55 protein-coding genes, 1 tRNA gene, 1 other RNA gene and 2 pseudogenes (2 of these 59 cut by a window edge) are annotated in these 57671 nt (G+C 28.3%); 25 read left to right on the top strand and 34 right to left on the bottom strand.

Annotation, left to right across the window (positions count from 1 at the left end; genetic code table 11):
• Nucleotides 1-50: a transfer-messenger RNA gene (gene ssrA, locus L8X38_RS02970) on the top strand; it begins 309 nt to the left of the window's first position.
• 718 nt (nucleotides 51-768) lie between these two features.
• On the opposite strand, the gene L8X38_RS02965 is transcribed toward ssrA, so the two are convergent.
• The 5 genes and pseudogenes from L8X38_RS02965 to L8X38_RS02945 form a co-directional block, all read right to left on the bottom strand.
• A complete protein-coding gene (locus L8X38_RS02965) occupies nucleotides 769-1686 on the bottom strand; it encodes an HNH endonuclease signature motif containing protein (protein WP_263661256.1) in 918 nt (305 codons plus the stop codon).
• Complete coding sequence (locus tag L8X38_RS02960; protein ID WP_263661255.1) at nucleotides 1683-2690, bottom strand: DNA adenine methylase; 1008 nt, start codon at nucleotides 2688-2690, stop codon at nucleotides 1683-1685. The genes L8X38_RS02965 and L8X38_RS02960 overlap by 4 nt, the downstream gene beginning before the upstream one ends.
• Nucleotides 2683-3718, bottom strand: a pseudogene (locus L8X38_RS02955) (DNA cytosine methyltransferase). The gene L8X38_RS02960 and the pseudogene L8X38_RS02955 overlap by 8 nt, the downstream one beginning before the upstream one ends.
• Before the next feature lie 180 nt (nucleotides 3719-3898).
• Nucleotides 3899-4828, bottom strand: a complete 930-nt coding sequence (locus L8X38_RS02950; RefSeq protein ID WP_039619082.1) for a ribose-phosphate pyrophosphokinase — start codon at nucleotides 4826-4828, stop codon at nucleotides 3899-3901.
• Between the two features lie 64 nt (nucleotides 4829-4892).
• Nucleotides 4893-5297, bottom strand: coding sequence for an acyl-CoA thioesterase (locus L8X38_RS02945; RefSeq protein WP_133319755.1), 405 nt, complete (start codon nucleotides 5295-5297; stop codon nucleotides 4893-4895).
• A gap of 64 nt (nucleotides 5298-5361) precedes the next feature.
• Between L8X38_RS02945 and ciaB the strand changes: the two genes are divergently transcribed.
• A complete protein-coding gene (gene ciaB / locus L8X38_RS02940; RefSeq protein ID WP_263661254.1) occupies nucleotides 5362-7197 on the top strand; it encodes an invasion protein CiaB in 1836 nt (611 codons plus the stop codon).
• 18 nt (nucleotides 7198-7215) lie between these two features.
• Here ciaB and L8X38_RS02935 read toward each other — a convergent pair whose 3' ends face one another.
• From L8X38_RS02935 to L8X38_RS02840, 20 genes are all read right to left on the bottom strand, one after another.
• Complete coding sequence (locus L8X38_RS02935; RefSeq protein ID WP_039668753.1) at nucleotides 7216-7410, bottom strand: hypothetical protein; 195 nt, start codon at nucleotides 7408-7410, stop codon at nucleotides 7216-7218.
• On the bottom strand, nucleotides 7403-8872 hold the full coding sequence (locus L8X38_RS02930; protein ID WP_263661253.1) for a DNA methylase: 1470 nt from the start codon (nucleotides 8870-8872) through the stop codon (nucleotides 7403-7405). Before L8X38_RS02930 ends, L8X38_RS02935 begins: the two co-directional genes overlap by 8 nt.
• A gap of 99 nt (nucleotides 8873-8971) precedes the next feature.
• Nucleotides 8972-9061: transfer RNA gene (locus L8X38_RS02925), tRNA-Ser, on the bottom strand.
• A gap of 49 nt (nucleotides 9062-9110) precedes the next feature.
• Complete coding sequence (locus L8X38_RS02920) at nucleotides 9111-9665, bottom strand: hypothetical protein (RefSeq protein WP_133319744.1); 555 nt, start codon at nucleotides 9663-9665, stop codon at nucleotides 9111-9113.
• A gap of 61 nt (nucleotides 9666-9726) precedes the next feature.
• Entirely contained in the window at nucleotides 9727-10437 is a 711-nt protein-coding gene (gene pssA, locus L8X38_RS02915) for a CDP-diacylglycerol--serine O-phosphatidyltransferase (RefSeq protein ID WP_133319743.1), read from the bottom strand.
• Nucleotides 10434-11051 (bottom strand): phosphatidylserine decarboxylase, encoded by a 618-nt coding sequence (locus L8X38_RS02910; protein ID WP_220567229.1) that lies wholly within the window; start codon nucleotides 11049-11051, stop codon nucleotides 10434-10436. Before L8X38_RS02910 ends, pssA begins: the two co-directional genes overlap by 4 nt.
• Nucleotides 11051-12973: an ATP-dependent zinc metalloprotease FtsH gene (gene ftsH / locus L8X38_RS02905; protein WP_133319741.1), complete on the bottom strand. Its 1923-nt coding sequence runs from the start codon at nucleotides 12971-12973 to the stop codon at nucleotides 11051-11053. The genes L8X38_RS02910 and ftsH overlap by 1 nt, the downstream gene beginning before the upstream one ends.
• Nucleotides 12973-13809 (bottom strand): 50S ribosomal protein L11 methyltransferase, encoded by an 837-nt coding sequence (locus tag L8X38_RS02900; protein WP_133319740.1) that lies wholly within the window; start codon nucleotides 13807-13809, stop codon nucleotides 12973-12975. Before L8X38_RS02900 ends, ftsH begins: the two co-directional genes overlap by 1 nt.
• Nucleotides 13810-13821: 12 nt before the next feature.
• On the bottom strand, nucleotides 13822-14199 hold the full coding sequence (locus L8X38_RS02895) for a chemotaxis response regulator CheY (RefSeq protein WP_039619063.1): 378 nt from the start codon (nucleotides 14197-14199) through the stop codon (nucleotides 13822-13824).
• Between the two features lie 113 nt (nucleotides 14200-14312).
• Entirely contained in the window at nucleotides 14313-16076 is a 1764-nt protein-coding gene (gene pglF, locus L8X38_RS02890) for a UDP-N-acetylglucosamine 4,6-dehydratase (configuration-retaining) (RefSeq protein WP_220567226.1), read from the bottom strand.
• A 1-nt stretch (nucleotide 16077) separates the two neighbouring features.
• Entirely contained in the window at nucleotides 16078-17238 is a 1161-nt protein-coding gene (pglE, locus tag L8X38_RS02885; protein WP_133319738.1) for a UDP-N-acetylbacillosamine transaminase, read from the bottom strand.
• On the bottom strand, nucleotides 17235-17831 hold the full coding sequence (gene pglD / locus L8X38_RS02880; RefSeq protein ID WP_133319737.1) for a UDP-N-acetylbacillosamine N-acetyltransferase: 597 nt from the start codon (nucleotides 17829-17831) through the stop codon (nucleotides 17235-17237). The genes pglE and pglD overlap by 4 nt, the downstream gene beginning before the upstream one ends.
• Nucleotides 17818-18420 carry an undecaprenyl phosphate N,N'-diacetylbacillosamine 1-phosphate transferase gene (gene pglC / locus L8X38_RS02875; protein WP_047208557.1) on the bottom strand — a complete coding sequence of 201 codons (603 nt, stop codon included), beginning with the start codon at nucleotides 18418-18420 and terminating at the stop codon, nucleotides 17818-17820. Before pglC ends, pglD begins: the two co-directional genes overlap by 14 nt.
• The gene (pglA, locus tag L8X38_RS02870) at nucleotides 18413-19540 is read right to left on the bottom strand and encodes a N,N'-diacetylbacillosaminyl-diphospho-undecaprenol alpha-1,3-N-acetylgalactosaminyltransferase (protein WP_263661252.1); all 1128 of its coding nucleotides are present in this window, start codon (nucleotides 19538-19540) and stop codon (nucleotides 18413-18415) included. Before pglA ends, pglC begins: the two co-directional genes overlap by 8 nt.
• Nucleotides 19537-21675: an STT3 domain-containing protein gene (locus L8X38_RS02865; RefSeq protein ID WP_263661251.1), complete on the bottom strand. Its 2139-nt coding sequence runs from the start codon at nucleotides 21673-21675 to the stop codon at nucleotides 19537-19539. Before L8X38_RS02865 ends, pglA begins: the two co-directional genes overlap by 4 nt.
• Before the next feature lies 1 nt (nucleotide 21676).
• Nucleotides 21677-22777: a glycosyltransferase gene (locus tag L8X38_RS02860; protein WP_263661250.1), complete on the bottom strand. Its 1101-nt coding sequence runs from the start codon at nucleotides 22775-22777 to the stop codon at nucleotides 21677-21679.
• Nucleotide 22778: 1 nt separating this feature from the next.
• The gene (locus L8X38_RS02855) at nucleotides 22779-23843 is read right to left on the bottom strand and encodes a glycosyltransferase (protein ID WP_263661249.1); all 1065 of its coding nucleotides are present in this window, start codon (nucleotides 23841-23843) and stop codon (nucleotides 22779-22781) included.
• Nucleotides 23840-25534: an ABC transporter ATP-binding protein gene (locus tag L8X38_RS02850; RefSeq protein ID WP_263661248.1), complete on the bottom strand. Its 1695-nt coding sequence runs from the start codon at nucleotides 25532-25534 to the stop codon at nucleotides 23840-23842. Before L8X38_RS02850 ends, L8X38_RS02855 begins: the two co-directional genes overlap by 4 nt.
• The gene (galE, locus tag L8X38_RS02845) at nucleotides 25528-26514 is read right to left on the bottom strand and encodes a UDP-glucose 4-epimerase GalE (RefSeq protein ID WP_012661952.1); all 987 of its coding nucleotides are present in this window, start codon (nucleotides 26512-26514) and stop codon (nucleotides 25528-25530) included. Before galE ends, L8X38_RS02850 begins: the two co-directional genes overlap by 7 nt.
• Before the next feature lie 58 nt (nucleotides 26515-26572).
• The gene (locus L8X38_RS02840; protein WP_263661247.1) at nucleotides 26573-27352 is read right to left on the bottom strand and encodes a 3'-5' exonuclease; all 780 of its coding nucleotides are present in this window, start codon (nucleotides 27350-27352) and stop codon (nucleotides 26573-26575) included.
• Nucleotides 27353-27418: 66 nt separating this feature from the next.
• Between L8X38_RS02840 and waaC the strand changes: the two genes are divergently transcribed.
• Genes waaC through L8X38_RS02825 form a run of 3 tightly spaced genes read left to right on the top strand, consistent with a single transcriptional unit; the run spans nucleotide 27419 to nucleotide 30863 of the window.
• Nucleotides 27419-28438: a lipopolysaccharide heptosyltransferase I gene (waaC, locus tag L8X38_RS02835; protein ID WP_263661246.1), complete on the top strand. Its 1020-nt coding sequence runs from the start codon at nucleotides 27419-27421 to the stop codon at nucleotides 28436-28438.
• On the top strand, nucleotides 28435-29307 hold the full coding sequence (locus L8X38_RS02830; RefSeq protein ID WP_263661245.1) for a lipid A biosynthesis lauroyl acyltransferase: 873 nt from the start codon (nucleotides 28435-28437) through the stop codon (nucleotides 29305-29307). Before waaC ends, L8X38_RS02830 begins: the two co-directional genes overlap by 4 nt.
• 8 nt (nucleotides 29308-29315) lie before the next feature.
• Nucleotides 29316-30863 (top strand): glycosyltransferase family 2 protein, encoded by a 1548-nt coding sequence (locus tag L8X38_RS02825; RefSeq protein ID WP_263661244.1) that lies wholly within the window; start codon nucleotides 29316-29318, stop codon nucleotides 30861-30863.
• Here the strand turns inward: L8X38_RS02825 and L8X38_RS02820 are convergent, their stop codons facing one another.
• From L8X38_RS02820 to L8X38_RS02805, 4 genes are read right to left on the bottom strand one after another with little or no spacing between them, the layout of a single operon-like run.
• On the bottom strand, nucleotides 30864-32081 hold the full coding sequence (locus L8X38_RS02820) for a glycosyltransferase family 2 protein (RefSeq protein WP_263661243.1): 1218 nt from the start codon (nucleotides 32079-32081) through the stop codon (nucleotides 30864-30866).
• The gene (locus L8X38_RS02815; protein WP_263661242.1) at nucleotides 32074-33021 is read right to left on the bottom strand and encodes a capsular polysaccharide synthesis protein; all 948 of its coding nucleotides are present in this window, start codon (nucleotides 33019-33021) and stop codon (nucleotides 32074-32076) included. The genes L8X38_RS02820 and L8X38_RS02815 overlap by 8 nt, the downstream gene beginning before the upstream one ends.
• 2 nt (nucleotides 33022-33023) lie before the next feature.
• On the bottom strand, nucleotides 33024-33959 hold the full coding sequence (locus L8X38_RS08450; RefSeq protein WP_318529581.1) for a glycosyltransferase family 2 protein: 936 nt from the start codon (nucleotides 33957-33959) through the stop codon (nucleotides 33024-33026).
• On the bottom strand, nucleotides 33956-35167 hold the full coding sequence (locus L8X38_RS02805) for a glycosyltransferase family 2 protein (RefSeq protein ID WP_263661241.1): 1212 nt from the start codon (nucleotides 35165-35167) through the stop codon (nucleotides 33956-33958). Before L8X38_RS02805 ends, L8X38_RS08450 begins: the two co-directional genes overlap by 4 nt.
• A 57-nt stretch (nucleotides 35168-35224) precedes the next feature.
• On the opposite strand from L8X38_RS02805, the gene L8X38_RS02800 reads away from it, so the two are divergent.
• Nucleotides 35225-36286, top strand: a complete 1062-nt coding sequence (locus L8X38_RS02800; RefSeq protein ID WP_263661239.1) for a beta-1,4-N-acetylgalactosaminyltransferase — start codon at nucleotides 35225-35227, stop codon at nucleotides 36284-36286.
• On the opposite strand, the gene L8X38_RS02795 is transcribed toward L8X38_RS02800, so the two are convergent.
• On the bottom strand, nucleotides 36258-37163 hold the full coding sequence (locus L8X38_RS02795; RefSeq protein WP_263661237.1) for a glycosyltransferase family 2 protein: 906 nt from the start codon (nucleotides 37161-37163) through the stop codon (nucleotides 36258-36260). The genes L8X38_RS02800 and L8X38_RS02795 overlap by 29 nt on opposite strands.
• A gap of 79 nt (nucleotides 37164-37242) precedes the next feature.
• Between L8X38_RS02795 and L8X38_RS02790 the strand changes: the two genes are divergently transcribed.
• From L8X38_RS02790 to L8X38_RS02775, 4 genes are read left to right on the top strand one after another with little or no spacing between them, the layout of a single operon-like run.
• A complete protein-coding gene (locus L8X38_RS02790) occupies nucleotides 37243-38160 on the top strand; it encodes an alpha-2,3-sialyltransferase (RefSeq protein WP_263661236.1) in 918 nt (305 codons plus the stop codon).
• A complete protein-coding gene (neuB1, locus tag L8X38_RS02785) occupies nucleotides 38141-39172 on the top strand; it encodes a sialic acid synthase (RefSeq protein ID WP_263658975.1) in 1032 nt (343 codons plus the stop codon). The genes L8X38_RS02790 and neuB1 overlap by 20 nt, the downstream gene beginning before the upstream one ends.
• Entirely contained in the window at nucleotides 39169-40284 is a 1116-nt protein-coding gene (gene neuC, locus L8X38_RS02780; protein WP_052817904.1) for a UDP-N-acetylglucosamine 2-epimerase, read from the top strand. Before neuB1 ends, neuC (L8X38_RS02780) begins: the two co-directional genes overlap by 4 nt.
• Nucleotides 40281-40952 (top strand): cytidylyltransferase domain-containing protein, encoded by a 672-nt coding sequence (locus L8X38_RS02775; RefSeq protein WP_263661235.1) that lies wholly within the window; start codon nucleotides 40281-40283, stop codon nucleotides 40950-40952. Before neuC (L8X38_RS02780) ends, L8X38_RS02775 begins: the two co-directional genes overlap by 4 nt.
• Here the strand turns inward: L8X38_RS02775 and L8X38_RS02770 are convergent.
• On the bottom strand, nucleotides 40942-41673 hold the full coding sequence (locus tag L8X38_RS02770; protein ID WP_263661278.1) for a glycosyltransferase family 25 protein: 732 nt from the start codon (nucleotides 41671-41673) through the stop codon (nucleotides 40942-40944). The genes L8X38_RS02775 and L8X38_RS02770 overlap by 11 nt on opposite strands.
• A gap of 205 nt (nucleotides 41674-41878) precedes the next feature.
• Here L8X38_RS02770 and L8X38_RS02765 point away from each other — a divergent pair, with 205 nt between their 5' ends.
• The 11 genes and pseudogenes from L8X38_RS02765 (at nucleotide 41879) to L8X38_RS08440 (ending at nucleotide 52052) form a co-directional block, all read left to right on the top strand.
• Nucleotides 41879-42886 carry an NAD-dependent 4,6-dehydratase LegB gene (locus tag L8X38_RS02765; protein WP_263661233.1) on the top strand — a complete coding sequence of 336 codons (1008 nt, stop codon included), beginning with the start codon at nucleotides 41879-41881 and terminating at the stop codon, nucleotides 42884-42886.
• A 7-nt stretch (nucleotides 42887-42893) separates the two neighbouring features.
• Entirely contained in the window at nucleotides 42894-43457 is a 564-nt protein-coding gene (locus tag L8X38_RS02760) for a NeuD/PglB/VioB family sugar acetyltransferase (protein WP_263661232.1), read from the top strand.
• 2 nt (nucleotides 43458-43459) lie between these two features.
• Nucleotides 43460-44582: pseudogene (locus tag L8X38_RS02755) on the top strand (N-acetyl sugar amidotransferase).
• Nucleotides 44569-45579 (top strand): N-acetylneuraminate synthase, encoded by a 1011-nt coding sequence (neuB, locus tag L8X38_RS02750; protein ID WP_263661231.1) that lies wholly within the window; start codon nucleotides 44569-44571, stop codon nucleotides 45577-45579. Before L8X38_RS02755 ends, neuB begins: the two are co-directional and overlap by 14 nt.
• Nucleotides 45569-46729 (top strand): UDP-N-acetylglucosamine 2-epimerase, encoded by a 1161-nt coding sequence (neuC, locus tag L8X38_RS02745; protein ID WP_263661229.1) that lies wholly within the window; start codon nucleotides 45569-45571, stop codon nucleotides 46727-46729. Before neuB ends, neuC (L8X38_RS02745) begins: the two co-directional genes overlap by 11 nt.
• Nucleotides 46726-47754, top strand: a complete 1029-nt coding sequence (locus L8X38_RS02740) for a nucleotidyltransferase family protein (protein WP_263661227.1) — start codon at nucleotides 46726-46728, stop codon at nucleotides 47752-47754. Before neuC (L8X38_RS02745) ends, L8X38_RS02740 begins: the two co-directional genes overlap by 4 nt.
• Entirely contained in the window at nucleotides 47751-48653 is a 903-nt protein-coding gene (locus L8X38_RS02735) for a Gfo/Idh/MocA family protein (protein ID WP_263661226.1), read from the top strand. The genes L8X38_RS02740 and L8X38_RS02735 overlap by 4 nt, the downstream gene beginning before the upstream one ends.
• Nucleotides 48646-49353 carry an acylneuraminate cytidylyltransferase family protein gene (locus L8X38_RS02730; RefSeq protein ID WP_263661225.1) on the top strand — a complete coding sequence of 236 codons (708 nt, stop codon included), beginning with the start codon at nucleotides 48646-48648 and terminating at the stop codon, nucleotides 49351-49353. The genes L8X38_RS02735 and L8X38_RS02730 overlap by 8 nt, the downstream gene beginning before the upstream one ends.
• Nucleotides 49353-50117 carry an oxidoreductase gene (locus L8X38_RS02725; RefSeq protein ID WP_263661224.1) on the top strand — a complete coding sequence of 255 codons (765 nt, stop codon included), beginning with the start codon at nucleotides 49353-49355 and terminating at the stop codon, nucleotides 50115-50117. Before L8X38_RS02730 ends, L8X38_RS02725 begins: the two co-directional genes overlap by 1 nt.
• Entirely contained in the window at nucleotides 50117-51205 is a 1089-nt protein-coding gene (locus L8X38_RS08445; protein ID WP_318529580.1) for a motility associated factor glycosyltransferase family protein, read from the top strand. The genes L8X38_RS02725 and L8X38_RS08445 overlap by 1 nt, the downstream gene beginning before the upstream one ends.
• A complete protein-coding gene (locus L8X38_RS08440; RefSeq protein WP_318529579.1) occupies nucleotides 51156-52052 on the top strand; it encodes a hypothetical protein in 897 nt (298 codons plus the stop codon). The genes L8X38_RS08445 and L8X38_RS08440 overlap by 50 nt, the downstream gene beginning before the upstream one ends.
• Before the next feature lie 4 nt (nucleotides 52053-52056).
• Here L8X38_RS08440 and L8X38_RS02715 read toward each other — a convergent pair whose 3' ends face one another.
• Nucleotides 52057-52857, bottom strand: coding sequence for a glycosyltransferase family 2 protein (locus L8X38_RS02715; RefSeq protein ID WP_263661223.1), 801 nt, complete (start codon nucleotides 52855-52857; stop codon nucleotides 52057-52059).
• Between the two features lie 52 nt (nucleotides 52858-52909).
• On the opposite strand from L8X38_RS02715, the gene waaF reads away from it, so the two are divergent.
• From waaF to L8X38_RS02695, 4 genes are all read left to right on the top strand, one after another.
• Nucleotides 52910-53824 (top strand): lipopolysaccharide heptosyltransferase II, encoded by a 915-nt coding sequence (waaF, locus tag L8X38_RS02710; RefSeq protein WP_263661222.1) that lies wholly within the window; start codon nucleotides 52910-52912, stop codon nucleotides 53822-53824.
• 92 nt (nucleotides 53825-53916) lie between these two features.
• Nucleotides 53917-54219: an HU family DNA-binding protein gene (locus L8X38_RS02705; protein ID WP_039619003.1), complete on the top strand. Its 303-nt coding sequence runs from the start codon at nucleotides 53917-53919 to the stop codon at nucleotides 54217-54219.
• Between the two features lie 96 nt (nucleotides 54220-54315).
• Nucleotides 54316-55218, top strand: coding sequence for a cysteine synthase A (gene cysK / locus L8X38_RS02700; RefSeq protein WP_263661221.1), 903 nt, complete (start codon nucleotides 54316-54318; stop codon nucleotides 55216-55218).
• Nucleotides 55219-55230: 12 nt separating this feature from the next.
• Complete coding sequence (locus tag L8X38_RS02695; protein ID WP_263661220.1) at nucleotides 55231-56616, top strand: replicative DNA helicase; 1386 nt, start codon at nucleotides 55231-55233, stop codon at nucleotides 56614-56616.
• On the opposite strand, the gene tpx is transcribed toward L8X38_RS02695, so the two are convergent.
• Nucleotides 56613-57131, bottom strand: coding sequence for a thiol peroxidase (gene tpx / locus L8X38_RS02690; RefSeq protein ID WP_263661219.1), 519 nt, complete (start codon nucleotides 57129-57131; stop codon nucleotides 56613-56615). The genes L8X38_RS02695 and tpx overlap by 4 nt on opposite strands.
• Before the next feature lie 11 nt (nucleotides 57132-57142).
• Nucleotides 57143-57671: the 3' portion of a magnesium transporter gene (mgtE, locus tag L8X38_RS02685; protein WP_133319709.1), read on the bottom strand. The gene runs 815 nt beyond the window's last position; 529 of the gene's 1344 nt are visible here — the last part of the coding sequence; its start codon lies beyond the right edge, outside the window; it ends in the stop codon at nucleotides 57143-57145.

Genomic DNA, 57671 nt, shown 5'->3' with positions numbered 1-57671 from the left:
CGTGGTTGTTTTATTTTTGGACAGGGGTTCAATTCCCCTCGTCTCCACCAAATTTAATCTTTCATATATCAATTTATTAGAATTTAGTATTTTAATAATTTAATTTCATCAAAGGTTTCTTATTATTGATAGGACTTCAAGGAAGGCTTCTTTTTAGATAGGTAGTGAGGTCTTTTAATAATATTTTGTTATTCTTTCTTTTGTTACAATTTCTTCATCTAAAATATATTGTTTTATTTTTTCATATTTTTCTTTTATGGCTCAATATAAGTATTTACTCCATTTTTATTGTTTTAATTTAAGTTTGTTTAGAGTAGATTGTCTATTATTACTATAGAATCTAAAAATGACTTTTTGTTAATTTTAATATATAATCAATTTGTTGATATTATTGTTAATAAAATATTGATTTGTTAACTAAAATATATTTAAATGCTTGTTAAATATTATAATATAAAGATAACAACCGAACTTAATATTATAAACAAGCTTAACAATAAAAAAGAAGTCTTGAAGAGTAATAAAAATACTGTAAAACATAAAGTTATTAATATTCATAATACTAATTATTATCCTTGCTAAAAGTTTAGTGGTTTAAAATTTATATTGTTTTGAATTATTAAATATATTTTCTCTATGATAAGCCAAATATCTAAGTCTTGCCGGATTTAGTATTTGATGGTTAATTTTTTTTGTAGCCAATATTTTTTTAAGATTTTTATCTAAATTTTCATTTAATATTATACTTCCATCATCTTCAAAAGAAATCTAACCTTGATCAAATAACTGATCTAGTGACTTTGATAACAATAATCCATTATTCTTATCAAACTGTTCACTATCGTTACAATAACGATATGGTTTTATATGTGACGCTATTAAAACAGGATATTTTAACTCTTCTACATAGCAATAAACATCTGAAAAAATTTCTCTACTTTCTTCATAGAGAGAATATTTATATAATGTTTGTTTGTATGTATCTCTACCTATTGCTCTTTCTGTATAATCATATTCAGGCTTATCTAGCGTTAAGCAATTATTTTCATCTACATAAATACCTGTTAATACATTTTTGCAGATATTCCATAAATATGTTACTTGATTATATTTTCTTTCTAGTAATTTTATGCTAATAATATGATCTGTTTGTCTTTGTAATTCATCCGAGTTTAAATAATCTTTACTTGCGGTATCTGTAACACACATTATTGCTAAAAGATTTTCTTTTGATATACTTCCACAATGTTCTATGGTTTTAACTAAAAATTTGAGTTCATTCTTATCACTACTATTTTTATATGATCTTGAAAAACTAGCATTATCGTAAAGAATTTCGGAATATAAAATCTTCTTTTTTGCTTTATTTTGTTCTGCTAAAAACTGTTTTGTTTTTTTATGATAGCCATGAAAATTATTATTTACAAAACCAAGTTTAAAAAATTGATTTATTGATTTTCTCACAGATGCGTAATTAGATTTTGGATTAAAATTATAAATTTCATCTTGCAATTCACGATATTCTTTCGTATTAATATTTGTATTTTTATCTATAAAGTCGATTATAATTTTTAAGCATTTATTAAAATTTTCTTCGTAAAAATCACTATATTCAAGTGTTAGTTTCCAATAATTTTCATATTGTTGATCTCTTATAGGTCTCTTATTGTTCATAGTATCTCTCATATTAATTCAAAAATTAATAATATTTCATAAGTTTGTCTTTTATTTTCTTTGCCTGTTACCTTATAAATATGTTGCTTTTCTTGTAAATAATAGTTTTTAGTTAATGTAGAAACCGTATCTATTATTTCTTTATAACCAGGATTGCTGTTGCTATTTAAACTTATGGCTATAAATTTAGTTTTACTTTTTAATTTTTCAAAAATAATTTTTAAATTTTTTAAAAACATATTTTTATTGGTAAAATCTGTATAATACATTGTTTCTTTGTTTAACATTTTATCAAATGAACCGTAAAAATTAAAATAATTATTCATTGTAGAAGGATATGGCGGATCTATATATACTAAATCTATATTTTCTACTATTTCAATTATTTTAAAACAATCAAGATTATATGAAATATTGTTAAATCCATTATCAAAAACAGCGTTATTGTATTGATTTAAATTTATGTAAATATGTTCTAAGAAGCTTATGTTATGATATGCTCTACGTCTACCATACTTTTGATAACTAAATTCTTCATCTCTAAGTTTTACAATTTCTTCCCATTTGATGCACATTCTAGAATAAGGAATTTTTCGTATCATTGCTCGTCTTAAGAGTGCAAAAAACATAAATTTATCAAAGTTTTGTAATGTATTAGCATAATTTACCATACAAGTTAATTCTTTTACTTCGTTTTCAAAATATAGTTTGTTTTTTAGCCACTCTATGTTTTTGTATATCGTATCATTATAATATGAATATAAAATTTTAGATGTTATGTTTAAATGTAAAATATTACTGTTATTTTCAATTATAGCTTTTGATATACAATAATTTGAATATAATATGTCATTTGAGATAACACTAAATCCTGCTTCTTTAAAAGCGTAAGACATAGAACATCCACCGCTAAAAAGATCTAAAACTTTTCCGTTTTTTATAGGTAAATTTTGTATAATCCAATCGGCAATCTTTTCTTTGTTTCCGATATAGTTTACTTTCGGATATTTATTCATTTAAAAAAATCTTAACTTGGTTTGCTAATTTCAATGCAAGTAATGGAGGAACAGCATTGCCAATTTGTTGTTGTATATCAATGGAATTGCCATAAAAAATATAATCATCAGGAAAACTTTGAATTCTTGCTAGCTCCCTAGCAGTTAAAGCTCTATTTTGCGAATAATGAAATACTTTTCTCATATCACCTGTAATTGTTATGGATGGCTTTGAGCTATCGTATCTTATATATTTCCTAACATCGCCAGTTTTTGGTCTTATTAAAGGTGGAATTTGCTCTCTATTTCCCCCGTCTTTTACATAAGACATCTTTTCAAGCATTTGTTTTGAGTGTGTCATTGCATTATGGTTTGGAATGATTGAGCTTTCAGAACTATTTAGTATTGGTAAATCATCTATTACACTTTTAATATTATATTCTTTTTTTGATTTTTGCGGAAATTTAAAAGTATTTTTTTTGTGTACCGACAATAAAGATTCTATTTCTATTTTGTGCTACACCATAATCTTTCGCGTTTAAAATTTCATATTTAATCTCATAACCAATTTCGATAAAACTTTGAATTATGCCTTTTAATGTTTTGCCTTTATTGTGTCTAGCCAATGTAGCAACATTTTCCATTATAAAAATTTTAGGCTTAATAATTTTTATAAATTGCAGATATGCTAAAAATAATTTATTTCGCTCATCATGTAATTCTTTCCTACCGATATTTCCAGCTAGGGAAAATCCTTGACAAGGTGGTCCTCCTATAATAACTTCAAATTTATATTTATTTTGTAATTCAGCTATTTCTTTATCGCTAAAACTTAAAATATCACGATTTAAGTGTTTTACAAAACTAAAATTTTTCTCATAAGTTATTGATAAATTTGGATTGTTATCTATTGATAGCAATATATCAAAATTGCCACTTTTAAAAAAACCAAGCGAAAAACCACCTGCTCCGCTAAATAGATCTAAACAAGTATATTTTTTCAATTTCTCATTCCTAATATTTGTTGTAAAAGTACGCTTATTTGACATATTTTTAGCTAAACTTATGATTTTGTCTTACTTTTTTTATAAAATTTGTGAAGCTGTAATAAATAAGATAATTATTTTGATATCCGGTTGTTCTAATTTCCATTAAACATCCTTATACTATAAGATTCAATAGAAAGCCTTACAGTATAAATTCTTTGCAAGGCTATCCTTGCAAAGAATTTATACAAATAAAGAATTCACACTTTCATTGTGATAAACTCTGCGTATTACCTCACCAAAAATAGGTGCTACGCTTAGGACTTTGATTTTATCCATTTGTTGTTTTAAAGGTATAGTGTCAGTTACTACTAGCTCATCAAGCGCATCTTTGGCTATTCTTTCATAAGCTACGCCACTAAGCACAGGGTGGGTACAGCAAGCTATAACTGACTTTGCACCTTTGCTTTTAAATACTTCAGCAGCTTTTACTATGGTTCCTGCTGTATCGATAATATCATCTACCAAAATTACTTCTTTATCTTTTACATCACCGATGACATTCATCACTTCGCTTTCATTAGCCTTTTCGCGTCTTTTATCTACTATAACTATATCAAGTCCTAAAGCTTTTGCTACGCTTCTAGCTCTTGCTATACCGCCTATATCAGGACTTGCAATGATAGGGTTTTTATAGTTTTTATTTTTAATATAATCATTAAAAATAATACTTCCATAAAGATTATCCACAGGTATATCAAAAAAGCCTTGAATTTGTCCAGCATGTAAGTCTATGGTAGCTACTCTATCTACACCGGCTGATTCTATAAGATTTGCTACTAATTTTGCAGTAATAGGCACCCTAGGACTTGCTTTTCTATCTTGTCTAGCGTAACCAAAATAAGGGATGATAGCTGTGATAGAGCTTGCACTTGAGCGACGCAGAGCATCTGTCATGATTAAAAGTTCCATTAGATTATCATTTGTTGGAGCACAAGTACTTTGAATGATAAATACATCTTTACCACGCACGCTTTCATCTATTTGAATGCTAATTTCACCATCACTAAAACGCTTCACACCCGCATTGCTTAGAGGCAGTGAAAGGTATTTTGAGATTTTTTTAGCAAATTCCTCATTTGCTGAACCAGAAAATATTTTATATCCGCGCATATATAAGCCTTAGAAAGTTTTCTGTGATGATATAAAATTTTTTTTGAAAATACAATAAAACATATCAAAAGCCGTGCAATCTTTTTAAATCCGCATCAATAGGAAGTTTATTTCCGTCTTTATCTACACTTACATAAGTTACCACAGCTGAAGTTACATGCATGCAATATACACGGCCATAATCATTGGCTCTTTGGGTAACTACTTCTACTTCTACGGTGATAGAAGTATTACCTGCTTTGATGATTTTTGCATAGCAAGATACCAAATCACCTACGAAAATTGGTTCTTTAAAAATGATCTTATCCACTGCTACAGTTACTACTCTTTGCGGAGAAAGCTCCCTTGCTGCAATGGCTCCAGCTAGATCAATTTGTGACATGATCCAACCACCAAAGATATTACCAGCAGGGTTTGTATTGCTTGGCATAGCTATAACTCTTAGTTTAGGTTCTCCCATATCTTTCATACATTCTCCTTGTGTTTTAAAAAAAACATTATAATTAAGTTTTAAAAATAAAGAAAGGTAAAAAATGAATGATTTTAAGCAAATAGCAAAAATTGTGAAAAATAGGAAACAAAATATCAATAGTCTTTATAATATACTTCAAACTAATCAAAGTCATCCTTTGATAGATAGAGCTTTAGAACTAGCTAATCTTGAAAATGAAAAAAGCAATATTTTGGCAATGTTGCGTCGTTTGGTGGATTTAAAAGAGGAAAATTTAGTTCAAGAACTTGAGAAAAAAGGTTTAAATGAAGAAGAAATTTCTCAAATAAAATATAAAGTTTTTTCTTTAGTAAGAGCCTTTTATGAAGTAGAACATCAAGATTTAATCGATGAGATTAAGAGTAAAAATTTACTTGATGAGTTTTATTTGGTTCTAGTTCAAGGAGTGCATAATATAGGCGTAGTTATGAATTCTTTTGAGCTTGTTTGGAGCAAGCAAATTTTAGATACAAATAATAAAATCTTAAAAGAACAATTTCCAAATTTAAGCGATGCTTTGGAGTTTTTAAAACAAAATGAGCTTTATCAGCTTAATCAAGATGGTGAAATTTGTGAAAGAAGCTATGGAGCTTTAGTTAAAATAGGAACACTTTGGAGATTTTTACCTTATGCAAAAGCTTTTGAAAATGAAGTTTTAAAGCTTGAATATGAGTTTGATAAACTTTTAGAAAAACTAAGAAATTGTGTGCTAGATGATGAAAAAAATGCTTATATTAATTATATAGAAAAATTAAAATTTGCATTTTGTGAAAAAGATAATAATGAAGTAGTTAAAAAATGGCAAGAAGCAGAGCTTGCGTGGATGGAAGTAAAATGTCCATTACAAATTGGCCATCCTTTAGAATACTATGAGGACTCTTATACACATGCAGTAGCACTTGAGTGGGATATACGCTTAGAAGATGTGAGTGATTTTAATGGGAGTGAGTTTAAAGATAAAATCAAAGAAAGCTTTGCAATGGTGTATGCAAATTTAGATGAAGAAGATGAAACTTTGTTTGATGAAGTGAATTTTAATCTTGAAAAAACTCAGCTTTATATTTGTATGCCTATGATTTTTTATGGAGCAGAGCTTAAGGGGCTTTTTTCCGCTCAAGTAGTGCCAAATGATGAGTATGTAAGCAATATAGCAGGTAAAAAGATCTTTGCTTTTTTAAATTATGTTTATGAAAATGCTAAAACCAAGCCTTTTATGAAGCTTTCTTCTATGGTATTTGAAAAAGAATTTTTAGATTATGGTAGAGAAATTTTATTTTACAATGAAAAATTATGGAAAAGAATTTATGAAGTTTCTACCATAGGTCATGAGTTTGGGCATATTTTCTTTGTGGCAAATGATAGTGAAAAGAAAATGAATGAAAGTGGCGTGTTTAAAAATATAGAAGAGTTTAAAGCTACTGCGGGCGGGCTTGTAAATTTCTTTTTACATGAAGAAGATGATTTAAAGCTTCCTGTATTTTATGAGCTTATTAAAAGGGCTATAGGATTGATTGCTTGGCAAAGAGTAGAGGAGGTTAAGCCTTATTATACTGAAGGTTTGATTCATTTGTCATTGCTGTTTAAATCAGGGGTGTTATCTTTTGCAAATGAGAAATTAAACATTAAATTTGATGAGGAAGCTTACGAGAGTTTTAAGGCTGTGTTTATGCAAAATTATTATAAGCTAGCAAGACATTATATGTTAAAAGAAGATGCTAAAAATTATTTAGACGAATTTTGTGTTTTAGAAGATGAGGTATTTTTACCACTTGATGAAGAGTGTAAAGAATTTGTAAAATACTACTATGAATTACACAAACTTTATGGCAATGAAATCGATGAAAGTGGAGAGTTTGAAAAATACTCTAATGCAAAATAAAATTTTATCAAGAAGAACTTAGCTTTCTTCTTGATATTTACTATTTTCTAATGCTTTTTCCATATCTTTTTGCGTTTTTAAAATAGCTTTACTAAAGCCATTTAGTACTGAAAATGGAGCAAATTGTGCCGCTCTTTTTTCTCTTGACATTGGTGGAAATTGTTTTGATTTTTGATATTTTATATCTATTATATCTTTATAATCATCATGCATTATGACCTCCTATTAAAGAAGTAATTTCTTTAGTCTCATCATCCAAGCTTGAAGCTTTTAAAATAGCTTTTTTACCAAATTTTTGTATGATTTGAAGTCTTGCTTTTTGGAGCTTTTCTTCTTTTTCAAGTTGATTTTTCTCTTGTGAAATTGCATTAAAATCACTAAATAAATTTAATTCTTGGTAATTTTCTTGAGCTTTATCTGTGATATTATTTAAACTTAGGCTGATTTTTCTAATACTTAAGTTTTTATCACTGATTTTATAAAAAAGTTCTAAGGTTTTTTTGTTGATGATTTTTAAAGAATGGGTAAAATTTTCTAAATTCATACTTCCGTGAGCATTTTTAGGTATAGCTCTTCCGTAATTATCTTTAGTGATAGCTCCTTTATAAGAACCTAAAAAACTTGAATTTTCTAAATTGCTTTTATCATATTGTATATCTAGTGTGATATGGTTTGTTTTAAGGTTATTTTGTATAAGTTCAAGTACTAAATGATCTACAAGTTCTTTTAAAACTTTTATTGTTTGATTATTATCATATGCAAAAGGCAAAACCTTAGCCATGATTTTAGAGTGATTTTGTGATTTGTAATTTTTAATATCTTTCATTGTGCAAGTTTCAATACCCCATGCATGATCGATCAAAAGTTCAGCATTAACACCAAAGTGTTTATAAAGCAAGTCTTCATGTTTTAAAGAAAATCTTGCAAGATCTCCCATAGTATAAATGTTTAAATCTGCAAGTTTTAAGGCAATACCTTTACCTATACGCCAAAAATCTTTTAAAGGTTTATGCTGCCACAATTTATATCTATATAATTTTTCATCTAAAAAGGCTATAAGCAAGCCATTTTCATCTACTTTTTGTCTTTTAGCGAGTATATCCATAGCAATTTTAACTAAGTATAAATTTGTGCCTATACCTGCTGTTGCGGTGATTTTACTTGTGCGTGAAATATCAAGTAAAACCTTAGTAAGTAGCTCATAAGCTGAAAGTTTGTATTTTTCAAGATAAGAACTAAGATCGATAAAAACTTCATCAATAGAGTATATATGAATATCTTTAGCATCAAAATACTTCAAATAAATGCTGTATATTTTTGTGCTAAATTCTATATAAGTAGCCATTCTAGGCTTAGCAATAATGTAGTCTAATTCTAAATTTAAATCATTTTCAAGTTCCAATATATTAAAACTTTTAGCTTTAAAGTGGTGTTTTTGAGCTTGTTTTAGTCTTTTTTGGTTGATTAAATAGATTTTTTGTTTAAACTCAAAAAGTCTTAATCTACCGGGTATATTGTAAGTTTTTAACGCGGGTGAAACTGCTAGTATGATGGTTTTGTCCGTTCTTGTTTCATCTGCTACAATAAGATTAGTTGTTAAAGGATCTAAATTTCTTAAAACGCACTCAGCTGAAGCGTAAAAAGATTTCAAGTCAATAGAAGCGTAAATTTGCATAGTATGTGAAGCTTGCCTTTAGATTTATTAAGTTTTGATGGTATTAATTATAACAATAAAAATTACTAAAATAGATGAAATAAAATGAAATTTATAAGGTGGCGGACAGAGAGGGATTTGAACCCTCGAGACCCGTTAAGATCTGCACCCTTAGCAGGGGTGTGGTTTCAGCCACTCACCCATCTGTCCGTATTAAAAGGGAAAGTATATCTTATTGTTTATAAGATATACCTTAAATTTATACACTGAAATAAGCTATGATTAAAGTTATAATAAAACCAGCACCTAAAACTGCTATTTGTTTACCTCTATCTTTGCGTATAGCTATAATAGTGATTAAAAGTCCTGAAATATAAAGTATTATCATAGCAAGTGCAAAAGCTAACCCAAGCACAGAAAAGTACCACATACCTTTATCTTTATGAAGCAAAATCATATTTCCAAGCAAGCTTCTATCTTTTGTTGTAATTTCATAGTCATTCTCATCTAATTTTATAATACTTGCTATATAATTTATAGTCCCAAGTTCTATGCCATCGCCTTTTTTGTTGAGTTTTGGTTCCAAAGATGAAGGAATTTTTAAGTTGTTTTTCTTTAAAAAATCAATTAAAAATTCAGCTTCAGCACCCTCTTGAATAATAGCTTGAACTTTGTAATTTTGAATTTTAGCTCCACTTTCTCCATCAAAACCAGCTATATAAGCAAAACCTGTGATTGCATATAAAAATGCAAGTGGTAAGAAAAATAAACTAATGTAAATGTGAATTTGTCTGAATAATTTGTTTTTATTCATTTTTACTCCTTTTTGAAAAATAATGAAAAGTATATTGATAGAAAATGAAGTGAAAGTAAAATTAATATTTTTTAAATTTACGAGCTAGGGTAAAAAAACTACGAACAATCCCATAAAGCACATATAAACTAGCAATAATCAATGCACTTTCTAAAAAATATAGATAAAGCATAGAAAATAAAATTACTAAAAGGATTAACACCTTCAAAACATTTGCTCTTTTTAAATCGATTTTCTTAAAACTTGGATACCTTATGTTGCTTACCATTAAAAAGGCTAGAAGCATTTGGATACATATTATTATTAAAGAAAAATCATGTAAAAAATCATAATATAAATAAGCACTTACCCATAAAGCACTTACAACTGCTGCTGTTGGTATAGGTAGACCTATAAAAACCGATGGTTCATAAGTTCCTGTCGTGACATTAAATCTTGCCAAGCGTATAGCGCCAAAAACTACAAATAAACCAGCTATTAATGAGCCAAAACGACCATATTCATAACCTATGCTCATATAAAAAAGCATAGCAGGTGCTACACCAAAGGCTATTAAATCAGCTAGTGAGTCAAACTCAACTCCAAATTTAGAAGTAGAGTTGGTAGCTCTTGCAACGCGTCCATCTAAACCATCGCAAATTAATGATAAAATGATATAAATTAATGCTTTATCAAAGTTTTGATTAATAGAAGCAATCACTGAAATAATACCTAAAAATATGGAAGCGGCTGTAAAAAGATTAGGTAAAATATAAATTAGTTTAAAATTCATGGATTTAAATACCCTATTAATGTACCAATGCGTACTTTATCATTTTCATTTACGCAAATTCTAGTGTCTTTTGGAAGTAATAAACTCACACTACCATCAAACATAAAACCTATGTTTTGTCCATGGCTTAAATGATGACCAAAATCATCAATATGAGCTTTTCTATTTAATGCTCCAAAAATAACGCGTAATGCCCATTGTTTGCTCTTGGAATTAGCTAAAAATAACATTCTTTCACCCATTAAATTTGTATTTTTCATAAATGGACATAAAAAAAGTCCATGCCTTATTCTAGTTTCTTCTATATTCATATCAAGCGGAGCTATGATATTTCCTTGGGAAAAAATATTATTGATAATTTGCACTTCTATACACTCGCCAAGCTCTTTATATGAGCTTGTTTTGATACATTTGATTTTTCCTTCTATGGGAGCTATAATGGTATTTGGATCTGCTATATAATCAATTTTTTTAGTTCTAAAAAGATAAATAAAAAATATAAAAATGCACCATAAAAGCCAAGAAAATCCCCATATAAATTGAAATATTGCAAAAACTATAGCTAGAACTATAAGCAAACTCCAACCAGTTTTTGCAATAAAATTTGTTTTCATTAGTCTTCCTTAGTAGCTTCTTGCTCTTTTTCTTCTAGGCGTGTTGGAAGATTATTTTCTTCTTCATAGTTTTTAATAATCTCTCTTACTTTGGCACCATCAATAGTTTCTTCTTCATAGAGTGCTTGTACCATCACCTCTATAGCACCGCTATAGGTTTTTAAAATTTCTTTTACACCCGCATAGCGTTCATCCAATGTTTTCTTTACATACTCATCTAAATCTTGAGCCATTTTATCAGAATAATCTTTTACAGTTTGCCCGCCACTTAAGAAAGTATTTCTTTGCTTTTCAAGTACCATTAAGCCAGCAATTTCACTCATACCATACATAGAAATCATAGCTTTGATAATATCAGTTGCACGCTCAAGGTCATTGCTTGCGCCTGTTGAAATTTCTTTAATGAAAATTTCTTCAGCCGCACGTCCTCCTAAAAGCACATCAACTTCAGCTAAAAGTTCATGTTTTTGCATTAAAAATTTATTTTCTTCAGGGGTATTGAGTGTATATCCTAAAGCTGCTAAACCACGAGGAATAACAGAAACTTTACTTACTTTTTTAGCACCTTTTGTAGTTTCAGCTATTAAAGCATGGCCGCACTCATGATAAGTTACGATTTTTTTCTCTTTATCATTAATTCTGCGTGATTTTTTCTCAAGTCCTGCTATGGCTCTTTCTACTGCCTCTACCAAGTCTTTTTGTTCCACATGTTTTTTAGAATCTCTACCTGCAAGCAAAGCTGCTTCATTAATGATATTTGCCAAATCAGCACCCGCAAGACCTGCTGTTAATCTTGCAATATCTTCTACTTTTACTTCAGGTGAAATTTTAACATCTTTCATATGGACTTTTAAAATATCACATCTACCTTTAAAATCAGGCTTATCTACCAAAACTTGCCTATCAAAACGCCCCGGTCTAAGTAGTGCTGCATCAAGTACTTCAGGGCGATTTGTCGCTGCTAGAACAATTACTGGTGAGCTTTCGGTACCAAAACCATCCATTTCAGCTAGAAGTTGATTTAAAGTTTGCTCTCTTTCATCATTTCCGCCCATCATACCGCTTGCTGCACGTGATTTACCTATAGCATCGATTTCATCTATAAATACAATAGCTGGAGCTTCTTTTTTAGCATTTTCAAACAAATCTCTAACCCTGCTAGCACCAACACCAACAAACATTTCTATAAAAGATGAACCTGATACGCTAAAAAATGGCACATCAGCTTCGCCTGCCACTGCTTTTGCAAGCAAAGTTTTACCTGTACCTGGAGGACCAACAAGCAAAAGTCCTTTTGGAATTTTTGCTCCAAGATTAATGTATCTTTCAGGATATTTTAGAAAATCAACAATTTCTTTAACTTCTTCTTTTGCTTCTTCAACACCTGCAACATCATTAAATTTAACCTTCGGTTTTTCTGAATTTACAAGTTTTTTAGAACTTCCTATACCAAGTATAGATCCACCCATATTTTTTTGCATACGAGAAGCTAAAAACATCCATATACCAAAGAAAATAAATACTGGCAAAACCCAAGAAAGTAAGATATCTATAAACCAATTGCTTTCATTAAAAGCACCATAGGAAACGCCTTTTGAGTCAAGTAAAGGAACAAAAGTAGCATCATTTGGAACTTTTTTGGTAATATATACCATATTTCCTGCTTTAGATACAGCTTTTATAGTAGTTTGACCTATATTAACTTGGGCAATTTGATTATTTTCAATTAAAGTTTTTAATTCAGAATAAGTAACTTTTTTAGTGTTTTCTCCACCCATAATACCCATGCTACCATCATCTGAAAATCCTTTAAATAAAAGAATCATCACAATGGCAAAAATAGCAAAAATAAAAATGGGATTTTTGTTAAAAAAGTTATTATTGTTTTGATTATCTTTTAAATCATTTGGTTTTTTATTCATTATTGCAATTCCTTTTTATAAACTAAACTCAACCATTCTCCTTTGTGTTTGCATTCTAACAAAGTGAAATCTTTGAATTTATTTTTAATCCTTTCTTCATATTTATTTAATATACCAGATAAGATTAAAATTCCACCTTCTTTGGTTTTTTCTTTAAGATCTTTTTCTAGTATAATTAATATATCGGCAATGATATTTGCCACAACTATATCATATTTATGTAAGCTTTTATTAATAGAACCTACCCAAATATCATCAAAGCTAACTTGATTTAATTTTGCGTTTTCTTTACTTGCAACTATAGCTAATTCATCTGTATCGCAAGCTTGCACTTTGGCTCCAAGCTTTGCCATGATGATACTTAAAATCCCACTTCCACAACCCACATCTAAGCAAAATTTGGAATTATCTGTATATTTTTGTAAAAATTCTATACAAGTATAAGTACTTTCATGATGTCCTGAGCCAAAAGCTAGAGCAGGATCTATAATGATATTAATTTTATCTTGTTTAGCTTCTTGCCAAGTGGTGTGAATATGGATATTATCGATCGTCAAAGCTTGTATACCTTTTTTATACTCTTCTATCCAATTTTTATTTTCTTTTTTTTCTAAGGTAGAGTGGAAATTAATATGAGTATTTAGTTTTTGACATAATTTTTGATGAAAATCATGCAAGGCTATTTTAATGAGTTCTATATCTTCTTCTGATCTTATATAAATACCATTGTTTTTTTCTTCTATAGCGTCTATCTCTAGAGAAAAGATAAGATCAAGGAATAAATCTAAATATTCCTTGTCTGTTTGAAAAAAAAGTTCGTAATAATGTGTTTGCATAAAAACTTATAATTAGCCTTCGTTTGTTCCTAAAACATCTTCAAGTTTTTCTTTTAACACTTGAGGAGTAAAAGGTTTTACAATATAGTTATTTACGCCTGCTTTTAAGGCGGTAATAACTTCTGCTTTACCACCTTCTGTAGTTACCATAATAATTGGCATATCAGCATATTTTTCTTCCGCTCTTACTTTTTTTACTAATTCCAAGCCATTCATTTCAGGCATATTCCAGTCAGTAATTAAAATTTTAATATCATCATTTTGTGAAAGTAAATCCCAAGCTTCAACCCCGTGTTCAGCTTCTAAAACATCCTTGTGGCCTAATCTTACAAGGGTATTTTTGATTATTCTTCTCATGGTAGAACTATCATCAACTACTAATAACTTCACTTTTTTTCCTTTGTCTTGATGTAATTACATAAAACTGTAATTGTATCGTTTTTATTTTTATTAATCAATTAAAAGTTTATATTATATCATTTTAAAATAAAATTAGAATTTAATCACTCTCCGTTTTTATTGTGATTAAATTCAGGCACAATCTCCTTTAAAACTTTTGCAGGATCTGTGCTGTGGAGTAATTTTTCTATTTCTTGATTTAAAATTTTTAAATCTTTAAGATCACTAGTGGTAACAAATATACTTTCATATTGAGTTTTTAAATCATTTTCATGGATTAAAAGCTCTTCGTAAAGTTTTTCGCCTTTTCTAAGCCCAGTGATTTTGATTTCTAACTTTTTATTAGAAAGTAAAAGCATTTTTTTAGCTAAATCCATGATTTTAACAGGCTCACCCATATCAAGTACAAATAATTCTCCACCTTTGGCAATAGCCGCAGCTTGTAAAACAAGTTGCACAGCCTCATCTACTAACATAAAATAACGCACTATATCAGGATGAGTAAGAGTAAGTGGCTCATTAGCTGCAATTTGAGCTTTAAATTTAGGTATTACACTTCCACTTGACCCTAAAACATTACCAAAACGCACACAAGCTACTTCAAAATTTTCACAACTTGAGCTTAATGTATAAAGTTCACAAATTCTTTTTGTGCAACCCATGATGTTAGTCGGTCTTACAGCCTTATCAGTGCTTATCATAACAAATTTAGCAACCTTATAAGCTTTTGCAAGATCGATTAAATTTTTAGTACCTATGATGTTATTTAAAATAGCTGAATGTGGATTTTGCTCACATAAAGGCACATGTTTGTAAGCTGCTGCATGTAAAATCAAATCTATGTTTTTTTCTTGTAAAAGTTTTTCTAACGCTTCTTTGTCTAATATACTCATCATAATAGGTTCGATTTTTTCTTTATGTAAGCTTAATTCTTCATTTATTTTATATAAATTATACTCACTATGATCAAGCATGATTAAGTGTTTTGCACCAAATTTAATGCATTGTTTGCAAAGCTCACTTCCTATAGTTCCACCAGCTCCACTAACTAAAACTACTTTATCTTTGATAAAATCAATCACGCAAGCATTATCCAAATCTTTTGGCTTACGCGCTAATAAATCTTCGATACTTATATCTCTTGCTTCATTTTGCGTAAAAGAAAAAAGCTTTATATCGTTAATCCCATAAGCAATGAGTTCGTCAAAAAGCTTTTTTAATTCTTCTTGCTCAAGTTTTAAAGCAATGATAGCAGTATGAATTCCTTCAGCGGTATATTTTCTGATTGCTTCTTTTTCTTCAACTATAAATTTATCACAATAAGTACCTATTAAATTTTTACGCTCATCTACCACAGCTACAGGGAAAAGTCCTAAGCTCCCTTCTTTAGCTCCTTTTAATAAATGCAAAGCCTTTGAAGTGGCGCCAACTACTATACAAGGATGTTCTTCGTTGTATTTTGGCTTTCTAAAATCAACTATCATTCTTTTGCTTATACGCAAACTTCCAATTAGCATACAAGATAAAACAAAGTCTATTCCTATAACGCTTCTTGGAAAAGGATTGAAAAAATCATCGTAAAAATAATAAATTGCTAAAAATACAAGCTCAGCCAAAGCTAAAGCGATGACTAATTTACGCGCTTCATTAAGTGAGAAAAATCTCCAAGCAACTTGATAAATTTTAAAAAAAGCTAGAAAAATGATTTTAAGTAAAATCAAAATCACAGCACTTTTAAACATACCTTCATAAAATTCACTTGGGATGTCCGCACTAAAGCGTAAAGAAAAAGACAAATAAATACTTATAACAAAAAGTAAAATATCAGCGCCTAGAAAAAATCCTAAGCGTTTGCTTTTATAATCCATCTTAGTCCTTTAAGGTGTTTAAGATTAAAGTAGAAACTTCCTCTACATCAGCTTTGCTCATAGTAGTTGCACTTGGAAGGCAAATTCCATTACTAAAGAAAAACTCACTATTACCATTTAAGTAAGCATCGCAACCTTTGTAAAGTTCTTGCAAATGCATTGGCTTCCAAAGTGGACGGCTTTCGATTTTATTATCTTTTAAAACTTGTATGATTTTTAAAATTTTATCTTGAATTTGAACATTTTTATTTTCACATATACAATGTTTTTCATAAGTATTAAGTTTATTTAAATCAAAATCAAGTAAAGCAGTGCTTAACCAGCGATTTGACTTGGTATTTTCAAGCTCATCTAAAAAAGTAAAAGTTCCACTTAAAAATTCTTTATACCAGCTATAAATTTCACGCTTTTTACTCACTCTTTCTTCTAAAACTTCCATTTGAGCAGTGCCGATTGCACCTAAGATATTACTCATTCTATAATTATAGCCATATTCTTTATGCTCATAATGAAGGCAATTTTCTCTAGCTTGGGTACTATAAAATCTTGCTTTTTCAAGATTAGCATGATTTTCACTCACAAGCATGCCACCACCACCTGTTGTGATGATTTTATTACCATTAAAAGAATATACTCCAAAATCCCCAAAAGTACCTAAGGCTTTATTTTTGTAAAAACTTCCCAAAGCTTCAGCAGCATCTTCGATTAAAAAAATCTCATTTTCTTTACAAATTTGGACAATCTCATCCATTTTAGAAGCATTACCATAAAGGTGTGTTAAAATGAGAGCTTTTGGCTTTTTAGGACTTTCTTTGATAGCTTTTTTTAATAAATTTACATCTAAATTATAAGTTTCATCACAATCAATAAATACAGGCGTAGCATTCATGTAAGAAATAGGTGCTACTGAAGCAATAAAGGTAAAACTTGAAGCTAGAACTATATCGCCTTCTTTGATGCCCAAAACTCTTAAAGCTAAATGAATAGCTGCAGTGGCTGCATTTAGAGCAAGTGCGTTGGAGCTTTTTGTATAATCTTTAATACTTTGTTCTAAGGCATTAACAAACTCACCCAAAGGTGCTATATAATTACTTTCAAAAGCTTTGTGTATGTATTCTAATTCTTTTCCACTCATATGTGGTGCTGATAGAAAAAATCTCATTTTACCTCCTTTATTTTTTTAGCAGGAACTCCAGCATAAATGCCTTTAGAAGTTAAGTTTTTAACTACAACTGCTCCTGCGCCTAAAGTTATATCATCATTTAAACTTATACAAGGAATAACACTTGAATTAACTCCTAAAAAACAACGCTTTCCTATTTTTACATTTCCTGTTAGTTTAGCTCCAACGCTAATATGGCTAAACTCATCTACAAAACACTCATGCTCAATCACACAAGCAGTATTTAAAATCACACCTTTTGCAATACTAGCTTTAGCATTAACTACGACATTTGGCATGATTAAAATACCCTCATCATCTAAAAAAGCACTTGGGCTAATAATAGCACTTTTGTGTATCAAATTAACTAATCTAAATCCATCATCTTTTGCTTTTTTGAAAAGTTTTTCTCTAATAGAGTTTGCGCCAATAGCAATAAACATATCGTGTTTTTCTAAATTGGAGTGATATTTTAAGCCTTTATTATCATCTAAAAAGATGATTTTTTCATATCCTAAATTTCTAGCTACATCAGCACAGACTAAACCATGCCCACTAGAACCATATATATAAATACTTTTAGTTGTGTCCATTGAATTTATCCGTTGTAGCTACTCCTTCTTTATTAACCCCACTTCTTTTTAAAACTTTAACAATGGTCATAAAAAAGATTTTAAGATCAAATAAAAAAGAGCAATTTTGCACATATTCTACATCATATTTAAATTTTTGCTCCCAAGAAATAGCATTGCGTCCATTAATCTGTGCCCAACCTGTAATGCCTGGTCTTACATCGTGGCGTTTTTTTTGCTCTTGATTGTATAAGGGCAAGTATTCTACAAGTAAAGGTCTTGGGCCTATGAAGCTCATATCGCCTTTTAATACATTAAAAAGCTGCGGTAATTCATCTAAACTCAAGCTTCTAACTAGCTTACCAAAAGGCTTTAAGCGTAATTCATCAGGAAGTAATTCTCCATTTTCATCGGTTTCATCACTCATAGTTTTAAATTTATAAATATAAAAAATTTTTTCATTTAATCCTGGTCTTGCTTGTTTAAAAAGTACACTTCCTTGAACGATTTTTAAAACAATACCTATAAGCACTATAAAGGGTAAAAAAATAATCAATAAAATCAAAGCCAAAAAAAAGTCAAAAACACGCTTTAAACCATTTTTATACATTTATAAAACCCCTATAAAAGTCAAGATATTTCAAAGCTATGATATTTTCATCATAATTTTGCGCTCTAAGAAAAGCATTTTGTGCTAAAGTATTTTTTAGTTTTTCATCTTCTAGTAAAACTGCTATTTTTTCAGCTAAATCCTTGCTATCTTTGCTTTTACAAATTAAACCGTCTATGGCATTATTCACTGCTTCAATGCAACCTTCAGCATCACTTACCACACATGCTTTTTTACAAGCTTGTGCTTCTAAAACCGTTCTTGGATAGCCTTCTTTATAGCTTGGTAAAACAAAAATATCGCATAAATTTAATAAATGTGCAATATCACTTCTTGCGCCAAGATAAAAAACATCATTTGAGTTTAAAAATTCTAATGGTGCACAAGATTTATTATCATCTCTTCCACCCACTAAAACAAAATTTGCCTTATCTTTTAAAATTTGGCTTGCTTCATAAAATTCTTTAATTCCTTTATGCCAAAGTGCTCTTGAAATCATTAAAACGATAGGTTTATCAGGCATATTGTGTTCTTTTAAAAAAGCTTGTTTTTCTTCTGTGCTAATTTTTAAAGGTAAAAATTGTTTTAAATTTAGCCCTACGGATTTGATGATTTTGATTTTTTCTTCTTTTAAGCCTAAATTTTTCATAAATAAAGCATTGCTTTCATTGACAAAAATAAAACCATTTGCAAGTTTAAAAGAAATTTTATAAAGTAAATTAATGCTTATTCTTACTAATTTGCTTTTAAAATCATCATCTATGTAAAAACTTCCTAAGCCTTCAACCAAACCAAAAGTGTATTTAATGCCCGCCATTTTAGCTGCTATAATACCTGTTGTATTGCTTTTGTGAGCGCTTGTTTGTAAAAGATCTAAATTTAAACTTTTGAGTGTATTTTTTAAACTAAGTAGATTTTTAAAAACAATTAAAGGATTGACACTTGATCTAGCTAAATCATAAAAGCAAACCTTATAGCCTAGCTCTTGTAACTTAATAGCAAAATCATCTTTTGGAGTGATGATTATAACTTCATGATTATTTTTTTCTAAAGCTCTAATGAGTGCAAGACGAAAATAATACACACTCATTGCACTATGGGTTAAAATTCCTATTTTCATCTTTTTAGCCTATAAATTTTTGCTCTTGCATCATTAGTGACTTGCTCAAATAAATCTTGATCGTATTGATTTAATAAAAACATTTGTATGTAAGCACTATTATAAAGATTTTCATCTAAAATCACAAAGCTTTTATATTCTCTTAAAAAGAGTAAATAAATTTGAGCTTTTGAATCAATTTCATTGTAATAAAATTTGCCATTAGTGATGGATTCTATATCTACAAAAGCTTTTAAAGGTATAGTTGTACCTTCTAGTTTTAAAGCTCTAAAATCATTAATAATTTCTACTCCATTATCAAGCATAACAGAACCTGTTGTTTTATCTTGAGCTATGGCATTAGCTTGAGAGAAAAATAAACTTTTTTCTTGCTCTCCATTGTCAGGATTTGTATTTGCAAATTGTGCTACCACGGGCATGATACGCAACATTCTATAAGGCATGTAAATATATACATCTCTAGTTTTATTGGTATCAAATTTAAAATCTTTATCATTTAAACTTTCTAAAAAATCTTTAGCACTTGTTTGGTTATAATCTCTTACCATAGCTTTTAAAACATCAGGATAATTTTCTTTGAAAGATTTTTCAGTGTATTCTACGCTAAGTCTTGCCATATTGGCTGCTGGAATTTGTTCTTTACTTAAGACAAAAGATGAGAAAAAATTATCTTTTCCTAGGTGTTTTCCACCATCGATTAAGGTTTTTACATCGCTATAATAGCGTATTGGATAACCATAATCCCACCAAGCAACGACATAATCTTCTCTTTGAGCTTTATTTTTTAAATCATTTAAAATACTAGCTTCATAAGAAGTAAAAACAGTAGAGGATTTATAATAATAAATATGCATTAGGGCAGGACTTATACTAAAAAATGCAATGAGTATGAGCAAGATGTTTTTATTTTTTAGATTAAGTTTGATTTGTTTTTTTTCTAAAAAATTAAAAAAAGCATATAAAAAATACCCAAAACCCAAAGCCATCACAGGAACTGCATAAATGGTAAATCTAAGTCCAGCTCTTAAAGCCATAAAACCTAGTGCAAGCATAGGTAGAGCCAAAAGCATACTTTTGTGATCTTTGCAAAGTAAGATAAAACCTATAAAAGAAAGGATAAATACTAAAACACTAGAGCTAATTCTTTGCATAAATACTTCAGGATCGATAGTGTTTACTTCCATAATAGTTTCATTAACATTAAAATACATAAAGGCAGCATCTTTTAAATTTTGCACATCAGAAGCTTTGAAAACATAAAATTTAAGTTGATATAAAACAGGATCTAAACCACCACTTAAATGTAATATCAAAATGCTAATAAAAATCAAAGCCCAAACCATATAAAAATTAATTTTTTCTTCTTTAAAGGCAAAAATAGCAAATAACAATACAATCAAAGCAAGTTTATATTGCCATGCTAGTATACTTAAAGCTATGATCATTAAAGCAATAGCTAGATAAAAAATCTTTTCTTTTCTATGAAATACTAAAGTATAAAGACCAAAAAGTCCTATCATGGCAAAATTTAAAGAATAACTTGATGGATACCACCACAAATAAATCATGATGAAAACCGGACTTAAAAGTAGGGTAAAAATGTCTTTATTAATAGTTAAGCGTATAAAGGTAAGCAAAATAAGCATTGGCAAAACTAACACTAGCATATCAGTATCATAATACCCACTCATAGTGCGGTTATAATAACTATTTGCAATGCTTCCAAGTAAGGCTGCTATAAAGCCATAGGTAGTGAGTTTATACTCTCTTGCGATTAATATAATAGGCACAACAATCAAAGAAGCAAAAAAAGTACTCATATATAAAATAATACTTTCAAAGCTAAAAGGCAAAATATTATAAAGCCAATAAGTCAAAGTAGAAAGTGAGCTTCCAAAATAAGATAAGTCATTAGGTTGGTGAAAACCTGCTATCATATCCCTCGCACCTTCTGCAAAAGCATAGCCATCATTAGTAGTAATCATAAGTTGATCATTAAAGAAAAACTCATAAAACTCACTTGCCCAAGCCACCCAGTATAACCTACACAAAACACTAAAAGCAAAGGCTATAAGGATTAAAATACAGGTATATTTTATAGAATTATTATCAGTGAAATTTTGCTGCAGTTTCATTTTATGCCTTGTTGAAAAATTCAAATAATTGCTTTGCTACGCTAATTTTATCAAATTCTTTTGCACGCAAAAAAGCTTTTTGTTTATATGAAGCTTTTAATGCTTCATCATTGCACATTTTTTCTAAGCCTTCTTGCATGGCTTTTTCATCATCTACTTTTACTAAAAGTCCAAACTCATCATCTAAAAATAGCTCCCTTGCGCCACTTTTATGATCAGTGCAAAGTACGGCAGTATTACAAGCTAGGCATTCGATTAAAACATTGGAAAAGCCTTCAAAACTTGAAGCAAAAGCAAAAAAGTCACATTTGCTCATGTATTTATAAGGATTTTTATCAAAACCTAGTAAAAAGACTTTATCTTTTAAATTTAAAGTTTCTATTAAAGCTAAAAGCTCATTTTTTAAAATGCCCTCGCCTAAAATGACTAATTTTAAATCAGTTTTAACTTTTGCATAAGCTCTTATAAGCATAGCATGATTTTTACCATGATCAAGCCTACCAACACTTAATATAAAAGGATCTTTAAAGTCTATTTTTTCTTTAGATTTTTCTATAATGTTTTCTAAATCTATGGCATTGTATAAAATATCGCATTTTTTAGCCTCTATATTGAAATTTTGTATTAAATCTTCTTTGTTTCCTATAGAATTTGCTAAGATTAAATCTGCTTTATTATAAAGTTTTTTAATAAGAAATTTATTGATAAAAGAATTTAGATTATTATGTTTATAAATTACACTTGGAGTGGTGCATTCATTGATAATAAGGGTTGATTTAAGTCCTAGGGATTTTGCCATTAACGCAATATAATTAGGTCTATTTAATAATACAAATTGCAAATTGATTTTTAAATCTTCACAAAGTTTTTTGTATTTTATAGCTAGCAAGGGTAGTTTTAAAAATTTAGCTAAGTTACTTTCACTTGGATTTGATTTTTCAAGATAGTGGATATTAACTTCAGGAATATCATATGATATTTTATCATTCATTAAAATTAAATGTATTTCATATTTTAAATTTAACACAGGTAATAGCGTAGATACAACCCTTTCAGCGCCACCACTTCCTAAAGAATAAATAAAAATTGCTAGTTTTTTCATTTTAAACCCTTACTTCTTTGATTAAATCAAGCCATTTTTGTGCTACATTGGCCACTTCATAATCTTTACATCGTTGCTGTGCATTAAGCGCTAGTGTTTTTCTTAAATTTTCATCTTGCATTAAAAGTGCGAGTTTTTCGCTTAAAGCTTTTTCATCATCTAAATCTACTAAAAATCCATCTTTTCCATCATCAATTAAATCTTTATGACCGCTTGTGTATTTAGTGCTAATGCGCACTACTTGATAATATAAACTTTCAAGTAAAACTGTTGGCAAGCCTTCTATGAAAGAGCAAAGACAGATTATTTTTGCTTTTTTATAAAGCTCTTGCATATTTTCAATTTTACCTAGAAAATTAACTTTGATATTTAAATTCTTGGCTTCTTGTTCTAAATCTTGTCTTAATTCTCCATCGCCTGCTATGAAAAAGTTGTATTGTTTTTGTAAATTTGTATCTAGCCTTGCTATGGCTTTTAAAAACATAGAAGCATTTTTATTATGATCAAGTCTGCCTACGAAAATGACATTATTTTCTTTTTCTAAATTTTCTTTAATAGGGCTAAAATGACAAGGATTTGGCATATTGATAACTTTTTTAACAAAGTTTTCATAGTAATTTTTATCATCATTACTTAGCACGGTTAAAGCATTTGCATGAGGAAAACTTATACGGCGTAAAAACTTCCAAATTTTAGATTTTAAATAAGTATAAGAGCTATGTTCGCTAATGATTAAAGGTGTATTTAAACCTTTGTTTGCCCAAATGCAAGCAATATTAGTTGTATCTAAAAATGAGATAAAAACATCGCTTTTGTGGTCTTTAAGTGCTTGTTTTAAGGCTTTGAATTTTTTAATACGCGAGGCTATTTTATTATAAAGAGTGGAAAAGTCAAACTGCTCTAGGGTAAAAAGTTTGATTTTTGGCTCAAGCTTGTAAAAAGAGTCTTCTTTGTGAAATTTAATAATATTTATTTCATGATTTTTGCAAAGTTCATTAGCTAAAGTGACTAATACTCTTTCAGCACCGCCTGAATTTAAAGTAGCTATGATGAAAGTGATTTTCATGCTTGTTCCTTTAAATGCCCATGTTTTACTTCAAATATTCTATCGCAACCTTGTATAGTTGAGAGCCTATGGGCTATGATGATGAGGGTTTTATCTTTTGAAATTTTATAGATTTCTTCCATGATTTTTGCTTCACTTTCTTGATCAAGAGCACTAGTTGCTTCATCTAAAACTAAAATTTCAGGTTGTTGATAAAGCGCTCTTGCTATAGCTATTCTTTGTCTTTGGCCTCCACTTAAAAACGAACCTGAATCACCTACCTTAGTATACACTCCATCTTCAAGTGAATTTACAAAGCTTTCAAGATTAGCTTGTTTGATCACTTTGTGTAAAAGTGCTTCATCTACTTCTTCTCCAAAGCTAATATTTTTAGCAATAGAATCATTAAAAAGATAAATTTGTTGAGGTATGTAGCCAATTTTACTTCTAAAACTTTTTATATTGCTCTCATCAAGCTTAATTCCATCTACAAAAATAGCTCCATCGCTTGGTTTTAAAAGTCCTATGATAAGATCAACTAAAGTACTTTTACCACTTCCACTTTTACCTATAAAAGCGATTTTTTCATTTTTATTAAGCTCAAAATTTAAATTTTTAAATAAGTTTTTCTTACCCTTATAAGCAAAGAAAAGATTTTTCAAAACGATTTTTTCTTTAAATTCAATACTTTCATCGCCTAGTTTTTCTTCTTTTTCATTGAACATATTATAAATAATATCTAAAGAGTTTTTATAATATGTGATTTCATTATAACTTGTGATGATACGATTAGCACTTGGCATAAGCCTATAAAGAGCCACCACAAAAATAGTAATAGTTGCTAAGATAGATGAAATATCACTTTCATATCTTAAAACTAAATACACTACGATAAAACAAAGCATACAAAAACCTATACCTTCAAGGTAAATTCTAGGAATGCTTGACATGCTTTCATTGCTAATGTTTGCTTTGGCAAAAAGCCCGCTTTGAATTTCATAAAGTTTTTGTGTGCTTTGTTCTTTGGTTTTGAGTTTGATGATCTTAAGGTTGTTTAAATTTGCATTTAAAATTTCAAAATAATTTTTCATCGCCTCTTCTCTAGCTATGGAAGCTTTTTTTACCAAGGGTGAGAGGATTTTAATCAAAATAAAAGCATTTAAAAGTAAAAAAGCACTTAAAGCTAGGGTAATTTTATAGTTGATAATTAGCAATAAAGTATAAAGTAAAAACACCACAAAGCTTTCACTTAGCATAAGTAAAAAAGCACTAATTAAAGTGCTTAAATGAAATACTTCTTGAGTAATAGTTTTTAAAAGTTCTGATTGATTTTTGTTAGTAAAATTTTCATATTCAAGGTGTAGGTATTTATCAAAAATACGACAAGCAAGGCTGTGGTAACGCCCTTTAGAAAAACGCGCAAGCAAATGAAAATAAAAGGCATTTAAAAAGGCTCTAAAAATATAAAAGGCGATTAATATACAGCCAAAATAAGCAATAATCTTATAACTTGGTAAATTTAAATACTCATATACAGGTTGAAAATAGGAGCTTTTTTCTAAAAGCTCAAAATTACTCGCCACTGATACAAAAGGCATGATCAAAGAAATAGCAAAGCTTTCTATAAATCCTATAAAAATAGAAAAAATTAGCAAAGCAAATAAAAATTTCTTATCATGGGCATTGAGTATGAAAAAAAGTTTTTTTAACACTGTTTTTCCCACTCATAAGCACTTTTACAGATTAATTCTAAATTATCATATTTTGGTTTCCAATTGGTTAGGGTTTTGATTTTATCAGCATTTGAAATAAGCACAGAAGGATCTCCAGCTCTTTTTGGTGCAAGTTCTACTGTGAAATCCACCCCGCTTACTTTTTTCATAGTTTCAATAACTTCTTTTACGCTAAAGCCATGTCCATAGCCTACATTGAAAATATTACTTTCATTGTTTTCTAGGTATTCTAAAGCAGCTAAATGCGCACTTGAAATATCATCAACATGGATAAAATCTCTAATACAAGTGCCATCTTTAGTATTATAATCATCGCCAAAAATATAAAGCTTTTCTCTTTTTCCTGTGGCTACTTCAGCAGCAACCTTGATAAGTAAAGTAGCTTTTGGATAGCGTTGACCTATAGGATAACTCATGCAAGCACCTGCTACATTGAAGTATCTTAAAATGCAATATTTAAATTCAGGATTAGCCATATTAGCATCTTGTAAGACTTTTTCGCTCATTAGTTTGCTTTGTCCATAAGGATTAATCGGTGCTAATGGACTTTGCTCATCTACGATAGGAGTTTGTGGCTCTCCATAAGTAGCTGCGGTTGAAGAAAAAATGAATTTTTTCACACCTGTTTCTAAACAAGTTTGGATTAAGTTGCTTGTGTTTGCGGTATTGTTCATATAGTATTTTAAAGGATTTTCCATACTTTCAGGAACTTCAATACTAGCTGCAAAATGCACAATTGCATCAAATTTTTCTTCTTTGAAAAGTTTTTTAATCCCAGCATAATCGCTTAAATCTTGCTCAAAAAACTTAAAAGGTCTGATTTTAGAAAGTTCATCTAAACTTTTTTTGCTACCTTTTGAAAGATTATCTAATACACAAATTTCATGATTTGTTTCTAAAAATTGTTTTAAGGTATGAGAGCCTATGTATCCTGCGCCACCGGTGATTAAAATTTTCATTTTTATCCTTTTTGTGATATTTAATAATAGTTATTTTAATATACTTTTCTTAATTAATTTAAAACTTGCTCTTTTCTTTTTCTATGGCCTCTAAAAATGGCTTTTGATAGCTTTTATCGCTATGTTTTTGCAAAAGTTCTTCTTTGAAATTTTCTAAAATATTAAGATAATCTTCTTGGGTTAAATTACCTTTAATGAGTTCGTATTTTAAAAATAGCATATAGGTGTTTAACACATCACTTTCGCAGTATTCGTGAATTTTTTCTAATTTGTTTTGATAAAAAAGTTCTAATACTTCATTTCCATGCACATCATATTTTCCAGGAAGTCCTGCCATAGCACAAAGCGTGTCAAGTCTTAAGCCTTTTTGACCAAAACTTCCTAAAGATTCTAATAAATCACAATGTTTATTTTCTACAAATTTGCTTTTGTAGTTATTCCATTTATCGCTTGCGTCCAAATAAGCACTTGCGTTGATATTGTATTTTAATGCTCTTATAACAAGCAAAGGCATGTCATAGCTTTTACCATTAAAACTTACAAGGCGGGGTTGGTGTTTGTCTATGAAGTTAAAAAACTCTTCTAGCATTTGCTTTTCATTTTCGCCTTTGATTTTATTGACTTTGATGAAATTTCCAAATTTATCTGCAATCACTGCACAAATGCTTACAACTTTATGAAAAGGTAGGGGTAAAAATTCACTTCCACTTTCTTCTTTTTGTTTTTCTAAAGCTTGCTTGCTAATGCTTAAATCATCGCCATTAAAATCATAAAGATGTTTTATCAATTCTACATCAGGAATGCTCTCACAATCAAAAACGCAAATATATTCTTGCATGATAAACCTTTTTTTAAAAAAATCTTTGTTAAAATCATAACAGAAAATTTAAAAATAAAGTAGTATATGAAAATAGGTTTGGTTAAATTATCCGCACTTGGAGATATCATCCATGCAGTAATTGTTTTACAATTTATTAAAAAGCATTATCCTAAGGCGAGTATTGATTGGTTTATAGATGCAAGATTTGCAGGATTATTGCAAGATCATCCAATGATCAATGAAGTATATGCCCTGCCTTTGAAAGATAGAAAATTCAAAGAAGTTTTTGCTATGCTTTTTGAAGCTAGGCAAAATAAATATGATGTTGTGATTGATTTGCAAGGTTTGATTAAATCTGCTTTAGTGAGTAAATTTTTATGTGCTAATACTTTTGGTTTTGATCAAGAAAGCATAAAAGAGGGCTTTGCGAGCAATTTTTATACGCATAAATTTGCGTGTAATTATGAAGAAAATATTATCGTGCGTAATCTTTCTTTGGTAGCTTATGTGCTAAATGAGCATTTTGATCATAGTGACATAGAGTTAAAACAAAGTTGTTTTAGCGTAGATGATGAGTTAAAAGAAGAGCTAGAGCAAAGACTTTCTTTAAGTGAAAGTGCGCCAAATATACTCATACATGTAGGCTCATCTATGCCTAATAAAATTTACCCAAAAGAGCGTTTGATACTACTTTGTAGAATGCTTTTAGAGTATTTTACTAGTGCAAAAATCATGCTTGGTTGGGGCAATGTTAATGAGTTTAATTTTGCTAAAGATATAGTTTTAAATTTAAAACATTTGAAAATAGAACTTGCGCCAAAATTAAGCTTAAGTGAGCTTTGTGCTTTAACTAAGGCAAGCGATCTAGTCATCGGAAATGATAGCGGGCCTACTCATTTAGCTTTTGCACTAAATAAGCCTTCTATAACGATTTTTGGTGCTACTCCTAGTCAAAGAAATGCTTATGAAACAAATATCAACAAAACAATCAATGCAGGTAAAAAAATACTGCATTCAAAGCATATCGATAAGAGTGATTTTTGCATACAAAATATCGATGAAAAAGATATTTTTAAACTTGCTTGTGAGCTTTTAGAAAAATGATAAATTATGTATATCTAAGCCTTTTTTATATATTAAAAGCCCTTGTGAAGATTTTACCTTCAAAGCTTTTAAACTCTTTTGCAAATTTGGTTGCTTTGATCACTTATAGGCTTAATCACAAACACCGCAAAATCATTGACATAAACTTAAAAATTTGTTTTCCTGAAAAAGATCAAAAATGGCGTGATGAAACTAGCCTTAATATCTATAAAAATTTTGCTAAATTTGGGATTGATTTTATCAAAAATCAAAATGCAAGCAAAGAAGAAATCATCAATAAAATTTGCTTTGATGATGAGGAGCAAATTTTAAATATAATGCAAAGTAAAAGACCCTTGATTGTAACTACGGCTCATTATGGTAACTGGGAGCTTTTGGCTTTGTCTTTTGGGGCTAAATTTCAAGGAATTTCCATAGTTGGAAGAGCACTTGATAGCGTGATAATGGATAAAATTTTAAGTAAAAATCGCACGCAATTTAATATAGAGCTTATAGAAAAAAAGGGCGGGCTTAGAAAAATGCTAAAAGCCTTAAAAGAAGGTAGATCGCTTGGAATTTTAACCGATCAAGATGCAGTGGATAGTGAAAGTGTAAAAATACAATATTTTAACCAAGAAGTAAATTTCATAGCAGGTGCAAGTGTACTTGCTAAAAAAACAAATGCTATGATTTTACCTTGTTTTGTGTATCAAAAAGATGAGAAATTTTTTGTAAAAACTTTTAAGGCTTTAGATGCAAGCAAGGCAAGTATAGAAGAGCTTACTAAGTATCAAGCAAAGTGTTGTGAAGAGATGATTAAATTTAAACCTGATGAGTATTTTTTCTTTCATAAGAGATTTAAAAGATACAATCATGAATTATATTTATAGGGTATAAAATGGATTTAAAGCAAATTAGTGTGATAATGATTGTTAAAAATGCTCAAAAAACTTTAAAAGCTTGCTTGGAATCTTTGCAAGAATTTGGCGAGATAGTTTTGATAGAAAATGATAGCAATGATGATACTTTAAAAATTGCTTATGAGTTTAGTAAAAGTTATAAAAATATCAAGATTTATCAGCATAAATTTATAGGTTTTGGACCTTTGAAAAATTTAGCCATAAGTTATGCTAGTAATGATTGGATTTTTAATATTGACGCAGATGAGCTTACTAAGAAAGAATTTTTACAAGAATTAGGGCAAATTGAGCCTAATAAAGAAGATATCATAGCTTTACCAAGAGAAAATTTATATAATGGAGAGTGGATTAAAGCTTGTGGATGGTGGCCTGATCATGTAATGCGAGTGTTTAATAAAACCCATACTAGTTTTAATGAAAATTTGGTGCATGAGAGTTTGATTTTACATGAAGATAGCAAAAAGATTAAGTTGCAAAATGGTTTGAGACATTTTGCGTTTGATGATATCGATAGTTTGCTAGATAAGCTTCAAAAATACTCTAAGCTTTGGGCTTTGCAAAATTTACACAGAGAAAGTAGTGTTTGCAAGGCATTGCTAAGAGGAATTTGGACTTTTTTTAGAAATTATGTTTTGAAAAAAGGGATTTTTTATGGCTATAAAGGCTTTATCATAAGTACTTGCAATGGTCTTGGGGCCTTTTTTAAATATATGAAATTATATGAGTTAAAAAAACAAAAGCCAAAAACTTGTGCTTTAATCATCACAACCTATAATCAAAAAGAAAGGCTTGCTTTGGTGCTTGATAGCGTTAAAAACTTAGAGCCTTTACCAGATGAGGTTTTAATAGCTGATGATGGAAGCAGGGAAGATACGGCTAAGCTTATACAAGCTTATCAAAAGGATTTTCCTTGTAAGTTAGAGCATATTTGGCAAGAAGATGAGGGATTTAGACTAAGTGAGATTAGAAACAAAGCTATTAAAGCTTCTAAAAGCGAATATATAATCGTTATAGATGGAGATATGGTTTTAGAAAAAAGTTTTGTAGCTGATCATTTGAAATTTGCACAAAAAAAAGTATTTTTGCAAGGTTCTAGGGTGATTTTAAATGAAAAAGAAAGCAAAGAACTTTTAAGCAAAAATGATTTTAGTTTGGCTTTTAATAAAAAGGGTTTTAAAAATCAAAGAAATATTTTTTTAGCTAAATGTATATATAAATTTTCAAAACTAGTTAAGAAATTTTTTAAAAAATCACAACTTATTAAAGGTATAAGAGGCTGCAATATGAGCTTTTATAAAAGTGATTTTGAAGCCATTGAGGGATTTAATGAAAAATTTATAGGCTGGGGTAGGGAAGATAGCGAGTTTGTAGCTAGATTTTTATTTAATGAGGGAGTGTTTAAAAGGCTTAAATTTAATGCTCTGGCTTATCATATCTACCATGAAGAAAATAGCAAAAATATGCTTGAAATCAATCATCAAATTTATCTTGAAACTATAAAAAATGAAAAAACAACTTGGAGATAATTAATACAAAAAATAGTTAATCAAGTGAAAGATATGTTTCGGATGTCTTTTTAATCTTTTTATACATTTAAAAAATAGTTTATTTTTATTTAATTTTATTTTTTTATAAATATCTAATATATGTAAAGGATCAATTTTTAAAGAAGTTTTAAACAAATCGCAATATTCATAAATCATATTTTGCAAAAAAATATCGCCTTTGTGTTTACTTCGATTTATAAAATTATAAATTTGAAAAGCTACAATGCTAAAAGAATAAACTTTATAGTACATTCTTAAAGATTTATATGTTTTAAAATGGTGTTTTATCGGAAATAAAAATTTTGGTATTTTCCTTGGAAAAGTGGATTTTTTTTGTGTCGATGTTATTGAATTAGGATTATTTCTATAAATATAACCATAACTATTTTTAATATAAAACATTCTATTGGCCAAGCAAAACAATATAGTTCCAAAATCATGATCTTCATGATAAATTCCATGAGTGAAACGAAGATTATATTGATTTAAAATTTTAGCTTTAAAAGTTCCTTGCCAAGCAAAATAAAAATTATATCTGTTATTTAGTTTTAATAAATCTAATGGATGATAAAAATTTTCATAAAAAGTTTTTTTAAAAAAACTTTTTTTTATGAATTGTTTATTTTTTTCATGATATTCTTCAAACCCATGCGCACAAATATCCAAATCTTTTTCAATCATTTCTTTCACGCAAAGCTCTATACAATCATTTAAAAAATAATCATCTGAATCTAAAAAGTGAATTATAGAATTTGGTAGCTCTTGCACTAATAAATCATTTATATTTTCTATATTTGTTTTTATGTATCTTTTTTGAATTTGTATAAAATTTGATTTTATAGCTTCTTTGCTGATTATTTTTGTATTTTTGTCAAAGGTATGAGTTGAGGTAAAAGAGATTATATCTTGTTCTTTATCATCTTCAAAAAAGCTTCTAAGCTTAGTTCCTTTTATAAATTCTAATCCCATATTTCTTGCCGAACTCAATCCTCCATTTTCCTTAGAGATTAAAAATATTCTTTCATCTTTATTGAGATATTCTAAAGCTATATCTAAGCTTTCATCATCACTTCCATCATCTACTAAAACAATATCTAAATGTTTATAGCTTTGATTGACAACGCTATCTAGACATTCTTTTAGGTATGGTGCTACATTGTATATTGGTATAATAATGGAAATTAAAGGATTATTCATATGATTGACTTAAAACAGTATCTATCAAGGAATTTTTTCTAATATTTTTGAAATAAGTTAATTTGTGGATAGAAGTTTTTGTTTTTATTGAATTCCATAGTTTCTGATCAAAATTTTGATCAGAAAATTTTTGAAGAAGATGAGGAACGATATCACTATTATGTTCATCAGCACTTTTACAATCGTATAGAATATTAAAAAGTATTTGAATTATAAAATAATGTCTAATTATTTTTTCTTTTTTCCAGTACTCAAGTAGAATATCTTTTATCACGGAAACTTCACTAGAATTCTTTTGTGCAACTAAAAAACTGCTAAGCATGTTTACTTGAAATCCTTCATCCCAAGAAAAATAGTTTCTGTTAAATAATACCCATTCTATATAGTCCTCAGGTTTATTTTTTGATCTTGTAAATATGAAAAATTTTTTGTTCAAAATATCTTTGTTTATTGGTCCACTTAAAAATATTGTTGCATCCATCCAAATTCCACCATACAATGATAAAAGAGCAACTCGAAGAAGGTCAGAAAAGAAAGTTGTTGTTTTTTTTCCAAAAAAATCATTTTCAAGTTTGCTGACTACAAAATCTGGAAGATCTATATATTTTTTTATAGTATCTTTGTCTAAAATAATAATTTTATATTCCTCCCCCATGTATCTTTTTACAGATTGTGTGCATTTTTTTATAATATCAGGCATTTCATTTTCACCTTGATACCAAAACTGCCATATTATTTTTTCATTTTCAAATATTGCTTTTGGTTCTAAATGATATTGGTTGTTTTTTTGATAGTAGGGTGTAATATAATTTAATTTAAGATAATTTGCTATATAAGGATGTGAATATTTCCATTTTATTTTGGCTTTGATAATTTTTCTTGTTCTTTTTACTGGTATAATATTGGCAAAAAAATATAAAATTTTTCCTATAAAGTTCACTATCATCCTTTTTTAAACATAATTAGTTTTGCTTTATGAATTAAAAAATCTCTCTTTAATTTGATAATTTTTCTTTGACAAGTATATTGTATTTTTTTAAATATGTTTTTTTCACTTATTTTCAAAGATTGTGCTTTGTTAATTTTTAAATTATAAATAAAAATTTTACAATGGAATTTGTATTGATTTGAATGCATCAATGAAAACAAGTGAATTTTTTTTATCACATAATTTATACTTTCAAAATATTTTAAGTTGGGTTCTTTGCTTTGAATATTTGTAGATGAATTGTCATTAGTTAAATCATAATAGTACAAATTATCATCTAAAGTTTTTATATGTTTTGAAAAAAATAAATAAGCTAAAAAAGTTAAAGCATCTTCCCCCATAATTATTTTTTCTTTTGATTTTAATGGTAACTTCTCGAAAATTTTTAAAAATGTTATTTTTTTGTAGACTTTACCCCAAATATACCAATTATAATATGGATATTTTTGTAAGAAAAAATTGAAGAAAAATTCAATACTAAAAGAATTTTTTATAAAAAATTTATCCTTTTTTAATTGATTTGGATTGATAGAAATAAAATTGAAACATAGTAAATCATCATCATAATCAAGATTTTTTATACAAATTTCACAGGCATTAAGCTCTAAATAATCATCAGGATCTAAAAACATTATAAAATCTGATTTTGCATTTAATACACCTATATTTCTACTAGCAAAAGTTCCTAAATTCTCTTCATTATGTATGATTTTTATCCTATCATCTTTACTAGCATATTCTTTAGCTATATCTACACTTTTATCATTACCGCAATCATCTACTACAATGATTTCTATATCTTTAAAAGTTTGGTTAATACAACTTTCTAATGCTCTAGCAATATATTTTTCTACATTATAAGTTGGTAGTATGATGGAAATTTGACTCATGTTCTATCCTGAAAAATTTTTCTAGGGTGACGCAAATAAAATCTTATTTTAAATAAAAAATTATATAAATAAAAATACTTCAATTTATTTTGTAGAATATCTCTGATGTTTAATGGATCTTTTTGTTTGCTTTCTTTTAAATAGTTGTACATATATTCTTTTGAAGTTTTTTCTAAAAAAAAACTATTTGTTTTTGATTTGTTATTAAAGTTTTGAATTTGCTCAGCTATTTTTATAAAACAAAATAATTTAAAATATTTTCTCAATTCTTTATAATCATTAAAATGCTCTTTTAGTGGCTCTAGATATTTAGGTAATTTTTGCGGTATTAAAGTATTTTGGATATTTGTTATGGAGCCTTTTCTAATTCTATATATCATTAAGGTTGTATTGATATAAAAAACTTTTTTTGCCAAGCAAAACAATATAGTTCCAAAATCATGATCTTCATGATAAATTCCATGTGTGAAACGAAGATTATATTGATTTAAAATTTTAGCTTTAAAAGTTCCTTGCCAAGCAAAATAAAACTGAAAAAAGTTATTTTCTTGCAATAGTTCTATACCGGTATTAAAAAATATTTTTTTACTTTTTTGCATTAGGTCTGTTGGTGGTTTTTTTAAAAAACAAGAATTTTTTTCATGATATTCTTCAAACCCGTGCGCACAAATATCCAAATCTTTTTCAATCATTTCTTTCACGCAAAGCTCTATACAATCATTTAAAAAATAATCATCTGAATCTAAAAAGTGAATTATAGAATTTGGTAGCTCTTGCACTAATAAATCATTTATATTTTCTATATTTGTTTTTATGTATCTTTTTTGAATTTGTATAAAATTTGATTTTATAGCTTCTTTGCTGATTATTTTTGTATTTTTGTCAAAGGTATGAGTTGAGGTAAAAGAGATTATATCTTGTTCTTTATCATCTTCAAAAAAGCTTCTAAGCTTAGTTCCTTTTATAAATTCTAATCCCATATTTCTTGCCGAACTCAATCCTCCATTTTCCTTAGAGATTAAAAATATTCTTTCATCTTTATTGAGATATTCTAAAGCTATATCTAAGCTTTCATCATCACTTCCATCATCTACTAAAACAATATCTAAATGTTTATAGCTTTGATTGACAACGCTATCTAGACATTCTTTTAAATAAGGTGCCACATTGTATATTGGTATAATAATGGAAATTAAAGGATTATTCATATACACTTTCACTTGGTTGTTTTTTGTATTATATCTAAAAAAGAAAAATAAGAGAGTATGAAAACGAGAGAAGTGATTATAAAGATATTTTTATTTTTTATACCTATAAGTTATGTGAGAAAAAAAATAAGATTTTTTTTAGACAATAAGACTATTGTTTTACAAAAAGTAAATTCTATATTAAATGAAGATTTAGTAAATAAAATAAACTTGTTTTCTAATAATTATTTTCTCGAGATTAACGGAGCTATTTATGGTGTGAAAAAACATCAAGGTTTTTTTGATTTTGATTTGAATTCAAAAGATCCAAAATCTCCTTTAAATCCTTGGGCTTTTATAAGAGTGAAAAATGAAGCTATCACCTTAAGAGCTTCTTTAGAAAGCATATTACCTGCTGTGCAAAGAGGTGTTATAGGATATAATGATTGTACTGATGGAAGCGAGGAGATTATTTTAGAATTTTGCAAGCAATATCCTTCTTTTATACCAGTAAAATATCCTTACGAAGTACAAATTGAAAATCCGCAAGGTGAAGAAAATAAACTTTATAGCTATTATAATTATGTTGCAAGCTTTATTCCTCAAGGAGAATGGCTTATAAAAATAGATGTGGACCATTACTATGATGCTAAAAAATTATATAAGAGTTTTTATATACCCAAAAAAGATTATCATGTGGTTAGTTATTCTAGAATAGATTTTGTATTTAACGATGGGAATTTTTATGTTTATCGGGATAAAGATGGAATGATTTTAAGAGCCCCGGGAGATTGCTTATTGATACAAAATACTAATTTATTTTGGAAAGAAGTATTAATTAAGGGGGATAGTTTTAATTGGAATATAGTTGATATTAAATCAAAATTTGCAAAATCTTATGAAGTTTTATCTTTTGAAAAAAAAGTTTTCTTTTATACAGAACTTAATAATTATCATTTTCCATTTATTAAAAGTTACAGAAAAAATGATTACAATCAATTGACTTGGATTGGTTTAGATGAATTTATTAGGGATTATAAAGAAAAATTAAGAGATCAAATAGACTTTGAAATGTTAAAATATAAAGTATTAAAGCAAATATATGAAAAGCTTACATCTTTAGAAAGCGATAAAATTTAAATTGATTTTTTTTAAAAAAAATATTGATTTTAAAATAGAGAGAATTTTTCTTACCTGATAATACATATTTTTCAATCAATAAAAAATAATTAATTAAAAACAGCAAAGCTAGATTAAAATTATAGTTATGTTGTATCTTCTTTAGAAGATTTGTAACATTATCTTGTTCTTGTATATTTGTTTTTATGTTTAGTGATGTTAAGGTTCCGGTTATAGAGGAGTTGCTTATTTGATAATTATATAAATTTTTATTCAAATAAAATATAGCATTTGAGATATTTATTAAAGGATAATACAATAAAACATCTTCAGCCATATTAATTTTGGTATTTTTTTCCAGTGGTATTAGACTAAAAGCTTTGAGATATAATTCTTTTTTTATGACTTTTCCCCACATTGTCCAAAATAGATTTTTGGTTTTTAGTAGCTTTTTTAAAAAATCTTTTTTTATGTAGCTTTTTTCTTGAAAATTTAATTTTCTTTCTATTTTACTATTGTTGCTTAACACAAATGCATCAAAAAATATTAAATCTATCTTATTATTTTTATTCAAAATTTTAACACATTCTTCACATGCATTAAGCTCTAAATAATCATCAGGATCTAAAAACATGATATAAGGTGAAGTTGCCACTTTAACACCTTCATATCTTGCTCTTAAAAGCTTTAAATTCTGTTCATTATGTATGATTTTTATTCTATCATCTTTACTGGCATATTCTTTAGCTATATCTATACTTTTATCACTTCCACAATCATTTACTACAATGATTTCTATATCTTTAAAAGTTTGGTTAATACAACTTTCTAATGCTCTAGCTATATATTTTTCTACATTATATGTTGGTAGTATAATTGATATTAAAGGATTATTCATATATACTCTTTTATTTATTTTTAAAAATTATAGCAAAATATCATTTAATATTATAAAACTATAAAAAAAGGAATCAATAATGAAGGGTAATATAAATGCAGGGGGGGGTAATGCTGTAATTTGTGGCAATGGACCTAGTTTAAAAAAGATAAATTATAAAAGATTACCAAAAGAATTTGATGTTTTTAGATGTAATCAATTTTATTTTGAAGATAGATATTTTGTAGGTAGAAATGTAAAATATGCTTTTTTTAATTCTTTTGTATTTTTTGAGCAATACTATACAACAAAGCAACTTATACAAAATAAAGAATACAATATAGAAAATATAATATGTTCCACTTTTAATTTGCCATTAATAGATGATGAGAGTTTTATAAAATTATTTCCTAGTTATTTTTGTGATGCATTATTAGGACATGAAGTATTAGCTAAAATAAATGATTTTCTTACATTTGTGAAATACAATGAAATTTATGAAAACAAAAGAATAACTTCTGGAATTTATATGTGTGCTGCTGCTGTTGCTTTAGGATATAAAAATATATATTTGACAGGTATCGATTTTTATGATGATAAAAATAATATATATGTATTTAAAAATAACAATAACAATATCTTAAAATTAATTCCAGAGTTTGAAATTGGTGACAGCAATAAAAGACATTCTAAAGAATTTGATTTGCAAGCTTTAAAAATGCTGAAGAAGCAATATGAAGTTAATTTCTATACCTTAAATGAAAATAGCCTAATTAGTAAATATATAGATTTAGCACCTATAGAGAATAGTAATTTCATATTAAAAAATAAACCGAGTAATTATATAAATGATATTTTGATACCAAATTCCGAATATAAAAATACCATATACAAAATGCAAAATCAAAATTCAAAATTTAAACAAAATATATATTATAAGCTATTTAAAGACTTATTCCATCTTCCAAGTGACATAAAACACTACTTAAAGGAAAAATATGCAAATAAAAATAGATAAGTTAACTATTTCTCAGAAAAATCCTTTGATAATCCCTGAAATAGGCATAAACCATAATGGTAGTTTAGAGATAGCAAAATTTATGGTAGATGCAGCCAAAAGAGCAGGAGCTAAGATAATAAAACACCAAACTCATATAGTCGAAGATGAAATGAGTCAAGAAGCTAAAAATGTTATACCAGGTAATGCAAATATTAGTATTTATGAGATCATGGAGCAATGTGCATTAAGCTATAAAGATGAACTAGCTTTAAAAGAGTATGTAGAAAAGCAAGGTTTAGTATATCTTAGCACTCCATTTAGCAGAGCTGCTGCAAATCGTTTAGAAGATATGGGTGTAAGTGCTTATAAAATAGGCTCGGGTGAATGCAATAATTATCCTTTAATAAAACATATAGCACAATTTAAAAAACCTATGATTATAAGTACCGGAATGAATAGCATAGAAAGTATAAAACCCACAGTTAAAATACTTAGAGATTATGAAATACCTTTTGTTTTACTTCATACTACAAATTTATATCCAACCCCATCACACTTAGTAAGATTACAAGCTATGTTAGAACTATATAAAGAATTTAATTGTCTTTATGGACTCAGTGATCACACCACAAACAATCTTGCATGTATAGGCGCAATAGCTCTTGGAGCAAGCGTGCTAGAAAGACACTTTACGGATACTATGGATAGAAAAGGCCCTGATATAGTTTGCTCTATGGATGAAAGTGCTTTAAAAGATCTTATAAATCAAACACAAGAAATGGTGCTTTTAAGAGGCGATAATAATAAAAATCCTTTAAAAGAAGAGCAAGTGACCATTGATTTTGCATTTGCTAGTGTAGTAAGTATAAAAGATATAAAAAAGGGTGAAATTTTATCTATGGATAATATTTGGGTAAAAAGACCTTCAAAAGGTGGCATAAGTGCAAAGGATTTTGAAGCCATACTTGGAAAAAGAGCAAAAAAAGATATAAAAAATAATATACAACTAACATGGGATGATTTTGAATGAAAAAAATAGTTTTTGTTAGTGGAACTAGAGCTGATTTTTCTAAAATAAAATCACTAATGATGAAAGTTGATAATTCAAATGAATTTGAATTATTTATATTTGTAACCGGTATGCATATGAGTAAAAAATTTGGCTCTACTTATATGGAAATAGAAAAATGTGGTTTTAAAAATATATATAAATATATAAATCACGATAAGTATTATCAGATGGATAAGGCTTTATCATCAACAATAGATGGTTTTTCTAAATTCATACATGAGATAGAGCCTGATTTAATAGTAGTGCATGGTGATAGAGTGGAGCCTTTAGCTGCTGCTATAGTAGGAAGTTTAAATAATATCTTAGTGGCACATATAGAAGGCGGAGAGCTTTCAGGAACTATAGATGAGAGTTTAAGACATGCTATTAGTAAATTAGCACATATTCATTTAGTAAATGATGAAATAGCAAAAAAAAGATTAATACAAATGGGTGAAGATGAGAAATCCATTTTCATTATAGGTTCTCCTGATTTAGAATTGCTAAATAATACTATATCTTTAGATGAAGCAAAAAAATATTATGATATAAAATTTAAAAATTATGCCATAGCTATATTTCATCCAATTACAACCGAAATAAACTCTTTATATAAACAAAGTGAAGAATTTGTAAATGCTCTTATAAAAAGTGAGAAAAATTATATAGTTATTTATCCAAATAATGATTTAGGATTTGAGTTGATTTTGCAAAATTATGAAAGGCTTAAAAATAATGAAAGATTTAAAATTTTTCCTTCTTTAAGATTTGAGTATTTTATAAGTTTGCTAAAAAATGCCAATTTTATCATAGGAAATTCAAGTTGTATAATAAAAGAAGCTTTATATCTTAATGTAAATGGAATTTTAGTTGGCTCAAGACAAGATGGTAGAACTGGTATTAATAAAACAATAAGAGTAAATGCAGAGGAAAAAGATATATTAGAAGCTATTTTAAATACTAGCAAATGCACTAATATTACAAACAAAAGACTAGAAATTTTAAATAGTTCTGAGCAATTTTATAGGTTATTGAAAAATAATATTTTATTTACTATAAACAAGCAAAAAATATTTATGGATAAAAAATGACTTTAGCTATAATACCTGCTCGAGCTGGTTCAAAAGGTATAAAAAATAAAAATTTAGCTCTTTTACACAATAAGCCTTTGTTGTATTATACTATCAATGCGGCAAAAAATTCAAAGTATGTAGATAAAATTGTTTTAAGTAGCGATGGTAATGATATATTAGAATATGGAAAAACTCAAGGTGTAGATGTGTTAAAAAGACCTAAAGAGTTAGCGTTAGATGATACAACTAGTGATAAGGTTGTATTACATACCTTGAGTTTTTACAAAGATTATGAAAATATTGTTTTATTACAACCCACTTCCCCTTTAAGGACAAATGTACATATAGACGAAGCTTTTTTAAAATTTAAAAATGAAAACTCAAATGCATTAATAAGTGTTGTAGAATGCGATAATAAAATTTTAAAAGCTTTTACAGATGATAATGGCAACTTAAAAGGAATTTGCAATAACAAATATCCGTTTATGCCTAGGCAAAAATTACCAAAAACTTATATGAGTAATGGTGCAATTTATATAGTAAAGTCAAATTTATTTTTAAATAACCCAACTTTTTTGCAAGAAAAAACGAGTTGTTATATAATGGATGAAAAAGCTAGTTTAGATATAGATAGTGAAAAAGATTTGAATAAAGTTGAAAGAATTATCAAAGGTTTTATTGTTTAAGATGTTTTTTATTATATGTAAATTTTAAAATCAAAAAATAAAATCTTATAATTTCTCTTATAATTTTAGATGGTATGCTAAGTTTCTTTTTTCTTTGTGTTATAGTAGTTTCTACATGATTTAAGTCAAGCAAAAATGGTTTATATATAATGTTTTGTATTTTATTATAATAATACATATCCATATAATCATCTACAGGCTTAAACCAATATCTCGCTTTTTCAATAAACTTTTTTGCAGCATTTGGGTGTATAAAATATCCTTGCGTGCCACCAATATTTTCGTAACTTATATAAAAATTATTATTTAAATGGTGTATTTTTTTATCAAAAAGGTAATAAAATCTTATGTATTCATAGTTATTTAGTAATTTTTCAATGATATTTGAGTTGTTTAAAAACTCATCGCTAAAGATGACATCATCTTCTAAAATGATGATGGGGTTATTAAGTTCTTGGCATTTTTCCCATAAACTATAATGAGATGCAAAGCATGATTTTTCACTATCGCTAAGTTCACGCCCAAGTGCAAATTGACACCACCATGGGAAGTGACTTTTAAATTGCAAATGCTCATTTTTAGAACCATCGATGGCTTTAAAAAATTCAAATTCTAGTTGATTTTTTAAATTTGGATTACACGCGAAGAGTTTTTGAATTTGTTCTTGCATAGAATTTTTTCTATCTTTTGAGTGTTCTAGATTGATGATAAAAACTTTTATTTTTTTCAAACTCTACTCTCTAACCCTAAAATTTCTTTTTCTAAAACTTCTAATATTTTTCCATTAAAATGCTTATATGAAAAAACACTAGCTAATTTTTTAATGCATTTTAAACTTTGCTTTTTATGTTGGTAATTTTGCCATAAAATTGCTTTATTTTTTATATAAATGTTATTATTGCACAAAAAATATATGAGAAGTTATAATGAAGAATATATTAGTCACAGGTGCAGATGGTTTTATAGGTTCGCATTTAGTTGAAATGCTTTATACACAAACTAAAGACAAGAATTCTTTGTTTTATGGTTATAAAATTAAAGCTTTAAGCCAGTATAATTCTTTTAATTATTGGGGTTGGCTTGAAGATATAGAGTGTTTAAAAGATATTGAAGTAGTTTGTGGAGATATTAGAGATCCACATTTTTGTAAAAATATCACTAAAGATGTAGAAATCATCTTCCATTTAGCAGCTTTAATAGCCATACCTTTTTCTTATGTTGCTCCAGATAGTTATGTAGATGTTAATATAAAGGGTACTTTAAATATCTGCCAAAGTGCATTAGAAAATAATGTAAAGCGTATTATTCACACAAGTACAAGCGAGGTTTATGGTACGGCTTTGTATGTGCCTATTGATGAAAAACATCCTTTGCAAGCACAAAGTCCATATTCAGCAAGCAAAATAGGTGCTGATGCTATGGCAATGAGTTTTTATAATGCTTTCAACCTCCCGCTGACCATAGCAAGACCTTTTAATACCTATGGCCCAAGGCAAAGTGCAAGGGCGGTGATCCCAACTATCATCACTCAAATTGCAAATGGAGCTAAACAAATAAAGCTTGGAGATGTAAGTCCTACTAGAGATTTTAATTATGTAAAAGATACTTGTTTAGGGTTTTTAGAGTTAGCTAAATGCCAAAAGGCTATAGGTGAAGTGGTAAATATAGGATCAAATTATGAAATAAGCATAAAAGATACTTTAGAACTCATTAAAAAACTTATGAAATCAAATGTAGAATTTATCACAGAAAATGAACGCGTTAGACCCGAAAATAGTGAAGTATTTAGGCTATGGTGTGACAATAGCAAGATTAAAAGCCTTACTAACTTTTCACCACAATATGATATAGAAAAAGGTTTAGCTCAAACTATAGAGTGGTTTAGTAGTTCTTTAAATTTAAAAAAATACAAAAGTGATATTTATAATATTTAGGATTTTTGTGAAAGAAAAAATAATCATTATTGGAGCTGGAGGACATGCAAGAGCATGTATGGATGTTATAGAGCTTGAAGGTAAATTTGAAATTGCTGGTTTTGTGGATAATGATATAGAAAGTGCGTATTATCCATTGCTTGGGAATGATGATGATTTAAAAAAATTATTTAAAGAATATAAATATGCCTTAATTGGTATTGGACAAATTAAAACTTCATTGCCGAGAGTGCAAATTTATGATAAGTTGAAAACTATAGGTTTTAGATTGCCAACTATTATTTCGCCGCTTGCTCATGTGTCAAAAAGATCTTTTATTGATGAGGCAAGTATAATAATGCATCATGCCTTGGTAAATACAAATGTCAAGATAGGTAAAGGTTGTATAATAAATTCAAAAGCATTAGTTGAACATGATGCTATAATTGAAAATTTTTGTCATATTAGTACAGCTAGTGTTGTTAATGGGGGTTGTTTGATAAAGCAGCATAGTTTTTTGGGGTCAAATACTCATTTAAAACATGGTAGTATTTTAGGCGAAGATAGTATAGTATATATGAAAGGAGTATAATGATGAAATATTGTGATTATTGCCTAATGCCAGATACGAGACCAGGGATAAAATTTAGTAAAGATAAAAATGGCAAAAATATTTGTTCAGCTTGTGTAAATCATAAAAATAAAGAAAATATTGATTATGAAGCTAGATTTAAAGAATTAGAAAAACTTTGTGATAAATATAGAAGAATGAATGGTAAATATGAGTATGATTGTGCTATTGCGGTAAGTGGGGGCAAAGATTCTCATTTTCAAGTACATATTATGAAAGAAAAATTAGGAATGAATCCTATTTTATTTAGCGTAGAAGATAATTTTACTATGACTGAAGCTGGGAAGAAAAATTTAAAAAATATTTCTGAAGAATTTGGCTGTCATCTTATAATCTTAAAACCTGATATAAAAACTCAAAAAAAAGTTATGTTGAAAACCTTTGAAAAGTATGGAAAACCTACCTGGTTTATAGATAGATTAATCTATTCTTACCCTTTTTGCTATGGCTTTGAAATTTAATACACCTTTGCTTGTCTATGGGGAAAATATTTCATATGAATATGGCGGGAATGACAACATCGAAACTCCTGATGCAAGTGGTATTTTTTTAAATGGGGTAGCGAGTGATTTGGATATTAATGAATTTATAGATGATGAAATAAAGGAAGAGAATTTGCAATTGTTTTTTAATCCTAGTAAAGACGATATTGGCAAGTTAGATCCTATATATTTAAGTTATTTTGTTAAGTGGAATTCTTATTCTAATTATGTTTTTGCCAAAAATAGAGGCTTTAGTGATTTAAATGGAGAATGGGACAGGAGGCATTGTGCTGAAAATTTTGATCAAGTAGATAGTATTGCTTATATTTTACATGCTTGGATGAAATATCCAAAATTTGGTCATGCTATGGCTAGTGATTATGCTGCTAGATTTGTAAGATATGGACTTTTAAGCAGAGATGAAGCTGTAAAAATAGTAAAACAAAAAGATCATAATTTGGATAATAAATGCATAGAAGATTTTTGTAGTTTTTTAGGTATTTCAAAATCTAAATTTTGGAGTATAGTAGAAAAGCATTATAATAAAGAGTTGTTTTATAAGAATGAACTTGGAGAATATAAATTAAAAAATGAAATACAATAAAACCCTTGTTATAGCAGAAGCTGGAGTTAATCATAATGGTGATATAAATTTAGCTAAAAAGCTTATAGAAGTAGCCAGTGAAGCTGGGGCTGATTTTGTAAAATTTCAAACTTTTGTAGCTGAAAATTGTATAAGTAAAAATGCCAAAAAAGCAGAGTATCAACTCCAAGCTACTGATGAAAATCAAAGCCAGCTTGATATGGTTAAAAAATTAGAACTTTCTAAACAAGATCATGAAATTTTAATAGAACATTGTAAAAAATTTAATATTAAATTTCTTTCCACTGCTTTTGATTTAGAAAGTATTGATTTGCTTGTAAAATTTGATATAGAAATTTTTAAAATTCCAAGCGGAGAATTAACTAATCTTCCTTACTTGAAAAAAATTGCTAGTTTTAATAAAAATATCATCTTATCAACAGGAATGGCTACTTTAGGTGAGATTGAAAAAGCTTTAGATATTTTGGTGCAAAATGGTACTCAAAGAGATAAAATCATTATTTTACATTGTAATACAGAATACCCTACACCTTTTGAAGATGTAAATTTAAGGGCTATGCAAACTTTAAAAAAAGCCTTTTGTTTGCCCGTAGGATATTCTGATCACACTTTGGGTATAACTATACCTATAGCAGCTGTAGCTATGGGAGCTTGTGTGATAGAAAAACATTTTACTTTAGATAAAAGTATGCAAGGGCCCGATCATCAAGCTTCCTTAGAACCTGAAGAATTAAAAGCTATGATTAAATCCATAAGAGAGCTAGAACAAGCTTTTGGAAATGGTGTTAAAATTCCAAGCAAAAGCGAAAGTAAAAACAAAGCCATTGCTAGAAAATCTCTTGTAGCTAAAAAAGTTATAAAAAAGGGCGAATGTTTTAGTGAAGAAAATCTTACCACAAAGCGACCGGGGGATGGAATTTGTGCTATGAAATATGATAAATATTTAGGTAAAATTGCTAGTAGAGATTATGCTGAAGATGAGTTAATTGATGAATAGAAAAATTTGTGTTATTAGTGGCACTAGAGCCGAATGGTATTTATTAAGAAATTTATGCAAATACATTGAACAAGATAATGAATTAACTTTGCAGCTTATTGTTACAGCAGCTCATTTAAGTCAAGATTTTGGTTTTACTTATCAAGAGATTGAAAAAGAATTTAAAGTAAATAAAAAAATTCCCATTTTGCTTAATAACAATGATGGTGTAGGTATTTGTAAAAGTATGGGGCTTTTACAAATTTCACTTTGTGAAGCTTTTGAAGAATTAAAACCTGATATTGTGGTGATATTAGGCGATAGATATGAAATGCTCTCTTGTGCTAGCACTTGTTTGGTAATGCAAATTCCCTTAGCGCATCTTTGTGGAGGTGAGCTTACTTTGGGAGCTATTGATGATAGCATTAGGCATGCTATTAGTAAAATGGCGCATTTGCATTTTGCTAGTACTCAAACTTATACAAATAGAATTTTGCAACTTGGAGAAAGTAAAGATAGAGTTTTTAATGTAGGTTCTCTAGGGGGAGAAAATATCAATAATATGAATTTTTTAAACAAGGAAGATTTGCAAAAAGAATTGAATTTGATATTTGATGAAAATATATATTTAATAACTTATCATCCTCAAACGATACAAAAATCAAGCGTTAAAAAAGAAATAAAATTATTGCTTGAATTTTTAGATAATTTGGAAAATTCTACTTTAATTTTTACGAAAGCAAATGCTGATGAGAATGGCTTATATATTAATGAGCTTTTAAATGAGTATTGTATAAAACAATCTCATAAAGCAAAGTTATTTGATAATTTGGGCTCTAAAAGATACTTAAGTTTAATGAAAATAGCAAATATGCTTATAGGAAATAGCTCTAGTGGAATTTGCGAAAGTCCTTTTTTAAGAATTCCTTGTATCAATATAGGCAACAGGCAAGAAGGAAGAATTTTTGCTGATAATATTATAAATTGTGATATTTATCATTTAAAACAAGCGTTTTTGTATGTTAATACCAAAGAATATCAAGATAAGCTAAAAAATTTCATTAATCCTTTTGAGTGTGAAGGTAAAAATACAAGTCTAATGATAAAGGATATTTTAAAAAATATTTCTTTGGAAAAAATTTTATATAAAAAATTTGTGGATATGCAATGAGTATTGAAAAATTAAAACTTGCTAAAAATGCAAGCATACAAGAAGCTTTAAAAATTATAGGTAGTGATCGTGTTAGAATAGCTTTGGTGGTAGAAAATGATAAATTTTTAGGTGTAATTAGTGATTCTAACATTAGAAGAGCTTTATTAAATGGCAAAAAGCTTGAAGATAGTATAGAAACAATTTATACTAAGAATTCGCTAACTATTAAAGAAAATACAAGTAAAGAAGAGCTTTTAAAATTAGCTAGTCAAACTGATATTTATGATTTTCCTGTCTTAAATAGTGAAAATGAAGTCATAGCTATAAAATCTATTGCTTCAATTCTTAAAGAAAAAAGTTTTGAAAATGAAGTAGTTCTAATGGTTGGAGGTCTTGGAAGTAGATTGGGTGAACTTACCAAAAATACTCCAAAACCTATGTTAAAAATAGGTAAAAAACCAATACTCGAAAATATTGTTTTAAATTTCAAAGAACAAGGTTTTAAAAAATTTATATTTTGTGTAAATTATAAAAAAGAAGTTATTTGTGATTATTTTCAAGAAGGCAAAAGTTGGGGTGTTGAAATTTCTTATATTAAAGAAAAACAAAAACTCGGCACTGCTGGGGCTTTGTCTTTGGTGAAAGATATGAAAAAATCATTTATTGTTATGAATGGAGATATTTTAACTAAACTTGATTTTGATCAAATTATTCAAGAGCATAAAAAAAGTAAAGCAGTGATGAGTGTGGTACTTAGAGAATTTGAGCAACAAATTCCTTATGGTGTTGTGAAAATTTCTAACAATGATATAAAAGATATAGAAGAAAAACCTATGCAGAAATTTTTAGTTAGTGCTGGAATTTATGTATTAGAACCAGAAGTTTTAAAGTATATCAAAAAAGATGTGTATTTGGATATGCCTAATTTGATTAAGCGATTGTTAGATAAAAAATTAAAAATAAATTCTTATATATTACAAGATTATTGGATTGATATAGGAAGACTTGAAGAATATGAAAAGGCGATTGTGGATTTTCAATGAAAGTTTTGATTATAGGATTTGGTAGTATAGGAAAAAAACACTACTTAGCTTTAAAGCACTTAGGTTATGAAGTTAGCGTAGTTTCAAGAAGTTATAAAAAGAATGATTTGCAATGCTTTAAGAGCTTGCAAGAAGTAAAGTTAGAAGAAATTGATTTATTTGTTATAGCAACTATAACGATAAATCACTATGAAACTTTAGAATCAATCGATAAAAAAGTAAAAGACAAAACTATTTTAGTTGAAAAGCCTTTATTTGAAAAATATAGAGAGTTTAACTCTATCAATGGTAATTATATTTATGTAGCTTATTTGCTACGCTTTCATCCTTTAGTGGAAAAAATAAAAACTATTATACAAAAAGATCAATATATTTATTTTGTTGAATTTAATTGCTCATCATATTTACCAAACTGGAGAATTTGTGATTATACTCAAAATTATAGTGCAAAAAAAGAATTAGGTGGAGGAGTTTTATTGGATTTATCCCATGAGCTTGATTTAGCGTATTATTTTTTTGAAAAATTAAAATTATTATATGCTCAAAATTTAAAAATTTCTGAACTTGAAATTAATAGTGATGATTTTGCATTTTTATCTTTAAAATCTAAAAAAGAATTAATTCATATCAAACTTGATTATTTTTCTAAATTTACAAAAAGAGAGATTGTTTTGCATTCTCGTGATAAAACTTATAAGGCAGATTTAGTCAATAATAAATTATACATTTTTGGAACAACTACCTTGTTGCAGGTGGAAGAATGCCAAAGTGATACGATAAAAAATTTAATAAGTCTTCATGAAAAAATTATAGAAAAGGATTGTAGTGTGTGTAATCTTTATGAAGCTTTTGATGTTTTAAAATTATGTGATGAAGTCAAAAGGAGATCTAGTGAATAATATTTTATGCACAATATGTGCAAGAGGTGGTAGTAAAGGGGTTAAAAATAAAAACATTAGAAAAATTAATGATTTGGAATTAATTGCTTATAGCATAATCCAAGCAAAAAATTCTCAACTTTTTAAACATATAGTAATTAGTACAGATAGTGATGAAATAGCACAAGTTGCTTTAAAATACGGCGGGGAAGTTTTTTTTAAAAGAAGTGCAAATTTAGCTAGTGATGAGGCCGCTAAATTACCTGTGATAAAAGATGCTTTGTTAAAAAGCGAAGAATACTTTAATACTAAATTTAACACCATAATAGATCTTGATGCTTCTGCACCTTTGCGAAATAGTAAAGATATTTGCAAAGCATATGAGCTTTTTAAACAAGAAAAAAAATCAAATTTAATTACAGCTACTCCAGCAAGACGCAACCCGTATTTTAATCTAATAGAAGTAGATAATGATGAGGTAAAAAAGTCTAAAGAAGGAAATTTCACTACGCGTCAAAGTGCTCCAAAATGTTATGATATGAATGCTAGTATTTATATTTTTACTAGGGAAAAATTGTTGAAAAATAATACTTTATTTGGAAAAGATACGAGTTTGTATATAATGGATGAAAAGACAGCTTTTGATATAGATAGTGAGTTTGATTTTGAAATAGTTGAATTTTTAATCAAAAAGGCTAATTTAAAACAGGAAGATTTTTAATGATTAAAGATAAAGTAGTATTTATAATAGGAGCATGTGGCCGTATAGGGAGTGCTTTGAGTAAGGCATGTTTAGAGCATAATGGAAAAATTATCATTGCAGATATTAATGAGGAAGGATTATTTCACTTAGTATTAAAATTAAATAATAAAGAACGCATTTTAAGCAAAAAAATTGATATAAACGATTATAAAGCAATTGAAGATTGTTTAAAAGAAGCTGTTTTAAAATTTGGAAAAATTGATGCTTTTGTTAATTGTGCTTATCCTGTGAGTAAAGATTGGGGGAAAATTGCTTATTATGAAGCAAGTTATGAACAAATTTGTGAAAGTTTGAATTTGCATCTAGCTAGTTTTATTTTTATAGCTAATATAATGGTAAAATTTTTTAAAAAGCAAGGCTTTGGAAATATTATTAATTTAAGTTCGATTATGGGTGTTTATGCACCTAAATTTGAAAATTATAAAGGAACTTCCATGCAAAGTTCTTTAGAATATAGTGTGATTAAAGCTGGCATTAATCATCTTGGTGTTTGGCTTGCTAAGGAGCTTTTTAATACAAATATAAGAGTAAATAGTGTAGCCTTTGGTGGTATAAAAGACAATCAACCCCAAGTGTTTTTAGATGCTTATAGAAAGTGTTGTGCTTCTAAAGGTATGTTAGATGCTAATGATGTGTGCGGGACTTTGATATTTTTAATGTCAGATTATTCTAAATTTATAACAGGACAAACTATAATAGTAGATGATGGATGGGGACTTTGATGAGTATTTTAGAAAATAATATTAATGCAGTGTTTGATCATAATTTAAAAGAGCAATTAAAAAAAGTAAATCAAACTTATCAAATAGTGCAAGGTGATGATAATTTAGATATAAATATTATAGACGGGGGGGGGTATAGGCTTTATGATAAGCCGCTAGAAGAATTAAATAAAACATTAAATTTATACAATGATAAATATCTTTTATATCCTATATTATTCTTTTATGGTTTTGGAAATGGAATTTTATATAAAGCTCTTTTGCAAAATCCAAATCATAAGATTATTTTAGTATTTGAACCTGATGTAAATATAATCTATACTATGTTTAAAATGATAGATTTTTCTAAGGAATTAAAAGAAAATAGATTATTACTACTAGATCCAAATAATGAAAATATCAATGATTTGAAAAATTTGTTTTTAAGCAATTTGATATTTAAATTTTTAAGGACTTATTTTTTAGAGATACATTGTGATTATTATGATGGCAAGTATCAAGAAGAAATTTTGAAATTAAATTCTTTAATACAAGATGCTATAAAAGAAAATATAATTTCTATTGGAGATGATCCATTAGATGCCTTGCGAGGTATAAAACATTTTACACAAAATATTCCTAAAATGATAGCCAATCCAAGCTATAAAGAATTATTAAATAAAAGAAAAAATTTAAGTGATACAGCTATAATGGTCTCAACAGGACCTAGCTTAACTAAACAACTTCCACTTTTAAAACAATACCAAAACAAAGCCAGTATATTTTGTGCTGATAGTGCTTATCCTATACTTGCAAAAGCAAATATTAAACCTGATTATGTTTTTTCGCTTGAGAGAACTGATTTTACCAGTGAATTTTTTAATAATGACTTTGGTGAATTTGATAAAGATATATTATTTGTTATTAAATCAGTCACTCATCCAAATACTATTAAATATTTAGAAAAAAATAAAAGAAAATATATGATAGTTTCAACTCCAGAATATTTTTTTAAATATTGCTCTTTAAATGATTTTGGGTATTTTAACATGGGATGGAGTGTTGCTCATATGGCCTGTTATTTATCTATCGGTTCATTTAAAACATAGTAATATAATATTTATTGGGCAGGATTTAGCTTATGGTGAAAGTAAAGTTTCGCATGCTATTGGACATATATACGGAGAACATGATTTAGATGATGAAGGTTTATACAAAGAAAATTTAAAAACTGAAGCTTATGGTGGTGGTAAATATATTGAGAGTTCATCTATATGGATTTTTTTTAAGAAAGTACTTGAAAATGATATTCTTACTTTTAATAAGATGAATATGAAAATTTACAACTGCACTGAGGGTGGAGCAAGAATAAATGGAACCATTGAAGAGCCTTTTAAGCAAGTATGTGAAAAATTATTAAAAAAAGATTTGAACAAGCCTTTTACAAAACTTGAAAATTTAAATTTAAATAAACAAAATGAATTATTATTAAAAGCATATTTCAAAATTATAAAAAACATTAAACAATATGAAAAATTAAAAAAAGAATTATGCGAAAGAAATATATCTATAAATAAAAATTTATTACATATTGATAATTTAGATATTCAAGATTCTATACATATGTTTGAATTAATATTAAAACAAATTGATGAACTTAAAACTAGCATATATCGTTGTGGTTTGTTAAATGGACCTTTAATCAGACAATTTGAATTAAATTTAGCAAGAATTTATGTGTTAAATCCAAAAACACAAGAAGATAGTTACAATAAATCAATGCTTTGGATAAAAGAACACCTAGATTGGATAAAATTAATCATAGCTCATATAGACTCTCAAAAGGAAGTTTTACAAAGAAGTATAGTTACAACTAAAGATGAGCTTATAGAAAAAGGTTTTCTAAATTTAGTAGAAAAAATCGAACAAAGAGCTTTAAAAAATGTCAATTTTTGATATTTTATAATCTATTTTTTAAATTTATTAAATCGATTTCAAAAATTTCAAGTAATTTTTCATTAAATTTTTTATAATCACACGAGAGCTTTTTTATAAGCTCAAAACTTCTTTTTTTATCTTTGTAATTTTGCCATAAAATTTCTTTATTTTTGTTTTCATATCTACCATTGTCATTAAATTCATAGCGGTATATGCATTCTTGCGATACAAAAAAGCTCTCACTTAGCATAAAATTTATATAGTTAAAAAGCACATCTTCTCCATAACAAAGTTTTTCTTTAAAATCAACATACTCAAAACTTTTTAAAATCAAATTTTTCCTATATACTTTTGCCCAAACACTCCAGCAAAAATGCTTTTGATTAAATAAAAATTCCAAAAATTTATTTTTGTTAAAATGCTCATCTTGTTTAAATCTATAAAATTTCTTAAATTTCACCCTATGTACATATGCATCAAACACTACCATATCTACATTTTTGATTTTTTCAAGCCCAACTTCACAAGCATTAAGCTCTAAATAATCATCAGGATCTAAAAACATTATATAGGGTGAGCTTGAATTTAATACACCTATATTTCTACTAGCAAAAGTTCCTAAATTCTCTTCATTATGTATGATTTTTATCCTATCATCTTTGCTAGCATATTCTTTAGCTATATCTATACTTTTATCATTGCCAAGGTCATCTACCACAATGATTTCTATATCTTTAAAAGTTTGTTTAATACAACTTTCTAATGCTCTAGCAATATACTTTTCCACATTATAGGTTGGTAGTATGATGGAAATTTGACTCATTTTAGCTCTTTATTTTTTGATATAATTATAGCTTTTATTTTTAAGGAAAATTATGAATATTTTTATCAACCTTCCTACTTGGCTTGGCGATGCGGTGATGGCTAGTGCGGCTATTTATGCTATGAAAGAAAAATACCCTCAAGCTAAATTTACTTTTTATGGTTCTTTTGTAAGCACAGAGCTTTTTAAACGCTTTGAAAATGCTCAAATTTTAGTAGAAAATAAAAAGCAAAGATATAAGCAAATTTTAAAAGCTAGAAAAAACCTTGGTAAATTTGATCTAGCTTTTTCGTTTCGCTCGGCATTTTCAAGCAAGATCATTTTAAATCTAATCAAAGCAAAAAAAAGATTTTATTTTGATAAAAATATTCTAAAAGAAGAACACCAAGTCTTAAAATACTTAAATTTCATAGAAAAAGCCTTAAATTTTAAAGCCACTTCAAATGCTTTAAAACTCCCTATAAAAGCAAAATCAACTCAAAAAATCTTAGGTATAAACCCGGGTGCACATTTTGGAAGTGCCAAAAGATGGGAAGCGAGCTATTTTGCAAGGGTAGCAAAAGAATTTAGCTCAACTCATCAAATTTTAATCTTTGGAGTAGAAAGTGAGAGAGAAATTTGTGATGAAATTGAGTATTTTCTTCTAAAAGAAGGTATCAAATCAAAAAATCTTTGTGGTAAAACTAGTATTTATACTTTATGTAAAAATATTTCTATGCTTGATTTGCTCATCACAAACGACAGTGGTCCTATGCATATAGGTGCAGTTTATGGGGTGAAAACGGTGGCTATTTTTGGCTCGACTAAATTTAGTCAAACCTCGCCTTGGCAAGAAAATGCTAAAATAGCACATTTAAATTTAGCTTGTATGCCTTGTATGCAAAAGGTCTGCCCTTTAAAACACCACAAATGTATGAAAGATTTAAAGCCTGAAGTGGTAATAAATTTAGCAAAAACATTTTTTTAGCATATTTTTCTTTGTGATTTGGGTTTAAACCTCTTGCAAAAGCTTGATAAATGTGTTAAACTTAACAATCATTTTTAATCAAGGAGCTTTTTATGACTAAAGCAGATTTTATTTCTCAAGTTGCTCAAACTGCTGGGCTAACTAAAAAAGATGCAACTGCAGCTACTGATGCAGTAATCGCTACTATTACTGATGTATTAGCTAAAGGTGATAGCATTAGCTTTATTGGTTTTGGTACATTTTCTGTAGCTGAAAGAGCTGCTAGAGAAGCTAGAGTACCAAGCACTGGTGCTACTATCAAAGTACCTGCTACTAAAGTTGCTAAATTTAAAGTAGGTAAAAACCTTAAAGACGCAGTTGCTGCTGCTAAAACTGCTAAAAAAGCTAAAAAATAATTCTTTGCGCAAAAGTTAAAAAACTTTTGCGTTTTTCTTCATAGTTAAGTATTAATTTTCTTTTGATATTGTTTTTAAAAATATTAAAGGAAGACAATGTCAGTTTATAATAATATCTTAGATTGTATAGGTAACACCCCGATTGTTTCTTTAAAAGAATTTGCTCCAAATCTTTATGCTAAATGCGAGTATTTTAATCCAAGTCATTCTATAAAAGATAGAGCGGCTGTGGAGATGATAAAACAAGCTTTAAATGAAGGTAAAATCAATCAAGAAACAACCATTATAGAAGCTACAAGTGGAAATACCGGCATAGCTTTAGCAATGATTTGTGCAAGCTTAAAGCTTAAACTTATCATAGCTATGCCTGAGTCTATGAGTATTGAGCGTAGAAAAATGATGAGTTTTTTTGGTGCAAAGCTAGAACTTACTCAAGCAAGTAAAGGCATGCAAGGAGCGCTTGATAGAGCTAATGAGCTTTTGAGTGAAATTCCAAATTCATTTATGGTAAGTCAATTTGAAAATATCAACAACAAAAACGCACATAAAAAAAATACTGCTTTAGAAATTTTAAAAGCTTTACCCGATCTTGGTATTTTTTTAGCAGGTTTTGGTACAGGCGGGACTATTAGCGGGGTAGGAGAAATTTTAAAAGAACACAATCCTAATGTCAAAATCATAGCCTTAGAACCCGCATCTTCGCCACTTTTGAGCCAAAATACCGCTGCAAGCCATAAAATTCAAGGTATAGGTGCAAATTTTATCCCTAAAATTTTAAATCAAAAAATTATAGATGAGATAGTTTGTGTAAGCAATGAAGATGCTATAAATACAGCCTTAGAGCTTGGTAAAAATGGCATAATGGCAGGAATTTCAAGTGGTGCAAATGTATATATGGCTAGAAAAATTGCTTTAGAAAACCCTGATAAAAAAGTCTTGACTATGTTAAATGATACAGCCGAGCGATATTTGTCAACTGATTTATTTGCAAATTTATAATTAGGGGTGTGTATGAGTCAAAATAATGAGCATTTTGATTTAGATCTTGAAAGGGCGATTTTAAGTTCTTGTATATATAGTGAAGATTCTTTTTTTAGTGTTTCTTCGGATATTGAGATTAATGATTTTTCGCTCAAAGCTCATCAAGATATTTATAAAGCTATTTTAGCTTGTGTGAATGCAGGCGAGCCTATAAGTGCAAGTTTTATAAGAAAACATAAAAAAGTAGATGAGCAAATTTTAGCTGAAGTTTTAGCTACTACTTCCATAGCAGATGTGAGTAAATACGCTTATGAATTAAGAGAAAAATCCATTAGACGCCAGCTTTTAAATTTTGCTTATACTATACCTACAAGGGTAAATGAAGATAAAAGCATTTCTCAAATCTCAGATGAAATAGGCAAAGAAATTTTTAATCTTACAAACCGTGTAAATAGTAATAGTATTAAGGATATGACTATGGTGATGTCTGAGCTTATGGATGAGTTTAAAAAGCAAAAAGAAGCTGAAAATAAAGATATTTTGGGACTTGATACAGGTTTTAGTGAGCTTAATAAAATGACAAAAGGCTTTAAACCCGGCGATCTTGTAATCATCGCAGCACGCCCTGGCATGGGAAAAACTACAATTTGTTTAAATTTTATAGAAAAAACACTAAGGCAAAATAAAGGTGTTGTAATGTTTTCACTAGAAATGCCTGCTACGCAAATCATGCAAAGATTAATCAGTGCAAAAACTTCCATTCCTTTGCAAAAAATTCTAATCGCAGATTTAAGCGATGATGAGTGGAGTAGGGTAGGTGATGCTTGTAATGAATATGCGCAAAAAAATCTTTATATTTATGATAGTGGTTATGCTAGCATAGCAGACATTCGTTCAATTTTACGCAAAATCAAGGCTCAAGATGAGAGTATTGAGCTTTGCGTAGTTGATTACATCGGTCTTATGATGAGTAACTCAGCTTTTAATGATAGGCATTTACAAGTGAGTGAAATTTCAAGAGGTTTAAAGCTTTTAGCAAGAGAATTAAATATGCCAGTAGTGGCACTCTCACAGCTTAATCGTTCATTAGAAAGTAGAGCAAATAAACGACCTATGCTTAGTGATTTAAGAGAGAGTGGCGCTATAGAACAAGATGCAGATACGATTTTATTTGTATATAGAGATGAGGTTTATAGAGAACAAGAAGAAAAAGAAAGAGAAAATAAAGCCAAAAATGAAGGCAAAACTTATGAGAGAAAATTTATGCCAAATCCTGTGCAAGAAAAAGCTGAGCTTATTATAGGTAAAAATAGAAATGGTCCTGTAGGGCATGTGGATTTGCTTTTCTTAAAAGAAAAATCGTGCTTTATTGAAGCTCCAAAAGAAGATTTTATAGTTACCAATTTTGAAGGTTAATTTAAAGAATAGCGATAATCGTTTTGTATAAAAAGCTCTAAATCTTTAAAATCAATTTTTCCCATCAGCTCTTTTACGAGCTGTTTGTATATTATTTTTTCATCTTTAACTATAAAAGCTGATCTTGCTAATAATCCTGCAAATATACTATCATGTATTAATACTCCATAATTAGTGCCAAAATCTTTAAAGGCAAAATCACTTGCAACTATGATATTATCAATTCCTTCAGTCGCACAAAAACGATCCATAGCAAAAGGTAAGTCCATGCTAATAACAATCACTTCAATGTTTTTTATAGATGCCAATCTTTTGTTAGTTTCTTTAGCTTGTTTGGAACATACTTGAGTGTCTAAGCTAGGAAAAGTTAGTAAAATTTGAGTTTTTCCAGGTGGTGCTATTTCTACTGAGGCAAGATTTTTAGTTTTTAAAGTCACTTTTGGAGCATTATCGCCAATTTGTAGTTGATTTCCTGTGAGTTTTATGTTTTGTTTTTTATATATAATGCTTGACACAATTTTCCTTTTTATAATAAAATCATCTTAGCTAAAAGTAAAAAGCTGAAAAAACCCAAACCATCAGTAATTGCAGTAATCACAACACTTGAACCTACCGCAGGATCAATTTTAAATTTTTTCAAAGTTAATGGCACAAAAGAGCCTACAAAACCGGCTAAGGCTAGATTGATTAGCATTGACAAAGCTATAACAAGTCCTAAAAGGGCTGTTTTAAACCATATAAAAGCTATAATGCTCATAACGCTAGCAAATATAAGCCCATTTAATAAAGAAATTCCACTCTCTCTTAATATAACTTTTTTAGCATCTTTGAATTCTACTTCATTGAGTGAGAGTTTTCTAACTGTTACCGCTAAGGCTTGTGAGCCTGTGTTACCTCCCATGGAAGCTACAATAGGCATAAGTACTGCTAGAGCTACAAGTTGTTCTATTTCACCTGAAAAAAGACTGATGATATTAGCTGAAATTAATGAAGTTGTAAGATTAATCATGAGCCAAAAAGCTCTTGCTTTAGCTGCTTTAAAAGCACTTTCTTCT

The sequence above is a fragment of the Campylobacter sp. CNRCH_2014_2452 genome (assembly GCF_025772865.1).
GTDB lineage: Bacteria > Campylobacterota > Campylobacteria > Campylobacterales > Campylobacteraceae > Campylobacter_D > Campylobacter_D lari_D.
The sequence above is the reverse complement of the archived record's forward strand: the minus strand, read 5'-3'. Positions and strand labels throughout refer to the sequence as shown.

Excerpts from the sequence above, each read along its gene's own strand:
- L8X38_RS08445 (WP_318529580.1), top strand. The coding sequence starts at position 50,117 with ATGAGTATTTTAGAAAATAATATTAATGCAGTGTTTGATCATAATTTA.
- ftsH (WP_133319741.1), bottom strand. The coding sequence starts at position 12,973 with ATGAATAAAAAACCAAATGATTTAAAAGATAATCAAAACAATAATAAC.
- neuC (WP_052817904.1), top strand. The coding sequence starts at position 39,169 with ATGAAAAAAATAGTTTTTGTTAGTGGAACTAGAGCTGATTTTTCTAAA.
- L8X38_RS02705 (WP_039619003.1), top strand. The coding sequence starts at position 53,917 with ATGACTAAAGCAGATTTTATTTCTCAAGTTGCTCAAACTGCTGGGCTA.
- ciaB (WP_263661254.1), top strand. The coding sequence starts at position 5,362 with ATGAATGATTTTAAGCAAATAGCAAAAATTGTGAAAAATAGGAAACAA.
- cysK (WP_263661221.1), top strand. The coding sequence starts at position 54,316 with ATGTCAGTTTATAATAATATCTTAGATTGTATAGGTAACACCCCGATT.
- L8X38_RS02965 (WP_263661256.1), bottom strand. The coding sequence starts at position 1,686 with ATGAGAGATACTATGAACAATAAGAGACCTATAAGAGATCAACAATAT.
- L8X38_RS02960 (WP_263661255.1), bottom strand. The coding sequence starts at position 2,690 with ATGAATAAATATCCGAAAGTAAACTATATCGGAAACAAAGAAAAGATT.
- pglC (WP_047208557.1), bottom strand. The coding sequence starts at position 18,420 with ATGTATAAAAATGGTTTAAAGCGTGTTTTTGACTTTTTTTTGGCTTTG.
- neuB1 (WP_263658975.1), top strand. The coding sequence starts at position 38,141 with ATGCAAATAAAAATAGATAAGTTAACTATTTCTCAGAAAAATCCTTTG.
- L8X38_RS08450 (WP_318529581.1), bottom strand. The coding sequence starts at position 33,959 with ATGAGTCAAATTTCCATCATACTACCAACTTATAATGTAGAAAAATAT.
- L8X38_RS02825 (WP_263661244.1), top strand. The coding sequence starts at position 29,316 with ATGGATTTAAAGCAAATTAGTGTGATAATGATTGTTAAAAATGCTCAA.
- L8X38_RS02790 (WP_263661236.1), top strand. The coding sequence starts at position 37,243 with ATGAAGGGTAATATAAATGCAGGGGGGGGTAATGCTGTAATTTGTGGC.
- neuB (WP_263661231.1), top strand. The coding sequence starts at position 44,569 with ATGAAATACAATAAAACCCTTGTTATAGCAGAAGCTGGAGTTAATCAT.
- L8X38_RS02775 (WP_263661235.1), top strand. The coding sequence starts at position 40,281 with ATGACTTTAGCTATAATACCTGCTCGAGCTGGTTCAAAAGGTATAAAA.
- L8X38_RS02945 (WP_133319755.1), bottom strand. The coding sequence starts at position 5,297 with ATGAAAGATATGGGAGAACCTAAACTAAGAGTTATAGCTATGCCAAGC.
- L8X38_RS02950 (WP_039619082.1), bottom strand. The coding sequence starts at position 4,828 with ATGCGCGGATATAAAATATTTTCTGGTTCAGCAAATGAGGAATTTGCT.
- L8X38_RS02935 (WP_039668753.1), bottom strand. The coding sequence starts at position 7,410 with ATGCATGATGATTATAAAGATATAATAGATATAAAATATCAAAAATCA.
- waaF (WP_263661222.1), top strand. The coding sequence starts at position 52,910 with ATGAATATTTTTATCAACCTTCCTACTTGGCTTGGCGATGCGGTGATG.
- L8X38_RS02820 (WP_263661243.1), bottom strand. The coding sequence starts at position 32,081 with ATGAATAATCCTTTAATTTCCATTATTATACCAATATACAATGTAGCA.
- L8X38_RS02695 (WP_263661220.1), top strand. The coding sequence starts at position 55,231 with ATGAGTCAAAATAATGAGCATTTTGATTTAGATCTTGAAAGGGCGATT.
- L8X38_RS02865 (WP_263661251.1), bottom strand. The coding sequence starts at position 21,675 with ATGAAACTGCAGCAAAATTTCACTGATAATAATTCTATAAAATATACC.
- pglD (WP_133319737.1), bottom strand. The coding sequence starts at position 17,831 with ATGGACACAACTAAAAGTATTTATATATATGGTTCTAGTGGGCATGGT.
- galE (WP_012661952.1), bottom strand. The coding sequence starts at position 26,514 with ATGAAAATTTTAATCACCGGTGGCGCAGGATACATAGGCTCTCATACC.
- L8X38_RS02920 (WP_133319744.1), bottom strand. The coding sequence starts at position 9,665 with ATGAATAAAAACAAATTATTCAGACAAATTCACATTTACATTAGTTTA.
- L8X38_RS02740 (WP_263661227.1), top strand. The coding sequence starts at position 46,726 with ATGAGTATTGAAAAATTAAAACTTGCTAAAAATGCAAGCATACAAGAA.
- L8X38_RS02840 (WP_263661247.1), bottom strand. The coding sequence starts at position 27,352 with ATGCAAGAATATATTTGCGTTTTTGATTGTGAGAGCATTCCTGATGTA.
- L8X38_RS02800 (WP_263661239.1), top strand. The coding sequence starts at position 35,225 with ATGAAAACGAGAGAAGTGATTATAAAGATATTTTTATTTTTTATACCT.
- L8X38_RS02795 (WP_263661237.1), bottom strand. The coding sequence starts at position 37,163 with ATGAATAATCCTTTAATATCAATTATACTACCAACATATAATGTAGAA.
- L8X38_RS02910 (WP_220567229.1), bottom strand. The coding sequence starts at position 11,051 with ATGAAAACAAATTTTATTGCAAAAACTGGTTGGAGTTTGCTTATAGTT.
- L8X38_RS02725 (WP_263661224.1), top strand. The coding sequence starts at position 49,353 with ATGATTAAAGATAAAGTAGTATTTATAATAGGAGCATGTGGCCGTATA.
- pssA (WP_133319743.1), bottom strand. The coding sequence starts at position 10,437 with ATGAATTTTAAACTAATTTATATTTTACCTAATCTTTTTACAGCCGCT.
- L8X38_RS02830 (WP_263661245.1), top strand. The coding sequence starts at position 28,435 with ATGATAAATTATGTATATCTAAGCCTTTTTTATATATTAAAAGCCCTT.
- L8X38_RS02860 (WP_263661250.1), bottom strand. The coding sequence starts at position 22,777 with ATGAAAAAACTAGCAATTTTTATTTATTCTTTAGGAAGTGGTGGCGCT.
- pglA (WP_263661252.1), bottom strand. The coding sequence starts at position 19,540 with ATGAAAATAGGAATTTTAACCCATAGTGCAATGAGTGTGTATTATTTT.
- L8X38_RS02715 (WP_263661223.1), bottom strand. The coding sequence starts at position 52,857 with ATGAGTCAAATTTCCATCATACTACCAACCTATAATGTGGAAAAGTAT.
- L8X38_RS02805 (WP_263661241.1), bottom strand. The coding sequence starts at position 35,167 with ATGAATAATCCTTTAATTTCCATTATTATACCAATATACAATGTGGCA.
- L8X38_RS02855 (WP_263661249.1), bottom strand. The coding sequence starts at position 23,843 with ATGAAAATCACTTTCATCATAGCTACTTTAAATTCAGGCGGTGCTGAA.
- L8X38_RS02765 (WP_263661233.1), top strand. The coding sequence starts at position 41,879 with ATGAAGAATATATTAGTCACAGGTGCAGATGGTTTTATAGGTTCGCAT.
- L8X38_RS02900 (WP_133319740.1), bottom strand. The coding sequence starts at position 13,809 with ATGCAAACACATTATTACGAACTTTTTTTTCAAACAGACAAGGAATAT.
- waaC (WP_263661246.1), top strand. The coding sequence starts at position 27,419 with ATGAAAATAGGTTTGGTTAAATTATCCGCACTTGGAGATATCATCCAT.
- L8X38_RS02735 (WP_263661226.1), top strand. The coding sequence starts at position 47,751 with ATGAAAGTTTTGATTATAGGATTTGGTAGTATAGGAAAAAAACACTAC.
- L8X38_RS02930 (WP_263661253.1), bottom strand. The coding sequence starts at position 8,872 with ATGCAAATTTACGCTTCTATTGACTTGAAATCTTTTTACGCTTCAGCT.
- pglF (WP_220567226.1), bottom strand. The coding sequence starts at position 16,076 with ATGGATTATAAAAGCAAACGCTTAGGATTTTTTCTAGGCGCTGATATT.
- pglE (WP_133319738.1), bottom strand. The coding sequence starts at position 17,238 with ATGAGATTTTTTCTATCAGCACCACATATGAGTGGAAAAGAATTAGAA.